The following is a 57671-nucleotide window of genomic DNA, read 5'->3' on the forward strand; positions in this document are numbered from 1 at the left end:
CAGCAGTGAAACGATGCATCGCCGATGGTAGTGTGGGGTTTCCCCATGTGAGAGTAGGTCATCGTCAAGATTAAATTCCGAAACCCCAATTGCGAAAGCAGTTGGGGTTTTGTTTTGCCCGCAGGAACGTTTTTCAACGCTTTCGGGCGGCTCTGCTCATGATTCGTCGTTGTATCAGGGCGTCGCCTGGTAGTACTCCCTGGCAGTGCCATCAGCGACATGCGCCAGTCGATTTTCATATGGTCTTTAAGCCGCCCGTGTTCGCGTAGCAGCGCGCTCGCGATGTCACGGCGCCACGGATCGCCATTTGGCCTGCAGCCCTCTCACGAGCCTCTGTATGGCGGTGTTCGAGTACGCACGCAAGACGGCCCATGAAGGCCCGTTAGAGGCGCATATGGCTCAGTTAAAACCATAAGGACAAGCACGAGCCAGTAACCTTGATTCCTGATAGGTCTTGAGTTGGGGAGTCGGTGAGGTGTGGCGTGACTGTACGCTTGGAAATCTGTACAGAGCCTGCTGCAAAAAAGAGGCTGGCTTGCGAGGGGGAGGGATGAAATCCCGGAAACAAAAAAGCCCGCAGTTAGCGGGCTTTAGAGTTGTTACGTAGACGCTGGTAGTCGTCTATGTCTTGCAAATGGTGCCCCGAGGGAGACTCGAACTCCCACTCCTTTCGAAAACGGATTTTGAATCCGCCGCGTCTACCAATTCCGCCATCAGGGCTCAATGGCGGCGAAGTATAGAGATGAGATTACCGTTGGTCAATCACGTTTCATGGTCTATTTTCGATATTTCCGCTAAACTTTCCGGCCCTGCTAGACGAACCCCATCATGCGTGTTGCTGACTTTACTTTCGAGCTCCCTGATTCGCTGATCGCTCGCCACCCTTTGGCCGAGCGTCGCGGTAGTCGCCTGCTGACCCTTGATGGGCTGAGCGGCGCCCTCGCACACCGTCAATTCACTGATTTGCTTGAGCATTTGCGCCCGGGCGATTTGATGGTGTTCAACAATACCCGCGTGATTCCGGCGCGGCTGTTCGGGCAGAAAGCGTCCGGCGGCAAGCTGGAAATCCTCGTCGAACGCGTGCTCGATACGCACCGCGTGCTGGCCCATGTGCGCTCCAGCAAGTCGCCGAAGCCGGGTTCGAAGATCCTTATCGACGGTGGTGGCGAAGCGGAAATGATCGCGCGTCACGATGCATTGTTCGAGCTGGCCTTCGCTGAAGAAGTGTTGCCGCTGCTCGAGCGCGTCGGGCACATGCCGCTGCCTCCTTATATAGACCGTCCGGACGAAGGTTCGGATCGCGAGCGTTATCAGACCGTGTACGCCGAGCGTCTGGGTGCGGTGGCGGCGCCGACGGCGGGGCTGCATTTCGATCAGTCGCTGATGGAGGCGATTGCGGCGAAAGGCGTCGAGACCACGTTCGTCACGCTGCACGTGGGCGCCGGTACCTTCCAGCCAGTGCGCGTCGAGAAACTTGAAGACCACCACATGCACACCGAGTGGCTGGAAGTCGGCCAGGACGTGGTTGATGCCGTCGCGGCGTGCCGTGCGCGCGGTGGTCGTGTGATCGCTGTCGGCACCACCAGTGTGCGTTCGCTGGAAAGTGCGGCGCGCGACGGCGTGCTCAAGCCGTTCAGCGGCGACACCGATATCTTTATCTACCCGGGCCGCCCGTTCCACGTGGTCGATGCCTTGGTGACCAATTTCCATTTGCCGGAATCCACGCTGTTGATGCTGGTTTCCGCGTTTGCCGGTTATCCCGAAACCATGGCTGCCTACAAGGCTGCCGTCGATAACGGTTACCGCTTTTTCAGCTACGGTGATGCGATGTTCATCACCCGTAATCCCGCACCTACTGCCCCTAAACAAACCGGCCCAGAGGAAACAGAATGAGTCGCGAATGTCGCATGTCCTTTGAGCTCCTTGCTACTGATGGCAAGGCCCGTCGTGGTCGTCTGACCTTCCCGCGTGGCACCGTCGAGACCCCGGCCTTCATGCCGGTGGGCACTTATGGCACGGTCAAGGGCATGTTGCCGCGTGACATCGTCGCCACCGGCGCGGAAATCATTCTGGGCAACACCTTCCACTTGTGGCTGCGTCCCGGCACTCAGGTCATCAAGGAACACGGCGACCTGCATGATTTCATGCAGTGGAAAGGCCCGATCCTGACCGACTCCGGCGGCTTTCAGGTATTCAGCCTGGGCGCGATGCGCAAGATCAAGGAGGAGGGCGTGACCTTCGCCTCTCCGGTCGATGGCGCCAAAGTGTTCATGGGGCCGGAAGAATCGATGCAGGTTCAGCGTGACCTCGGTTCCGACATCGTGATGATCTTCGACGAGTGCACGCCGTACCCGGCTGACGAAGATGTCGCGCGCGTATCGATGGAATTGTCGTTGCGTTGGGCCCAGCGTTCGAAAAATGCCCACGGTGACAATACCGCGGCGCTGTTCGGTATCGTTCAGGGCGGCATGCACCAGGATCTGCGCATGCGCTCGCTCGAAGGCCTCGACAAGATCGGCTTCGATGGCCTGGCCATTGGCGGTCTGTCGGTGGGTGAGCCGAAGCATGAAATGATCAAGGTGCTGGATTACCTGCCGGGCATGATGCCGGCTGACAAACCTCGTTACCTTATGGGTGTTGGCAAACCGGAAGATCTGGTTGAGGGTGTGCGCCGCGGTGTGGACATGTTCGATTGCGTGATGCCAACCCGTAATGCCCGCAATGGGCATCTGTTCATTGATACCGGCGTGCTGAAGATCCGTAACGCGTTCCATCGCCATGATGAATCGCCACTGGATCCGACCTGCGATTGCTATACCTGCCAGAACTTCTCGCGCGCTTATCTGCATCACCTGGACAAGTGCGGCGAAATGCTCGGCAGCATGCTCAATACCATCCATAACTTGCGCCATTATCAGGTGCTGATGGCTGGTTTGCGCGAGGCTATTCAACAGGGTACATTGGCCGCCTTTGTCGATGCCTTCTACGCCAAACGCGGGCTCCCCGTTCCGCCTTTGGACTGAGTTTTCTGACCCCAAGATTCAACATTTGCAACTGGAGTGCTAAATGAGCTTTTTTATCTCTAACGCCATGGCTGACGCGGCTGCACCGGCTGCTGCCGGTCCAATGGGCGGCGGCTTCGAGTGGATTTTCCTGGTCGGCTTCCTGGTCATCTTTTACCTGATGATCTGGCGTCCACAGGCCAAGCGCGCCAAAGAGCAGAAGAACCTGCTGAGCAGCCTTGCGAAAGGCGACGAAGTTGTGACCACTGGCGGCATCGCCGGCAAGATCACCAAAGTGGCCGATGACTTCGTGGTTCTGGAAGTTTCCGACACCGTCGAAATGAAGTTCCAGAAAGGCGCCATCGCCGCCACGCTGCCAAAAGGCACGCTGAAAGCGATCTAAGAGCAACAACTTCTACTCAATCGACGGGGCGCGCAAGGCGCCCCGCGTCATAACGGGCGGCGTGATGCTGAACAAATATCCTCTGTGGAAATACATTCTGATCCTGGCGGTGCTGGCGATCGGTCTGATTTATTCCGCTCCGAATCTATACCCCGATGACCCGGCCATTCAGATCAGCGGCGCCAGCACGGCTCTGCAGGTCAATCAGGCCGATCTGGACCGCGTAAGCACCGCGCTTCACGAGTCCGGCATCAACGTCAAGGCAGCTACGCTGGCAGCCAACGGCAAGGGCGGCCTGATCCGTCTGAGCAAGGCTGAAGATCAGCTGCCGGCCAAAGACGTTGTGCGCAAGGCATTGGGTGATGACTACGTCGTCGCGCTGAACCTGGCACAGACCACCCCGCAATGGCTGCGCAACCTCGGCGCGCACCCGATGAAGCTGGGTCTGGACTTGTCCGGTGGTGTGCACTTCCTGCTGGAAGTGGACATGGACAAAGCCCTTGATGCACGCCTGAAAGTCTACGAAGGCGACGTCAAGAGCCTGCTGCGCAAAGAGAAGCTGCGCTATCGCAGCCTGCCGCAACTGGGCGGTGCCATTCAGTTGGGCTTCAGCGATGAAGACTCCCGCGAACAGGCCCGTGCACTGATCCGCAAGAACTTCAACGATTTCGACATTGTTCCGGCCGACCTCAACGGTCAACCGGTGCTGCGTCTGGCGATGACCCCGGCCAAGCTGGCGGAAATCCGTGAATACTCCATCAAGCAGAACTTGACCACGGTACGTAACCGCGTCAACGAGCTGGGTGTTGCCGAACCGATCGTTCAGCGTCAAGGCGCCAACCGCATCGTGGTTGAGCTGCCGGGCGTGCAGGACACTGCCGAAGCCAAGCGTATCCTCGGCAAGACGGCCAACCTTGAGTTCCGTCTGGCTGCAGAGCCGGGTGCTTCGAAAGCCACTTCCGAAACCTTCGAGTTCCGTGAAGGCAAGCGTCCGCCAGCACAGATCGAACGTGGTCTGATCATTACGGGTGACCAGGTCACCGACGCCAAGGCCGGTTTCGGCGAGCACGGCACGCCTGAAGTGAACATCCGTCTGGATGGTCACGGTGGTGAGCTGATGAGCCGCGCTACTCGTTCGAACGTCGGTCGCAGCATGGCGGTGATCTTCATCGAACAGCGTCCGATCACCACTTACACCAAGCAAGTGGTCGATGGCGTCGAGAAAGACGTTGCGGTGCAAACGTTCAAAGAAGAGAAGAAGATCATCAGCCTGGCGACCATCCAGTCGCCACTGGGTGCTCAGTTCCGCATCACTGGCCTGAACGGTCAGGGCGAGTCGTCCGAACTGGCGCTGCTGCTGCGTGCCGGTGGTCTGGCCGCACCGATGTACTTCGCTGAAGAGCGCACCATCGGCCCGAGCCTGGGTGCTGACAACATCACCAAAGGTATCGATGCGTCGCTGTGGGGCATGCTGTTCGTGTCGCTGTTCATCATCGCCATCTACCGCTTCTTCGGCATCATCGCCACCGTCGCGCTGGCGGTGAACATGGTGCTGCTGCTGGCCTTGATGTCGCTGCTGGGTGCAACGCTGACCCTGCCGGGTATCGCCGGTATCGTGCTGACCATGGGTATGGCGGTCGACGCCAACGTGCTGATCTTCTCGCGGATTCGTGAAGAGATCGCCGCCGGCATGACCGTGCAGCGTGCAATCAACGAAGGCTTCGGCCGGGCATTCACCGCGATTCTCGACGCCAACCTGACCACGTTGTTGGTCGGCGGGATTCTCTTTGCGATGGGCACCGGCCCGGTCAAAGGTTTCGCAGTGACCATGTCCCTCGGGATCTTTACCTCGATGTTCACGGCCATCATGGTGACCCGCGCAATGGTCAACCTGATCTTCGGCGGACGTGACTTCAAGAAGTTGTGGATTTAAGGGGCTGCCATGTTACGTACAATCAACTTCATGGGCGTTCGCAACTTCGCGTTCGGCGTCACAGTGTTTCTCACGTTGCTGGCTATTTTCAGCGTCGTCACCAAGGGCATGAACTGGGGTCTGGACTTCACCGGCGGTACGCTCATCGAGCTGACCTACGAGCGTCCGGCTGACGTCACCAAGGTGCGTGAAGAGCTGGTAACTTCCGGTTACCACGAAGCTATCGTGCAGAGCTTCGGTGCCACCACCGATCTGCTGGTGCGCATGCCGGGTGAAGACCCGCAGCTGGGCCATCAGGTCGCGCAAGCGCTGCAGAAACTCGGTGGCGACAACCCGGCGACGGTCAAGCGTGTCGAGTTCGTTGGCCCGCAGGTCGGTGAAGAACTGCGCGACCAGGGCGGCCTCGGCATGCTGCTGGCGCTTGGCGGCATTCTGATCTACCTGGCCTTCCGCTTTCAGTGGAAGTTCGCGGTCGGCGCCATCGTTTCGCTGATTCACGACGTGATCGTGACCATCGGTATCCTGTCGTTCTTCCAGATCACCTTCGACCTGACGGTGCTGGCGGCGGTACTGGCGATCATCGGTTACTCGCTGAACGACACCATCGTGGTATTCGACCGGGTTCGTGAGAACTTCCGTGTCTTACGCAAGGCTTCGCTGATCGAGAACATCAACATCTCGACCACCCAGACCCTGCTGCGGACCATGGCGACGTCGATTTCGACCTTGCTGGCGATCGCGGCGCTGCTGTTCTTCGGTGGTGACAACCTGTTCGGTTTCTCCATCGCACTGTTCATCGGTGTTCTGGCGGGTACTTACTCGTCGATCTACATCGCGAACGTGGTGCTGATCTGGCTGAACCTGAGCACTGAGGATCTGATTCCTCCGGCCAACACCGAGAAGGAAGTCGACGACCGTCCATAACGGCCATCGTTTTCCCGGCTGTCAGCCCAAGAAAGGCGCGAGTTGAACTCGCGCCTTTTTTTATGCTCCAAGGCTGGGAGAAGCGCGGGCGTGTCCCGCATGTGATGGTCAGGAGGTTCATGTGAACAAGTCGTTGCTGGTTGGTGCGGTATTGGGTGCTGTCGGTGTGACTGCCGGGGGTGCTGTTGCCACCTACAGCCTGGTTAAAAGCGGCCCTGAGTATGCGCAAGTATTGGCCGTCGAACCGGTTAAAACACAGATCAAGACTCCACGTGAAGTGTGCAAGGATGTAGCCGTGACCCGTCAGGCTCCGGTTAAAGATCAACATCAGATCCTCGGCACTGCAATCGGTGCCGTGGCGGGTGGTTTGCTGGGTAACCAGATCGGCGGTGGCACCGGCAAGAAGATTGCCACGGTCGCTGGCGCGGTCGGTGGCGGTTATGCCGGTAACAAGGTGCAGGAAGGTATGCAGAATCGCGACACCTACACCACCACCCAGACTCGCTGTAACACCGTGAATGACATCAGTGACAAGGTTGTCGGTTACGACGTGCGTTACTCGCTCGATGGCAAGGAAGGTAAGGTGCGCATGGATCGTGATCCGGGCAACCAGATTCCGGTCGACAAGGAAGGCAAGCTGATTCTGTCGCAGAATGAGCCGGGTCAGTAAAGACCGACTGTTTTAACAAGAAGCACCCTGCGGGGTGCTTTTTTTTGTGCCCGCCATTTTTGGCTAGCCCCGGATCCCCTGTGGGAGCGAGCTTGCTCGCGAATTCGGTCTGGCATTCAGCATCTATGCAGGCTGTTCCACCGCTTTCGCGAGCAAGGATTTGTTTCGGCCTGAATACAGGCATAAAAAAAGCACCCCGGAGGGTGCTTTTTTCGTTTCGCCTAAAGCTTAGCGCTTCAGCGAAGCCGGCAGGTGCGGCTGGATCGCCGTCAGTACTGCCTTGAAGCATTTGGTGTTGCCGGCAACGATGTGGCCTTTTTCAAGGAAGTCGTGACCGCCGGTGAAGTCGCTCACCAGGCCGCCGGCTTCTTGAATCAGCAAGGCGCCTGCAGCCATGTCCCACTCGGACAGACCCGACTCCCAGAACGCATCGAAACGACCGGCAGCAACATAAGCCAGGTCCAGGCTGGCGGAACCGGCGCGGCGGATGCCGGCAGTCTGGCCAACCAGGGCGCGGAACATGCCCAGGTAGTTTTCGAGGTTGTCCATCTGGTCGTCACGGAACGGGAAGCCGGTACCCAGCAGGGCGCCGTCGAGGCTGGTGCGACCGCTGACGCGCAGGCGACGACCGTTCAGTTGAGCGCCGCGACCACGGCTGGCGGTGAACTCTTCCTGGCGAACCGGATCCAGAACCACTGCGTGTTCCAGGCGACCGCGGTATTTGCAGGCGATGCTGACAGCGAAGTGAGGAATGCCGCGCAGGAAGTTGGTGGTGCCGTCCAGTGGATCGATGATCCACAGGTACTCTTCGCCTTCGATGCCGGTACCGGCGTGCAGGCCAGTCTCTTCACCGCGGATGGAGTGGTTCGGGTAAGCCTTGCGCAGCGCGTCGATGATTTTCTGTTCAGCGGCGCGATCGACCTCGGATACATAATCCTTGGCGTCTTTTTCGTCGACCTTGATGGTATCCAGGCGCTCGATGGAGCGGAAGATCAGTTCACTGGCGCTGCGGGCGGCGCGCAGCGCGATATTCAGCATGGGCTGCATGGATGTGTCACCTAAGGTTGTTAAAGAAAGCCGCGCATTCTATCAGAACTTTTCTTCAGGTGAAGGACGCTGTTCGCTTTCATAGCTTAACGGTAGGCTGTTCTGTAAGATTTGCACCCCTTTCCTGTGTCCGAGAGCGCCTCCCTTGCTGCAGAACATTCGTGTCGTCCTGGTCAATACCAGCCACCCCGGCAACATCGGCGGGGCTGCGCGCGCCATGAAAAACATGGGTCTGTCGCGACTGGTGCTGGTCGAACCGCGCCTGTTTCCGCACCACGAGGCCGATGCTCGCGCCTCCGGTGCCGGTGACATCCTTGAAAACGCACAAGTCGTCGCCACCTTGGAAGACGCCTTGGTCGGCTGCAATCTGGTGCTCGGCACCAGCGCCCGTGACCGCCGTATCCCTTGGCCGCTGCTGGATCCGCGCGAATGCGGTACCAAAGTGGTCGAGGAGGCCGGGCAGGGCGCAGAAATCGCTCTGGTGTTCGGTCGTGAAGATTCCGGCCTGACCAATGACGAGCTGCAGCGATGTCACTTTCACGTGCATATCCCCTCCGACCCTGAGTTCAGTTCGCTGAACCTCGGTGCGGCGGTGCAGGTGTTGAGCTATGAAGTGCGTATGGCCTGGCTGGCCGCACAAGGTCAGCCGAGCAAGATCGAGAAAGAAGAAGTGGCCTCGGTAAAAAGCGCCGAGCTGGCGACCATGGATGAGCTGGAGCGATTCTATGAGCATCTGGAGCAGACGCTGGTTGCCATCGAATTCCTCGATCCGGAGAAACCACGGCACTTGATGGCGCGCCTGCGCCGGTTGTACGGACGCAGCTCGGTCAGCCGGGCGGAAATGAATATTTTGCGTGGCATCCTCACGGAAACCCAGAAAGCGGCCCGTGGTGAGCTTCTTAAGCGGAAGGATTAAATGATGTTTAAGCGTTTGCGTGAAGATATCCAGAGCGTGTTCCATCGAGACCCGGCGGCGCGTAACGCTTTTGAAGTCCTGACCTGCTACCCCGGCATGCATGCGATCTGGATTCATCGATTGGCCGGCATGCTGTGGCGCAACGAACTGAAATGGCTGGCGCGGCTGGTGTCGAACTTTGGTCGCTGGTTGACCGGAATCGAGATTCACCCGGGGGCAAAAGTCGGTCGACGCTTCTTTATTGACCACGGCATGGGCATCGTTATCGGTGAGACTGCCGAAATCGGCGATGACGTGACGATTTATCAGGGGGTGACCCTTGGCGGTACCAGTTGGAACAAAGGCAAGCGTCACCCGACGCTGGGCGACGGTGTTGTCGTGGGTGCGGGCGCCAAGGTGCTCGGCCCGTTCACGGTCGGTGCCGGTGCCAAGGTCGGCTCCAATGCCGTGGTGACCAAAGAAGTGCCGCCGGGCGCCACTGTGGTGGGTATTCCGGGGCGTATCATCGTCAAATCCGACGACGAGCAGGACGCCAAGCGCAAGGCCATGGCCGAGAAGATCGGTTTCGATGCCTACGGCGTCAGCGAAGACATGCCCGACCCGGTGGCGCGCGCCATTGGTCAGTTGCTCGATCACCTGCAAGCGGTGGACGGACGTCTGGAAGGGATGTGCGGTGCGCTGAAGGATCTGGGCAGCAATTACTGTGCGAAAGATCTGCCTGAGCTGCGCGAAGAAGACTTTGCCTGCGTCAAAGGTAAAGATGAGTCGAAAGCCAGCTAAACCGCAGCGCGGCCTTCGCGAGCAAGCTCGCTCCCACATTGCAATGCAATCCTCTGTGGGGGCGAGCTTGCTCGCGAAGAGCGATAACGCGCTACCGCTGGCTGTACGCCGCCAGCCTTTGCTATGATGCGCGCGCTCTTTTGCGGGTAAACCTGACTAAAGTACTAGGTCTTAAAGTTGACTTAAATACTCGGGAATTGCATACTCGCCCCATTCTGAACTCCGTGGTAACTGTCCATGCGACTGACTACAAAAGGCCGATACGCCGTGACCGCCATGCTTGACCTGGCGTTGCACGCGCAGCACGGGCCCGTGTCCCTGGCCGATATCTCCGAGCGCCAAGGCATCTCCCTGTCCTACCTCGAACAGCTGTTCGCCAAACTGCGCCGCAGCAACCTGGTTTCCAGTGTTCGCGGCCCGGGTGGTGGCTACCAGTTGTCCCGCGACATGCAGGGCATCCAGGTCGCTCAGGTGATCGACGCGGTAAACGAATCGGTCGATGCCACCAAATGCCAGGGCCAGGGCGATTGCCATTCCGGCGACACGTGCCTGACCCACCATCTGTGGTGCGATTTGAGCCTGCAGATTCACGAATTTCTAAGTGGTATCAGCTTGGCTGATCTTGTGACTCGCCGTGAGGTGCAAGAAGTAGCCCAGCGTCAGGACCAGCGCCGTTGCAACAGCAAGGCGCCACGCCTGGACAAGATTGAAGCGTCCGCCGTCGAATGACAGCCAGAGAGCTAGCGGCACGCCAGCCCTGATTTAGGAGATAGTCCATGAAATTGCCGATTTACCTTGATTACTCTGCGACCACCCCGGTCGATCCGCGCGTTGCGCAAAAAATGAGTGAATGCCTGCTGGTCGATGGAAACTTCGGTAACCCGGCGTCCCGTTCCCACGTGTTCGGTTGGAAGGCTGAAGAGTCCGTCGAAAACGCCCGTCGTCAGGTGGCCGATCTGGTCAACGCCGATCCGCGCGAAATCGTCTGGACCTCGGGCGCTACCGAGTCCGACAACCTGGCTATCAAGGGTGCGGCACATTTCTACGCCTCCAAGGGCAAGCACCTGATCACCTCCAAGATCGAGCACAAGGCTGTCCTCGACACCATGCGCCAGCTGGAGCGTGAAGGTTTCGAGGTCACTTACCTCGAGCCGACCGAAGACGGTCTGATCACCCCGGCCATGATTGACGCTGCACTGCGCGAAGACACCATCCTGGTCTCCGTGATGCACGTGAACAACGAAATCGGCACCGTCAACGACATCGCCGCGATCGGCGAAATGCTCCGTTCCAAGGGCATTCTGTTTCACGTCGACGCTGCTCAGTCCACTGGCAAGGTCGACATCGACCTGCAGAAACTGAAAGTCGACATGATGTCGTTCTCCGCCCACAAGACCTACGGCCCTAAAGGCATTGGCGCGCTGTACGTCAGCCGCAAGCCGCGTGTGCGCATCGAAGCGACCATGCACGGTGGCGGTCACGAGCGTGGCATGCGTTCCGGCACCCTGGCGACTCACCAGATCGTCGGCATGGGCGAAGCGTTCCGTGTGGCCAAAGAAGACATGGCTGCCGAAAACGTCCGTATCAAAGCGTTGAGCGACCGCTTCTACAAGCAGGTCGAGCACCTGGAAGAGCTGTACGTCAACGGCAGCCTGACCGCCCGCGTTCCGCACAACCTGAACCTGAGCTTCAACTACGTTGAAGGCGAGTCGCTGATCATGGCGCTCAAGGATCTGGCGGTATCGTCCGGTTCGGCCTGCACCTCGGCGTCGCTGGAGCCTTCGTACGTGCTGCGCGCCTTGGGCCGCAACGACGAACTGGCGCACAGCTCGATCCGCTTCACCTTCGGCCGTTTCACCACCGAAGAAGAAATCGACTACGCCGCGCAGAAAGTCTGCGAGGCCGTTACCAAGCTGCGCGCTCTGTCGCCGCTGTGGGACATGTACAAAGACGGCGTCGATATCTCGAAAATCGAGTGGGCGGCACACTAAATATAGAAGCCGCCGGATACAGATCCTGTAGCGACGCGGCGGTTTACGCAGCGCAGTTGCAGGGTCTCAAGAGCGGCCCTGATGAGTGAGGATTGAGAATCATGGCTTACAGCGAAAAGGTCATCGACCACTACGAAAACCCGCGCAACGTCGGCAAGATGAACGCGGAAGATCCTGATGTCGGCACCGGCATGGTCGGCGCTCCGGCGTGCGGCGACGTGATGCGTCTGCAAATCAAGGTCAACGATCAAGGCGTTATCGAAGACGCCAAGTTCAAAACCTACGGCTGCGGTTCGGCTATCGCTTCCAGCTCCCTCGCCACCGAGTGGATGAAGGGCAAGACCCTGGACGAAGCTGAAACCATCAAGAACACCCAGCTGGCCGAAGAACTGGCCCTGCCGCCAGTGAAAATTCACTGCTCGGTACTGGCTGAAGACGCTATCAAAGCGGCTGTTCGCGATTACAAGCAGAAGAAAGGCTTGATCTGACTTTCTGGATTTGGCGACGAGTAAGGAGTCACCGATGGCTATCAGCATGACAGAAGCGGCTGCTCGACACGTGCGGCGCTCCCTCGACGGGCGCGGCAAAGGTGAAGGGATTCGTCTGGGTGTTCGCACCACAGGCTGTTCCGGCCTTGCCTACGTGCTGGAGTTTGTCGACGAGGTGGTTGCAGAGGATCAGGTGTTCGAGAGTCACGGCGAAAAAGTGATCATCGACCCGAAAAGCCTGGCTTACCTGGACGGCACCGAACTCGATTTCGTCAAGGAAGGGTTGAACGAAGGCTTCAAGTTCAACAACCCCAACGTACGCGGTGAATGTGGCTGCGGCGAAAGCTTCAACATCTGAGGCTTGTCGTGGGTATTCCTTGTCATTTCGCTTTATTCGAGCTGCAACCGAGTTTCCGTCTGGATCTCGAGCAGTTGGCCACGCGCTATCGTGAGTTGGCGCGCGGCGTTCATCCTGACCGCTTTGCCGACGCTTCCGAGCGTGAGCAGCGGTCTGCGCTCGAGCAGTCTGCGCGGCTCAACGACGCCTATCAGACGCTCAAGAGTCCGGCCCAGCGCGCACGCTACCTGCTGAACATCAGCGGGCATGAAGTGCCGATGGAAGTCACGGTCCATGATCCCGAGTTTCTTCTGCAGCAGATGCAGTGGCGCGAAGAACTCGAAGACCTCCAGGACAGCGCCGACCTCGACGGTGTCGCGGTGTTCAAGCGGCGCTTGAAAGTGGCTCAGGAAGAACTCAACGAAAGTTTCGCAGCCTGCTGGGATGATGCAGCGCAACGTGAACAGGCCGAACGCCTGATGCGGCGCATGCAGTTCCTCGACAAGCTCACCTACGAAGTGCGCCAGTTAGAAGAGCGCCTCGACGATTAACCCAGTGCCGCTCCGGTCGCACGCCTGATATACAGATAAGTCCTGATCACGATGGCCCTACTGCAGATCGCCGAACCCGGCCAAAGTCCTCAACCGCACCAGCGTCGTCTGGCTGTGGGGATCGACTTGGGCACTACCAATTCGTTGGTCGCTGCGTTGCGCAGTGGTCTTTCCGAGCCGCTGGCCGACGCCGACGGGCAGGTCATCCTGCCGTCCGCTGTGCGTTACCACGCCGATCGCGTCGAAGTCGGCGAGTCGGCCAAGCTGGCCGCCGCTTCCGATCCTTTGAACACCGTGCTGTCGGTCAAGCGCTTGATGGGTCGTGGTCTGTCCGACGTCAAGCAATTGGGCGAGCAACTGCCATACCGCTTTGTCGGTGGCGAGTCGCACATGCCGTTCATCGACACTGTGCAGGGCCCGAAAAGCCCGGTCGAAGTCTCCGCCGATATCCTCAAGGTCTTGCGTCAGCGCGCTGAAGCGACCTTGGGTGGAGAACTGGTTGGTGCGGTGATCACCGTTCCTGCTTACTTCGATGATGCTCAGCGTCAGGCCACCAAAGATGCGGCAAAACTCGCCGGTCTGAACGTGTTGCGTCTGCTCAACGAGCCGACCGCAGCGGCTGTGGCGTATGGTCTGGATCAGCATGCTGAAGGTCTGGTCGCCATTTATGACCTGGGCGGCGGCACCTTTGATATTTCGATTCTGCGTCTGACCGGCGGTGTTTTCGAAGTTCTGGCCACTGGCGGCGATAGCGCGCTGGGCGGCGATGATTTCGACCACGCGATTGCCGGCTGGATCATCGAGAGCGCGGGCCTGTCCGCCGATCTCGATCCGGGCGCACAACGCAATCTGCTGCAAACCGCTTGCGCGGCCAAAGAAGCCCTGACCGATGCGGCCAGTGTTGAAGTGGTCTATGGCGACTGGAAAGCGCCGCTGACCCGCGAAGCGTTCGATGCGCTGATCGAGCCGATGGTCGCGCGCAGCCTCAAAGCCTGCCGTCGCGCCGTGCGCGATTCCGGTATCGAGTTGGAAGACGTGCACGCCGTGGTCATGGTCGGCGGTTCGACTCGCGTGCCGCGCGTTCGCGAAGCTGTTGCTGAAGCTTTCGGTCGTCAGCCTTTGACTGAAATCGATCCGGATCAAGTGGTGGCCATCGGTGCCGCGATCCAGGCCGATACCCTGGCTGGCAACAAGCGCGACGGCGGCGAACTGCTGCTGCTCGACGTGATTCCGCTGTCCCTGGGGCTGGAAACCATGGGCGGCCTGATGGAGAAGGTGATTCCGCGCAACACCACCATCCCCGTCGCTCGCGCACAAGATTTCACTACCTATAAAGACGGCCAGTCGGCCATGGCGATTCACGTATTGCAGGGTGAGCGCGAGTTGATCAGCGACTGCCGCTCGCTGGCGCGCTTCGAATTGCGCGGCATTCCGGCGATGGTCGCCGGTGCCGCGAAGATTCGCGTGACCTTCCAGGTCGATGCCGACGGTCTGCTCAGCGTTTCTGCCCGTGAGCTGGGTTCGGGCGTTGAGGCGAGCATTCAGGTCAAGCCGTCCTACGGCCTGACCGACGGCGAAATCGCCAAAATGCTGAAAGATTCGTTCCAGCACGCCAATGACGACAAGGTCGCCCGCGTTCTGCGCGAGCAGCAAGTTGATGCCCAGCGCCTGATCGAAGCGGTGCAGGGGGCTCTAGAGGTTGATGGCGAGCGCTTGCTCGACGCCGAAGAGCGCATGGTTATTGACCTGCAGTTGCAGGAACTGGCCGAACTGATGAAAGGTACCGATGGTTACGCCATCGAGCAGCAGACCAAACGTCTGTCGCAAGTGACCGATGCTTTTGCTGCCCGCCGCATGGATCTGACGGTGAAAGCCGCTCTGTCGGGGCGCAATCTGAATGAAATCGAGGATATCTGATGCCGCAGGTCATTTTTCTGCCCCACGAGAAGTTATGCCCTGAAGGCATGGTGGTCGAGGCTGCGCCCGGCACCTCGATTCTCGAACTGGCCCACGAACACCACATCGAAATGGAAAGCGCCTGCGGCGGCGTGTGTGCTTGCACCACCTGCCACTGCATCATCCGCGAGGGTTTCGACTCGATGGAAGAGGCTGACGAACTGGAAGAAGACTTCCTCGATCGCGCCTGGGGTCTGGAAGCGCAATCGCGTCTGGCCTGTCAGGCTATCGTCGGTGAAGAAGATATCACCGTCGAGATTCCGAAATATTCGCTTAACCATGCGGCAGAAGCGCCGCACTGACTGGTAAGACTGTCATGAGCTACGGTTGGAATGATGTTCAACGTATTGCAGAAGAATTGGCCGAGGCCAAGCCGGGTGTAGATCCGTTTTCTGTCAATTTCGTCGACTTGCAGCAATGGATCAAAGAACTGCCGGATTTTGACAATACCTCTGGTCGAGTAGGCGAGAAGGTGTTGGAAGCGGTTCAGACGCTCTGGGCCAAAGAATTGGACTGATCGTCTCGCAGGTTAGGCAATACCCAAGAACCCGCGTATAATTCGCGGGTTTAATTTTTCGCAAATTACCGTTTCTGGAGTTACACCATGGCTGTTCAACGCACTTTCTCCATCATCAAGCCTGACGCTGTTGCAAAAAACGTCATCGGCGAAATCACCACTCGTTTCGAAAAAGCCGGCCTGCGCGTTGTAGCTTCGAAACTCAAGCAACTGTCCAAAGCCGAAGCTGAAGGCTTCTACGCTGAGCACAGCGCTCGTGGTTTCTTCGGCGACCTGGTTGCTTTCATGATCTCCGGTCCTGTTGTTGTTCAGGTTCTGGAAGGCGAAAACGCTATCGCTCTGAACCGTGAGCTGATGGGCGCTACCAACCCTAAAGAAGCTGCTGCCGGTACCATCCGCGCTGACTTCGCTGATTCCATCGACGCCAACGCTGTTCACGGTTCGGACTCCGAAGCCGCAGCTGCTCGTGAAATCTCGTACTTCTTCGCAGCTACTGAAGTAACCACTCGCTAAGCATTGGCTTAAGAGTGAAGGTGAATCCATGACTACATCGACTGTAAAAACCAACCTGCTGGGTCTGACTCAACAGGAAATGGAAAAATTCTTCGACTCAATCGGGGAGAAGCGTTTCCGTGCCGGTCAGGTAATGAAATGGATTCACCACTTTGGTGTCGATGATTTCGACGCCATGACGAACGTCAGCAAGGCCCTGCGCGACAAGCTCAAGGCCATTGCCGAGGTCCGTGGTCCGGAAGTGGTCAGCGAGGACATCTCCAGCGACGGCACCCGTAAATGGGTGGTGCGCGTGGCATCCGGCAGCTGCGTCGAGACCGTGTACATTCCCCAGGGCAAACGCGGCACTCTGTGCGTTTCGTCCCAGGCAGGCTGTGCCCTGGATTGCAGTTTCTGCTCCACCGGCAAGCAAGGCTTCAATAGCAACCTCACCGCCGCCGAAGTCATCGGTCAGGTGTGGATTGCCAACAAATCTTTCGGCAGTGTCCCGGCTACCGTCGACCGTGCCATCACCAACGTGGTGATGATGGGCATGGGTGAGCCACTGCTGAACTTCGACAACGTCGTCGCCGCCATGCATCTGATGATGGATGACCTCGGCTACGGGATCTCCAAGCGCCGCGTGACCCTGTCCACTTCGGGCGTGGTGCCGATGATCGATGAGCTGGCCAAGCACATCGACGTGTCCCTGGCGTTATCCCTGCACGCACCCAATGACGCATTGCGTAATCAATTGGTGCCGATCAACAAGAAGTATCCGCTTAAGATGCTGCTCGAGTCGTGCCAGCGCTACATGTCGTCCCTGGGCGAGAAACGTGTGCTGACCATCGAGTACACCTTGCTCAAGGACATCAACGACAAGGTCGAACACGCCGTTGAGATGATCGAGCTGCTGAAGAACATTCCGTGCAAGATCAACCTGATTCCGTTCAACCCGTTCCCGCATTCCGGGTACGAGCGTCCGAGCAACAACGCGATCCGCCGTTTTCAGGATCAGTTGCATCAGGCCGGTTTCAACGTCACTGTCCGCACCACCCGTGGTGAAGACATCGACGCTGCATGTGGTCAATTGGTAGGGCAGGTGCTGGATCGCACCCGTCGCAGCGAACGTTACATCGCCGTGCGTGAGTTGAACGCCGACAGCGATCTGGCACAGAACGCCGCGAACACTAACTAAGAGAGGATCTCTATGTCCCTGCGCTTTGCGCTGCTGTTGCTGTTGGCCAGCCTGTGTGCTGGTTGTGTCCTGTCGGGTGACTACAACCCGATGAAGACCAGCAAGGGCCGCGATGAAGCGCGGGCTGCCTACGTGCAGTTGGGGCTGGGGTATTTGCAGCAAGGCATGAGCGAGCGGGCCAAGGTGCCGCTGAAGAAGGCGCTGGAAATCGACGGCTCCGATCCTGACGCCAACGCTGCCCTCGGGTTGGTGTTTCAGTCCGAAATGGAGCCTGAGCTGGCCGACGAACACTTTCGCAAGGCTTTGTCCTCCCGTCCTGCCGATGCGCGCATCCTCAACAACTACGGCAGTTTTCTCTACGAACAAAAGCGTTATAAAGAAGCCTACGAGCGTTTTGAACAGGCCGCCGCCGATACCCTGTATCCTGAGCGTTCGCGTGTGTTCGAAAACCTCGGCATGACGGCGGCGAAACTCGGTCAGCGTGATCTGGCGCAGCAACAGCTGGAAAAGGCACTGCGTTTGAACCGTCAACAACCGCGCGCATTGCTGGAAATGGCTGAGTTGTCCTTCGAAGACAGGCATTATGTGCCCGCACGTGACTATTACGACCGTTTCAGCCTGCTGACCGAACAAAATGCACGTAGTCTATTGCTCGGCGTTCGGCTGGCAAAAGTGTTTGAAGATCGCGACAAGGCCGCCAGTTATGGCCTGCAATTAAAACGACTCTATCCCGGTACGCCGGAATATCAGCAATACCTGTCGGAGCAATGATGAAAGCGGCGCATCCCGAAGTTGTAGCAGCGAATCGCGTTAACCCCGGTGAGACCCTGCGCCAGGCCCGCGAAAGCAATGGCTGGTCGCTGGCCGAAGTGGCCCTCAAGCTCAACCTCACCGTGACTTCCCTGAGCAATCTTGAAGCCGGCGCTTTCGACAAGCTGCCGGGGCATACCTTCGCTCGCGGTTACATTCGCGCGTACGCCAAGTTGCTCGGCATGGACCAGACCGTTCTGGTCCAGCAATTCGACCAGTCCACCGGCACCGACTCCCAGGGCAGCAATGTTCACGCCCTGGGCCGAATCGAGGAGCCCGTGCGGGTTTCCCACACCATTTTGCGTATTGTCAGCCTGCTGTTGCTGATCGCGGTCATCGGCGGTGGTTTCGTCTGGTGGCAGGATCAGACATCCCAGCGCACCAAGGATCTGACGTCGCTGGCGCCTGAGCACGTTGAAGTCGAAGGCGCTGACGGCACCACCCAGATTCACCCGATCGATGAGCCGGAAGACCAGGCTGTCGAGGAAAATCAGGCCGACAGTTCGACGACGCTGGCATTGCCGCAGTCTGAAACCACCGCGGAATCGACCGGTGCCGAAGGCGCTGCGCCAGGCACGGCTCCAGCCGCACCGGCTGCTGCTCCCGCTGCAACCCCGACCGCCCCGGCTCATACGCCTGCTCCGGTTGTGGCAAGCCCGGCCACCCCTGCGCCAAACGTTCCGGCTACTCCTGCGCCGACCGTTACTGCTCCGGTGGTTGCCGCGACGCCAGCGCCAAGCGCTGAAACTGCCGCTCCCGTTGCAGGTGACGGTCAGGTACAACTGCAATTCACCGGCGATTGCTGGGCACAAGTCACCGATGGCCGTGGCAAAGTGTTGTTCAGTGGTCTGAAGCACAAAGGCGATAATGTGACAGTCAGTGGCAAGCCGCCGCTCGCCGTGCGCCTGGGCGTTGCCCGCGCCGCACAGGTCAGCTACAACGGCCAACCGGTTGATATCGCTCCGTTCACCAGTGGCGAGACTGCTCGCCTGAAGTTGGGTCAATAAGTCATGCACGGCGAATCTCCAATCAAACGTCGCGTTTCGCGCAAGATCTGGGTCGGCAACGTACCGGTAGGCGGCGATGCGCCGATCGCTGTGCAGAGCATGACCAACAGCGACACCAATGACGTTGCCGCCACTGTTGCGCAAATCAATCGTCTGGAAGCCGCTGGCGTCGACATCGTGCGCATATCGGTGCCGGACATGGACGCCGCCGAGGCGTTCGGCAAGATCAAGCAACTGGTCAAGGTGCCGCTGGTTGCCGACATCCACTTCGACTACAAGATCGCTCTGCGCGTGGCCGAACTGGGTGTGGATTGCCTGCGCATCAATCCGGGCAACATCGGTCGTGAAGACCGTGTTCGCGCGGTGGTCGATGCCGCGCGTGATCGCGGGATTCCGATCCGCATCGGTGTTAACGCCGGTTCTCTGGAAAAAGACCTGCAAAAGAAATACGGCGAGCCGACGCCGGCCGCGCTGGTCGAGTCCGCCCTGCGTCACGTTGAACACCTCGAACGCCTGAATTTCCAGGACTTCAAGGTCAGCGTGAAGGCTTCCGACGTGTTCATGGCCGTCGAAGCCTACCGTTTGCTGGCGAAAGAAATCGTCCAGCCGCTGCACCTGGGCATCACCGAAGCCGGTGGATTGCGTTCGGGCACAGTGAAATCCGCCGTGGGCCTAGGTATGCTGCTCGCCGAAGGGATTGGCGATACTATCCGCATCTCGCTGGCGGCCGATCCGGTCGAAGAAGTGAAAGTCGGTTACGACATTCTCAAGTCTTTGCATCTGCGTTCCCGTGGCATCAACTTCATCGCCTGCCCGAGCTGCTCGCGGCAGAACTTCGATGTGGTTAAAACCATGAACGAGCTGGAAGGGCGCCTTGAAGACCTGCTGGTGCCGCTGGATGTCGCGGTGATCGGTTGCGTGGTCAACGGCCCCGGCGAAGCCAAGGAAGCCCATATCGGCTTGACCGGCGGCACGCCAAACCTGATTTACATCGACGGCAAGCCGTCGCAGAAACTGACGAATGACAATCTGGTGGACGAGCTGGAAAAGCTGATCCGCCAGAAAGCGGCCGAAAAGGTCGAAGCTGACGCTGCGGTTATTGCGCGCGGCTGAGCCTGACTGAAGCGCCGAACGAATTTAAGGATTTAAAGTGAGCAAGTCTCTGCAAGCCATTCGTGGCATGAACGACATCCTGCCCGAACAGACCCCGCTGTGGCGTTATTTCGAGGGCACCGTTGCGCGTCTGCTGGATAACTACGGTTACAAGCAGATCCGCATGCCGATCGTTGAATTCACCGAGCTGTTCAAACGCTCGATCGGTGAAGTGACCGACATCGTCGAAAAAGAGATGTACACCTTCGAAGACCGCAACGGTGACTCCCTGACCCTGCGTCCGGAAGGCACCGCGGCGTGCGTGCGAGCGGTGCTCGAGCACGGCATCACCGGCGGTGGTCAGGTACAGAAACTCTGGTACATCGGCCCGATGTTCCGCCACGAACGTCCGCAGAAAGGCCGTTATCGCCAGTTTCACCAGATCGGTCTGGAGGTGTTCAACCTCGACGGTCCGGACATCGACGCCGAGCTGATCACCATGACCTGGCGCCTGTGGGGCGAGTTGGGCATTCGTGATGCGGTCAAGCTCGAACTCAACAGCCTCGGCACCAGCGAGTCCCGTGGGCGTTATCGTGAAGCGCTGGTCGAGTACCTCTCGGCGCACCACGACAAACTCGACGAAGACAGCCAGCGTCGCCTGAAAACCAACCCGCTGCGCGTGCTCGACACCAAAAATGCCGACACACAAGCGGTACTGGTCGATGCGCCGAAAATGGCCGACTACCTCGACGATGAATCCCGTGCGCACTTTGAAGGCTTGAAGGCTCGTCTGGATGCCGTCGGCATTCCTTACGTGCTCAACCCGAAACTGGTGCGCGGCCTCGATTACTACAGCAAAACCGTATTCGAATGGGTCACCGACAAACTCGGCGCCCAGGGCACTGTTTGCGCCGGCGGCCGTTACGACGGTCTGGTCGAGCAGATGGGCGGCAAGCCAACCACCGGCGTCGGTTTCGCCATGGGTATCGAACGTCTGGTGCTGATGCTGGAAACCCTGGAGCAGATCCCGGAAGAAATCTCCCGTCAGGTTGATGTCTATCTGTGCGCCTTCGGTGAAGAAGCCGAGCTGGCCGGTCTGGCCCTGGCTGAACGTGTTCGCGATCAACTTCCAAACCTGCGCCTGCAAGTCAATGCCGGCGCCGGCAGCTTCAAAAGCCAGTTCAAGAAAGCCGACAAGAGCGGTGCGCTGTATGCACTGATTCTGGGTGACGACGAAATGGCCCAGCAAGTGGTAGGTTTCAAACCCCTGCGTGGCCAGGGCGAACAACAAAGCATTGCCTGGGATGCGCTCGCCGCTCACCTGGCCACCTGCGTCGTGCAGGGTTGAAGCTGTCTAAACAGCCGATTTAGCGATTAAGGAGTATTGGGGTGTCGAGTACCGAAGACGAACAGTTGGCGGATTTGAAGGACTGGTGGACACGCAACGGCAAACCTCTGGTCACTGGCGGCCTGTTGGCGCTGGTCATCGTGTTCGGCTGGCAGGCATATCACAAATACCAGAGCAACCAGTCGCAAGGCGCCTCGGTGCTCTATCAGCAACTGCTGGAAACCACGCTGACGCCTGACGGCAAGCCTGATGCTGCCCGCGTTGCGGATCTGGCCGGCAAGCTCAACAGCGAATTCGGCGGTTCTGCCTACGCGCAGTACGGCAGCCTGTTCGTGGCCAAAGTGGCGGTCGACAGCGGCAAGCTGGATGACGCCGCGACCGAGCTCAAAGCCATTGTCGACAAACCGGCCAACCCGGCGCTGGGCGAAATCGCCCGTCAGCGTCTGGCGCAGGTGCTCGGCGCGCAGAACAAGGCTGAAGACGGCCTGAAACTGCTCGACGGTGATGCCGACAAAGCGTTCCTGGCCACTCGCGAAGAACTCAAGGGCGACCTGCTGGTACAGCTGGGCCGTACCGATGACGCGAACAAGGCGTATCAAAAAGCCAAGGCGGCACTGTCGGATGAAGCGGCGGTCGGTGGCCTTCAAATCAAGCTCGACGACCTGGCCAAAGGGGATGCGTGACGTGATCCGTTGGAAGCATGCAGCATTGCTGGCTCTGGCCCTTCTGGCCGCGGGTTGCAGCAGCAACAGCAAAAAAGAATTGCCACCGGCTGAACTGACCGACTTCAAGGAAGAAGTGGTTCTGCAAAAGCAGTGGAGTCGTTCGATCGGTGACGGTCAGGGCGAAACCTACAACATGCTGGTGCCGGCGGTCGACGGTGACACCATCTACGCCGCTGACGTAACCGGCGTGGTAATGGCCATGGATCGCAGCAACGGCGACGTGAAATGGAAGCAGGATCTTGATCTGCCTGTCTCCGGCGCAGTCGGCGTGGGTTACGGTCTGGTTCTGATCGGTACGCTGCGTGGCGAAGTCGTCGCTCTGGACACCAGCAACGGTGAAGAGAAATGGCGTGCACGCGTCAACAGCGAAGTCCTCGCGCCGCCGGCCAACAACGGTGATGTCGTAGTGGTGCAGACTCAGGACGATCGTCTGATCGGTCTGGATGCCTCCACCGGTACCCAGCGCTGGGTGTATGACAGCACGCCTGCGGTACTGACCCTGCGTGGCACCAGTGCCCCGCTGGTCACCAACCGCCTCGCGGTGGCTGGCCTGTCGACCGGTAAAGTGGTCGCGCTGGACATTTCCAACGGCGTGCCGGTGTGGGAACAACGCATCGCGATTCCACAGGGCCGTTCGGAACTGGAGCGCGTGGTCGACATCGACGGCGGTCTGCTGCTGTCCGGCGGTACGCTGTACGTTGCCAGCTATCAGGGTCGCGTCGCGGCACTGGACCTGGAAAGCGGTCGTCAACTCTGGCAGCGCGATGCGTCGAGCTACGCCGGTATCGCTCAGGGTTTTGGCAGCGTTTACGTAAGCCTGTCCTCGGGCACCGTTGAAGGCGTCGACGAACGTTCCACCACAGCCTTGTGGAGCAACGATTCGCTGGCTCGCCGTCAACTGTCGGCTCCGGAAGTGTTCTCCAGCTATGTTGCAGTAGGTGACCTGGAAGGTTATCTGCACCTGCTGAGTCAGGTTGACGGTCGTTTCGTCGGCCGTGAGCGCATCGACAGCGACGGCCTGCGTGCCCGTCCGCTGGTGGTGGGTGACATGATTTATGTGTATGGCAACAGCGGCAAACTGGAAGCCCTGACCATCAAGTAACAACTATGCTTGGGGATAACACCCCAGGCAGCTTCACTTGTGGAAGTGGACCTGTTCACTCCCGCAGTGTTGCCCCGAGCACCAGCCGCTGCCTCGCAGCGGCTTTTGTATTTTCTGAAATAACGAAGTGGAGAGCCGCATGGTTCCCGTAATCGCCCTGGTGGGCCGACCGAACGTCGGCAAGTCCACCTTGTTCAACCGCCTGACCAGGACTCGTGACGCCATCGTCGGCGACTTGTCCGGTCTGACCCGTGATCGCCAGTACGGTGAGGCCAAGTGGCAAGGGCGTTCCTACATTCTGGTCGACACCGGTGGTATCTCCGGTGACGAGCACGGTATGGACGAAAAAATGGCCGAGCAGTCGCTGCTGGCCATCGAAGAAGCGGATGTTGTGCTGTTCCTGGTAGATGCCAAGGCCGGTTTCACCGCCGCCGACCAGATGATCGCCGAACACCTGCGCAAACGTAACAAGCGTTCCTACGTGGTCGCCAACAAGGTCGACAACATCGACCCGGAAATGGCCCGCGCCGAATTCGCTCCGTTGGGCATGGGTCACGCGATTCCTATCGCCGGTGCTCACGGCCGTGGCATCACCCAGATGCTGGAAATCGCCCTGGGTGATTTCCCCAAAGACGAAGAAGAGCCTGAAGACGGCGAGGAAGAGATCGTTGCCGAAGGCGAGGAAGCCAAGCGCATTCCTGGCCCGAGTGAAAAAGACGGGATCAAGATCGCCATCATCGGCCGTCCGAACGTCGGCAAGTCGACGCTGGTCAACCGCATGCTCGGTGAAGACCGGGTAATCGTTTATGACCAACCCGGCACCACCCGCGACAGTATCTACATTCCGTTCGAACGTAATGAAGAGAAGTACACGCTGATCGACACCGCCGGTGTGCGCAAGCGCGGCAAGATCCACGAAGAAGTCGAAAAATTCTCCGTGGTGAAAACCCTGCAAGCGATCAAAGACGCCAACGTGGTGATCTTCGTGATGGACGCCCGCGAAGGTGTGGTCGATCACGACCTCAACCTGCTCGGTTTTGCCATCGAGTCGGGTCGTGCGCTGGTCATCGCGATCAACAAGTGGGACGGCATGACGCCGAGCGAGCGCGACTTCGTCAAGGTCGAGTTGCAGCGTCGTCTGTTCTTCGTTGATTACGCCGACATCCACTTCATCTCGGCACTGCACGGCACCGGAGTGGGCAACCTCTACGCATCCGTACAGAACTCGTTCAAGTCGGCGGTCACCCGCTGGCCGACCAACCGTCTGACCCAGATTCTGGAAGACGCGGTGGGCGAGCACGCGCCACCGATGGTCAACAACCGCCGGATCAAGCTGCGTTATGCCCACTTGGGTGGTGCTAACCCGCCGATTATCGTGATCCACGGTAACCAGATCGAGAAAGTGCCGAAGTCGTATGTGCGCTATCTGGAGAACACTTACCGCCGTGTGCTGAAGCTGGTCGGTACGCCGATCCGGATTGAGTTCAAGGGTGGCGAGAACCCGTACGAAGGCAACAAAAATACGCTGACCGACCGCCAGGTCAACAGGAAGCGTCGAATGATGTCGCACAGCAAGAAAGCCGACAAAAAGCGCCGCGACAAGAAGTAAGGTCGCGGGTCATTGATCGTTCCCATGCTCCGCGTGGGAATGTATCCCGTGACGCTCTGCGTCACAAAAGCGGCGGACGCAGAGCGTCCAAGGCTGCATTCCCACGCAGAGCGTGGGAACGATCAACTTGAGAGAAGGGTGCCATCCGGCGCCCTTTTTTTATGGGCGCCGGATGGGCTATCCTCGGGCTCTCCCGCGCCGTCGTCAGAGCCGGGTGTTGAGCAGGGAACCCCCGATGATCACCAGTAAGCTGCCGAATGTCGGCATCACTATTTTCACGCAGATGTCTCAGCTCGCGGCGCAAACCGGCGCGATCAACCTGTCCCAGGGTTTTCCGGATTTCGACGGCCCGCAGTCGCTGCGCGATGCGGTGGGTCGGCATATTGCCAGTGGTCATAACCAGTATTCGCCAATGACCGGTCTGCCGGCGCTGCGCGAGCAGATTGCGGCGAAAATCGTTCGCAGCTATGGCGTGCAGGTCAATGCCGACAGCGAAGTAACGGTTACGCCGGGCGCGACCCAGGCAATCTTCTGTGCGATTCAGGCGGTTATCCACAGCGGCGACGAAGTCATCGTGTTCGATCCGTGCTACGACAGCTACGAACCGGCGACAGAGTTGGCGGGCGGTCGTTGTGTGCATGTGCAGTTGAACCCGGATGACTTCTCCATCGATTTCGAGCAACTCGCAGCGGCCCTGAGCCCGCGCACGAAAATGATCGTCATCAACACCCCGCACAACCCGAGCGGCGCCCTGATCACCCGCGACGAACTCGATCAACTGGCGCAATTGATCCGTGGTCGCGACATCTACCTGATCAGCGACGAAGTCTATGAACATCTGGTGTTCGACGGCGTGCCGCATGTCAGTGTGCTGGCCCATGAAGAGTTGTATCAGCGCGCCTTCGTGGTCAGCTCGTTCGGTAAAACCTATCACGTCACGGGCTGGAAAACCGGCTACGTCGTCGCGCCGCCAGCCCTGACTGCGGAACTGCGCAAAGTCCATCAGTACGTCAGTTTCTGTGGCGTCACGCCGCTGCAATACGCCTTGGCCGATTACATGGCCGAGCACCCGGAGCACGTCGAAGAGTTGCCGGGTTTCTATCAGGCCAAACGCGATCTGTTCTGCGATTTGCTGGCACCATCACGCTTCACCTTCAGCCGTGTCACCGGCACGTATTTCCAACTGGTCGATTACTCGCAGATCCGTCCCGATTTGAACGACGTCGAGATGGCGATGTGGATGACCCGCGAGCATGGCGTGGCCAGTATCCCGGTGTCGGTGTTCTACCAGAATCCACCCGAAGGCCAGCGCCTGGTGCGCTTGTGCTTCGCCAAACGCGAGGAGACGCTGCGTGAAGCGGCGGCGAAACTATGCGTGATCTGAGTGCGTTACCCGATCTCAACCTGGCGCTGATCCAGACCACCCTGGCCTGGCATGACCGCCAGGCGAATCTCGAGCATTTCGATGCGCTGCTGGAGCAGGCGCGCGGGGCGGATCTGATCATCCTGCCGGAAATGTTCACCAGCGGATTCTCCATGGAGTCCGAGACCCTCGCCGAAGCCGAGAATGGCCCGACCAGTAAATGGCTGCGGGTTCAGGCGGCGAAACTCGATGCGGTGATTACCGGCAGCGTGATTATTCAGGCGGCAGACGGCAGCCATCGTAATCGCCTGCTGTGGGCGCGACCGGACGGCGAAGTACTGCATTACGATAAGCGTCACCTGTTCCGCATGGCCGGCGAGCACAACCACTACACCCCCGGCGAACGCCAGGTGCAGTTCGAGCTCAAGGGCTGGCGTGTGCGTCCGCTGATTTGTTACGACCTGCGTTTCCCGGTGTGGAGTCGCGATGCCCAGGACACCGATCTGCTGCTGTACACCGCCAATTGGCCGGGTGCGCGACGGTTGCACTGGAACCGACTGTTGCCGGCTCGGGCGATCGAGAACCTTTGCTATGTGGCGGCGGTGAATCGCGTTGGCACTGACGGTAAAGGTTTTGCCTATACCGGTGACAGTCAGGTGCTGGATTTCCAGGGCGAAACCTTGCTGGCGGCGGGGGAGGCGGATGGTGTGTTCAAGGTGGTTTTGGAGGCGGCGTCACTGGCGGCGTATCGCGAGCGGTTTCCGGCGAATCTGGACGCCGACACCTTCGAGTTCACCTGAGGTAACTGATCGTTCCCACGCTCTGCGTGGGAATGCAGCCCGTGACGCTCCGCGTCACTGGACGCAGAGCGTCCCTTGAGGCATTCCCACGCAGAGCGTGGGAACGATCGCAGGCAAAAAAAGGCCCCGGAGTTCGCACGCCGGGGCCTTTTGCATTTCAGCAGTCGATTACGCCGCTTTCGCCTCCGGCTGGCTCAGCGAGCGGTTCAGCGCGCTGAACAGGGCCTTGAAGCTGGCCGTGGTGATGTTTTCATCAATGCCCACGCCGTGTACCGCACGTTCGCCGTTCACACGCAGCTCGATGTACGCTGCTGCTTTGGCGTTGGTGCCGGCGCCGATCGCGTGTTCGTTGTAGTCCATGATCTCCACCGGAACTGGCAGGCCGGCGACCAGTGCTTCCAGCGCACCGTTACCCTTGCCGCGCCAGTGCAGGTTGGTTTCGCCCTGACCTTTGCTCGCCACTTCCACTTCAACATTGCTGTTGCCGTTTTCTTCCTGCAGGCGATGGCTGACCAGCGCGTACGGGGTGTTGGCTTGCAGGTATTCGCTGATCAACAGCGAGTGAATCTGCTTGGCGGTCATCTCCAGGCCCAGACGATCGGTTTCACGCTGCACGACCTGGCTGAATTCGATCTGCATGCGACGTGGCAGGCTGATGCCGTATTCCTGCTCCAGCAAGTAAGCGATGCCGCCCTTGCCCGACTGGCTGTTGACGCGAATCACCGCCTCGTAGCTGCGGCCAATGTCGGCCGGGTCGATCGGCAAGTACGGCACTTCCCACAGTGCATCGGGTTTCTGCTGGGAGAAGCCTTTGCGGATCGCATCCTGGTGCGAGCCGGAGAACGCGGTGTGCACCAGATCGCCGACGTACGGATGACGCGGGTGCACCTGAATCTGGTTGCACTCTTCGACGACTTTGCGCACGCCGTCGATGTCGGAGAAGTCCAGCTGCGGGTCGAGACCCTGGGTGTACATGTTCAGGGCGACGGTGACGAGGTCGACGTTACCGGTACGTTCGCCGTTGCCGAACAGGCAGCCTTCGACACGATCGGCGCCAGCCATCAGGCCCAGTTCGGTAGCCGCAACGCCAGTGCCACGGTCGTTGTGGGTGTGCAGGCTGATGATCACGCTGTCACGACGGTTGATGTTGCGGCCGAACCACTCGATCTGGTCGGCGTAGATGTTCGGGGTTGCGCACTCAACGGTAGCCGGCAGGTTGAGGATCATCTTGTGCTCAGGCGTCGGGTTCCACACCTCGATCACCGCGTCACAGACTTCCTTGGCGAATTCCAGCTCGGTGGCGCTGAAGGTTTCCGGCGAGTATTCGAAGGTCCACTCGGTGTCCGGCTGCATCGCCGCGTATTTGACGAACAGCTTGGCGGCGTTGACGGCGATGGCCTTGATGCCGTCCTTGTCCTGGTTGAAGACAATGCGACGGAAAGAAGGCGAAGTGGCGTTGTACAGGTGAACGATGGCTTTCTTCGCCCCGCGCAGGGATTCGAAAGTGCGCTCGATCAAGTCTTCACGACCCTGGGTCAGCACCTGAATGGTGGTGTCGTCCGGGATGTGGCCTTCTTCGATCAGGGTACGCACGAAGTCGAAGTCGGTTTGCGAAGCGGCCGGGAAGGAGGCTTCGATTTCTTTCACGCCCACCTGAACGAGGGTTTTCCAGAAGCGCAGCTTCTTCACCGCGTCCATCGGCTCGATCAGCGACTGGTTGCCGTCACGCAGGTCGGAGCTGCACCAGATCGGCGCGGTGTCGATGGTTTTCGACGGCCAGGTGCGATCCGGCAGGTTGATGACAGGAAACGCGCGGTATTTCGAAGACGGATCTTTGAGCATGCTCATCGGGAAATTCCTTATTGTCTGGGCCGAAAAGAGGCGGCCTGCCGGTGTTACGAATGTTCTGGGAACAGCGTGGGACGAGGTGCCGCGATTCAGCCTGGCAGTCGTGCGCTGACAAGGCACAAGCTGCGGTGCTGGCGAAGCTGAATGAGGGTGTGAGAGGTTTTCATGCCTTCAACCCTAACCGCGAGGGCAGAGGATGGCAAGCAGTCGAAAAAAATTGAGAGGAATACTCGGAAAGCGGGGTTTTGCGGGATTTTATTGCGCAGGAGGTCGCTGATCGTTGTGATATTTGCGCGAGGTTTGATTGGGGCGCAATCGGGGTTTTTAGGAATTCATGGAGTATTGCTGTGTTGTATAGGTCGCCTTCGCGAGCAAGCTCGCTCCCACATTGGATTGTGTTCACAACACAAATCCCTGTGGGAGCGAGCTTGCTCGCGAAGGGGACATCAGTTCATCGACTGTCTTAAGGTTGAAACGCACCAATGAAAATCGCCGGATCCACCCGCGCATCATTCAGGCTGACATTCCAGTGCATGTGCGGGCCGGTCGCGCGGCCGGTCATGCCCACCTTGCCAACCACTTCGCCACGCGCCAATTGATCGCCGACCTTCACGTCAATCTTCGACATATGGCAGAACATGCTGATAAAGCCTTGCCCATGGTCAACAAACACCGTGTTGCCATTAAAGAAGTAATTGCCGGTAAGGATCACCTTGCCCGCCGCCGGGGTCTTGATCGGCGTGCCCGCCGGCACCGCGAAGTCGAGGCCTGCATGCGGATTGCGCTCTTCACCATTGAAGAAACGACGCACGCCAAACTTGCTCGACAGCGGCCCGTTGACCGGTTTGTCCAACAGCAAATTGCTCGGCGTGTTCGGGCTGAAGCTGCGATACGCCTTGATCTGTTCGGCCAGTTCGCCTTCGATGCGTTTAAGGTTCGATTGATCCGGATTGACCTGTTGCTTGTTCTTCAGGGTGATGCGCTGTTCCGGGTATTTCTTGTTGCCCACGGTAAACGGCAGATTACGCCCGCCACTGCTGATCTGCTGCGCACCCGGTTTGACGGTTAGCGGCACGCCAACAATCGCCAGCCAGTTGTTCTGTTCCTTGACCACCAGCACCGGTTTGCCCTGATACGTGGCTTTCGGCGCCTGTGCGGCCGCGCCCAGATCAACCACCGCGACGCCGCCCGGCACCGGTTTGTTCAGCAGCCGGGTGATGTAACTGTCGGCGTGGGCATTGAAGGTCAGACACAGCAGAAACAATGGAGCGAGAAAACGCGGCATGGATCAGTCCAGTAAAGAGAGGGTGACAGGCGTCAGGTGATTGTCTTCGACGCGCACTTGCAGTTCGCCTTCGCCGAGTTTGGCCCTCAGGCGCTGGCCAGTCTGGGTCTGCGCGGCGTTGCGGATCGCGTGGCCGCGCTCATCGAGCAGAATGCTGTAACCACGGCCGAGCGTTGCCAACGGGCTGACCACGTGCAGCGTCTGCATCTGGCTGTGCAGTTGCAGACGACGGTTTTTCAGGCCCTCACGCATGGCGCGGGGCAGGCGTTCGGCGAGGCTGTCGAGGCGCTGGCGCAACATCGCCAATTGCCGTCCCGGATGTTGCCCGGCGAGGCGGGTCTCCAGGCGGATCAAGCGTTCGCGACGGGTGTTCAGATGACGCTCGAAAGCGCGGCGCATGCGCATGTCCAGATCATCCAGCCGTTGCGCTTGCTGGCGCAGACGTTCGCCGGGATGGCGCAAGCGACGCGCCATGCCTTCCAGACGCAGGCGATCACGCATCAAGCGGTCGCGCATGCGCATCACCAAGCGGCGATGCAGGCTCTCTACCTGACGGATCAGATGGCTGGAATCCGGCGCGAGCAATTCGGCAGCCGCTGATGGCGTTGGCGCGCGGACGTCAGCGACAAAGTCACTGATCGACACATCGGTTTCATGGCCAACCGCGCTGACAATCGGCGTCACGCAGGCATCAACGGCACGGGCCACGGCTTCTTCGTTGAAGCACCAGAGGTCTTCCAGCGAACCGCCGCCACGGGCGAGGATCAGCGCGTCGAAACCACGCGCGTCGGCCATTTTCAGGGCGCGGACGATTTGTGCGGTGGCTTCACGGCCCTGCACGGCAGTCGGGATCAACGTCAACTGCACCTGCGGCGCACGCCGGCGGAACACGCTGATGATGTCGCGAATCACCGCGCCGGTCGGCGAACTGATGATGCCGATGCGCTGCGGATGCGCGGGCAACGGCACTTTGCGTTCGGCACTGAACAGACCTTCGGCGCTGAGCTTTTCTTTCAGCGCATCGAAGGCCAGACGCAGGGCGCCGTCACCGGCAGGTTCGACGGTATCGAGAATCAACTGATAGTCGCCACGCCCTTCAAACAGCGAGACCTTGCCACGCACCTTCACCGCCAGGCCGTCCTTCAACGCCTGACGCACGCGCGCGGCGTTCTGCCGGAACAGCGCGCAACGCACCTGCGCGCCGCTGTCCTTGAGGGTGAAATAGATGTGGCCGGACGCCGGACGGGCGAGGTTGGAGATTTCGCCTTCGACCCAGATGTTGCTGAACACGTCTTCAAGCAACACCCGCGCGCGGCCGTTGAGCTGGCTGACGGTCAGGACTTCACGGTCCAGGCCAAGTCTTGCAAAGGGATCTTTAATCATGGGGCGCAGTTTAAAGGCATTTGCCGCCGAATCACCATTACACCGCACAAAACCCTGTGGGAGCGAGCTTGCTCCGGGCGGCGATCCGACGAAGGCGTCTTATCCTTCGACATCCTCAGTGGCTGACGGTCCGCTTTCGCGAGCTAGCTCGCTCCCCCAGGGGGAATTGGTGAATGTCTGGAGGAAGTGTTGAATCAGCGGCGTGGGGTTCTGGCGATAGGCGAGGGCGACGGTGCTTTGGCAGTCGGTATCGGCCAGCGGCAGGAATCGTACGCCGCTCGGCGCGATTTCCTGCATGGATTTCGGCAGCAGGGCAATGCCGAAACCGGCCTGAATCAACTGAAGCTGGGTGGTCTTGCGCGACATCACCCGCGCCGCTTTCGGGAAAAAGCCCTGACGCATGCACAGATCGGCACACAGATAACTCAGACCGCCGCGTTGCGGATGCGGAATCGAGATGAACGCTTCGTCCTTCAATTGAGCCAAATCAACACGCTCAGCCTCGGCCAATCGATGATCCATCGGAACTGCCAGCAGCAGCCGTTCAGTAAACAGCGGCACAATCTGAATACCTTCGCGCTGGCGCAACACCGGCAGGCGCAGCAGACCGATATCGAGGCGTCCTTCGGCCAACTCCTCCAACTGCGCCTCGGAAGACAACTTGCCGATGTCCAGCGACACGCCAGGTTGTTGCTGCAGATAAACGCCGATGTCCCTGAGCAAACGGCCGCTGATCGACACGGTGCTGGAATGACTGAGGCGCAAGCTGCCGAGCTGACCATTGCCGACCTCGGTGGCCATGGCGCTGGCCTTACTCAGCTCATTGAGCAGATTTCTTGCCCGCGGCAGAAACGCTTCGCCCGCCGCCGTGAGTCTGGGCTGGCGCGCTGTGCGTTCGAACAATGGGGTTTGCAGGCGTGTTTCCATGTCCTTGATCTGCCGGCTCAATGCCGATTGCGCAACGAACAAGCGTTCAGCCGCCGCACTGAAGCTGCCGCATTCGGCGATTTCCACGAAGTAGCGCAATTGACGAGTCGACAGCACGAGCAATGCCTTTTTGAGATGAGTGGGTGGCTTTGAAGATATTAGTCGCAAGCCTCGACGCTGGCTAAAGTCATCGCAGGCTTATTAAGGAAGCGCATCGATGAGCGTGGCGGGATTGCTGAGTGAGTGGACCTGGGGCGCCGGTGGTTGGGCGGTGATCGGGCTGGGGATCGCCCTGGCCTATATCGTGTTCGGCATTGCCGGATTCGGCACCGCGCTGGTGGCGGGGCCGATTCTGATTCTGTTCATGCCGTTGTCGAAGATTGTGCCGCTGCTGGTGTTGCTGGATTTTGTCGCAGCGTTCGGCAATCTGCTGCCGTCGCGGCGGGATGTGGCCAAGCCCGAGTTATTGCGGCTACTGCCGTGCATGGCGGTGGGCTGCACGCTGGGAGTGATTTTCCTGCTTAACCTCAAATCGGATGTGTTGCTGCTGTTGATGGGGCTGTTTATCAGCGCTTACGCGATTTACAGCCTGTGGGTCAAAGCGCGGCCGGCGCAACTGTCGGCGGCGTGGGCGGTGCCGATGGGCACGGTAGGCGGGTTGTTTGGGGCGTTGTTTGGCAGTGGCGGCTTTTTATATGCGATCTATCTGAACAGTCGGCTGCCGAAAGACGCGGCGCGGGCCACGCAAAGTGCACTGATCAGTTGCAGCACGGTGGTGCGTTTGAGCCTGTTCGCTATCGCCGGTGTGTATGCCGAGCTACCCTTGTTGATGCTGGCGCTGTGTCTGTTGCCGGCCATGGCGCTGGGGCTGTGGATCGGGCGGCGGTTGAGCATGAAGTTGTCGCGCGAGGCGTTTGTGCGGCTGGTAACGTGGCTGGTGCTGGCGAGCGGGCTGGCGTTGATCGGACGCTACCTCAGCACTTGACCGGATTTCGTCAGGGATTAAGCTGCCGGCCTTTAGGGCCTCTTCGCGAGCAAGTCGAATCGTCGCACCGTCGCTCCCGCATTGGAATACAGTTCCCTGTGGGAGCGAGCTTGCTCGCGAAGGCGTCAGAAGCCACACCGCAGGACTTTCCATGAATTCGCAAAGCATCATCGTCCCGAAAATCTCCACCCTGCCGGTCCACGAACCCCGGGCCCGGGCGATCGTGCGCTGGCTGGTGCGCAAGAACATCATCAAGGAAGAGCTGAGCACTTGTGGCCGCACCGGCAACCGCATGGCTTACGCGATTGCCGACGGCGCGCGTGCCGTGGTCCTGCACCCGCAAGCGCTGCCGTTTGGTGAGCCAATCAACGGCCTGGAGATCGTCACCAAACGCTGCATCTACACCCCGGCCAAGGGCTTTCTCGAGGAGGCCGGTTGCGCCGAGTGCCGTCGTGAAGTTGGCGAAGCACTGTTCGAAAGCCTCGAAGAGTGGTTCCCTGGTCGCACCGACAACTTCACCTGCCCCGAATGCGGGCATGAAGACGACATCAACGGCTTTCTGTATTTGCAGGAGTGCGCGTTTTCCAACCTTGGTTTCATCTTCAACAACTGGCTGGAGGCGGGCTTCAAGCAAAGCTTTATCGATGAGTTCGCCGATTGGCTCGATCAACCTGTCTCTTGGGTCAAGGTGGAGCTGTAGGGCCGGGGATTCCCGTACATCAGCAACATTGATATTAAGCTGAGTTTTACATTGAACAGCAGGGGGTGTCTGACTATAATGGCGCGCTTCCATTTTCCCGCTCGGGAGCCCCCGCGATGCTGCGTATCAGCCAAGAAGCTCTGACATTCGACGACATTCTCCTAGTGCCCGGTTATTCCGAGGTACTTCCTAACGAAGTCAGTCTCAAGACCCGCCTTACCCGTGGCATCGAGCTGAACATTCCTCTGGTTTCTGCCGCCATGGACACCGTTACTGAAGCCCGTCTGGCAATCGCCATGGCTCAGGAAGGTGGCATCGGCATTATCCACAAGAACATGACCATCGAGCAGCAAGCTGCCGAAGTGCGCAAGGTCAAGAAGTTCGAAGCCGGCGTCGTCAAGGATCCGATCACCATCGAGGCAGATGCCACGGTTCGTGATCTGTTCGAATTGACCCGCATGCACAACATTTCCGGCGTTCCGGTGCTGCACGATGGCGACCTGGTCGGCATCGTCACTTCCCGTGACGTGCGTTTCGAAAGCCGTCTGGAAGCGACTGTCCGTGAAGTGATGACGCCGAAAGAGCGTCTGGTCACGATCAAGGAAGGCGCGAGCAAGGACGAAGCACGCGAGCTGTTGCACAAACACCGCATCGAGCGTGTGCTGATCGTCGACGACAAATTCGCCCTCAAAGGCATGATGACCGTCAACGACATCGAAAAAGCCAAAGCCTACCCGCTGGCCAGCAAGGACGATCAAGGTCGTCTGCGCGTGGGCGCTGCGGTCGGTACCGGTAAAGACACCGGTGACCGCGTCGCCGCTCTGGTCAACGCTGGCGTGGACGTGGTGGTAGTCGATACCGCCCACGGTCACTCCAAAGGCGTGATCGACCGCGTTCGCTGGGTTAAACAGAATTTCCCTGAAGTGCAGGTGATCGGCGGCAACATCGCCACCGGCGCCGCTGCCAAGGCGCTGGCCGAAGCAGGCGCTGACGCAGTCAAGGTCGGTATCGGCCCTGGCTCGATCTGCACCACGCGTATCGTCGCCGGTGTCGGCGTCCCGCAAATCAGTGCCATCGCCAACGTTGCCGCTGCCCTTGAAGGCACTGGCGTGCCGTTGATCGCCGACGGCGGCATCCGTTTCTCCGGTGACCTGTCCAAGGCCATCGTAGCCGGTGCTTCCTGCGTGATGATGGGCTCGATGTTCGCCGGTACTGAAGAAGCGCCGGGCGAAATCGAACTGTTCCAGGGCCGTTCGTACAAGGCGTATCGCGGCATGGGTTCGCTGGGCGCCATGTCCCAGGCTCAAGGTTCTTCCGACCGTTACTTCCAGGACTCCTCGGCAGGTGCCGAGAAGCTCGTTCCGGAAGGCATCGAAGGCCGTGTTCCTTACAAAGGCACCCTGAGCGCGATCATTCACCAGCTGATGGGCGGTCTGCGTTCCTCGATGGGCTACACCGGCAGCGCCAACATCGAAGAGATGCGCACCAAGCCTGAATTCGTGCGGATCACCGGCGCCGGCATGGCCGAATCCCACGTTCACGACGTGCAGATCACTAAAGAAGCGCCAAACTACCGCGTAGGTTGAGCCTTCAAGCAACAAGCAAAGCAACCGGGGCTGTTTGATTCAGCCCCGAGTTGTTTCTGAATCACGACTGTTTCTGAATGACTTAGACGAGACTGAATCATGGCCCTCGATATTCACGCTCACCGCATCCTGATCCTCGACTTCGGTTCGCAATACACCCAACTGATCGCCCGCCGCGTGCGCGAGATCGGTGTGTACTGCGAACTGCACCCGTTCGACATGGACGAAGATGCGATCCGCGAATTCGCTCCTAAAGGCGTCATCCTCGCCGGCGGCCCCGAGTCCGTGCACGTCGCCGACAGCCCGCGTTGCCCGCAGGCAGTGTTCGATCTGGGAGTACCGGTCTTCGGTATCTGCTACGGCATGCAGACCATGGCCGAGCAACTGGGCGGCAAGGTCGAAGGTTCCGAACTGCGTGAGTTCGGTTACGCCCGCGTTGACGTGGTCGGCAAGAGCCGCCTGCTCGACGGCATCGAAGACCACATCGACGCCGACGGCCTGTTCGGCCTCGACGTCTGGATGAGCCACGGTGACAAGGTCACCAAGATGCCGGAAGACTTCCACATCCTCGCCAGCACCCCGAGCTGCCCGATCGCCGGTATGTACAACGACGACCGTGGCTACTACGGCGTGCAGTTCCACCCGGAAGTGACCCACACCAAACAGGGCGGTCGCATCCTCTCGCGTTTCATTCTCGACATCTGCGGCTGTGAAGCCCTGTGGACGCCGTCGAAGATCGCTGAAGACGCCATCGCCAACATCCGCGCACAAGTCGGTACCGACAACGTGCTGCTGGGTCTGTCCGGCGGTGTTGACTCCTCGGTGGTTGCTGCGCTGTTGCACAAGGCCATTGGCGACCAGCTGACCTGCGTCTTCGTCGACAACGGCCTGCTGCGTCTGCACGAAGGCGAGCAAGTGATGGCCATGTTCGCCGAGAACATGGGCGTCAAGGTGATTCGCGCCAACGCTGAAGAGCAGTTCCTCAACAACCTGGCCGGCGAAGCCGATCCGGAGAAGAAGCGCAAGATCATCGGTCGCACCTTCATCGACGTCTTCGATGCCCAGTCGAACAAACTGGAAAACATCAAATACCTCGCGCAGGGCACCATCTACCCGGACGTGATCGAGTCGGCTGGCGCGAAGAGCGGCAAGGCCCACGTGATCAAGTCGCACCACAACGTGGGCGGCCTGCCGGAAGAGATGAACCTGAAACTGGTCGAGCCACTGCGCGAACTGTTCAAGGACGAAGTCCGCCGTCTGGGCCTGGAACTGGGCCTGCCGTACGACATGGTCTACCGTCACCCGTTCCCGGGCCCGGGCCTGGGCGTGCGCATCCTCGGTGAAGTGAAGAAGGAATACGCCGACCTGCTGCGTCGCGCCGACCACATCTTCATCGAAGAGCTGCGCAAAGCCGACTGGTACCACAAAGTCAGCCAGGCTTTCGTGGTGTTCCAGCCAGTGAAATCGGTTGGCGTGGTCGGCGACGGCCGTCGTTACGCCTGGGTCGTGGCCCTGCGTGCCGTAGAAACCATCGACTTCATGACCGCACGTTGGGCTCACCTGCCTTACGAACTGCTGGAAACCGTTTCCGGCCGCATCATCAATGAAATCGAAGGCATTTCGCGCGTCACTTACGACGTGTCGAGCAAGCCGCCGGCGACGATTGAGTGGGAGTGATCCCGCTGCACTTCGATGCCCGGCATTGAGTGACTGAAAACCCCTGGCCCAGGCCAGGGGTTTTTTGTTTCAGGACCGTTTGATACCCATTCAAACGGGAATGCGACTCTGCAGTTTCAGGCCTATTTCGATCAGGCGTTGAGCCAATGCGGCGATATCCGGGAACATGACGCCACTGATGCGCGGCATGGACTGGAACCAGATGTAGGTCTGACCGTCGAGGGTCTGATTGACCGGTGTGCGGACGATGCTGCCGGTGCTGTTGCGACGTACCAGTGTGTAATCGTTTTGCACTTTCTCGAACAGGAACGTGCCATTGCGTTGCAGCAGATGATCCAGCGTTTCTTCGGTCCAGCTCACCGGCGGCGCTTCGATTTGCAGGCGCAGGTCGGCGTAGAGGTAGTCGAACGAATCCCGTGTCGTCGTGCCATTGTCAAACGGGCCTCGAACGACCTTGAGCCCAGGGTCGACACTGACGCCGGCCTCTTCGGCGGGGTAGGCCTCTTCAATCCGTAAACCGATGCCGCCCTTGAGTTCGCTGATGCCGGGCAAATCCCGGAAGTTATTGGTGTTCTCGGCGCTGACCAGGGCAACCCATCTCTCTGTTTTATTGAGGATCTGATCGCCCCACATGACTTGCGAAGCCAGACGTGTGCGCATCATTTGCTCTTCAAGTGAAGTCAGCGAAACCCGCACTTTGTAATTCGCCGTGTTATTGAGGCCCTGAACCCGGATGTCGTTTTCCCGGGCGGCCTTGACCAGCTCCAGGGCGTTGAATGCGCCATTGGGGTCGGTATTGAGGCCGGTGAGGTAAATTCGTAAATCCTCGGTCATCTCACCAGAGGTGTAGAAACTGTTCAGGTCGGCCTGGGCAAATCGTTCAGCAGTTCTTCCACATACAGCGTTCTGGTGTGGCGGGCGAACGCCGGCATGTTTTCGATCATGAAACGCATGCTGGTGATGCGGTCCAGGGTTTCGCCCACGACCAGACCGTGGGTATTGGCAAAGATGCGATCAATGAGGACATTGATATCCATCGAATGACTGATCTCGGGCATGGCCGGACGTGCAGGCAGGTTGGTCCATTTCAGCTCTGAATAATGCTCTTTGGCTTCATTCAGCAGTTGTGTGCGCTTGTGGCTGAAATACCTTTTGTACAGTTCCTCGGCGCTGATATCGCCCATGGCGTCACGGGACACCTCGACCGGATCTTCCGGCAAATTCATCGCCCACCTGCGCAACCTGAGCATGTCCAGGCCCATGAAATTCTGGAGGGTGGTCACCAGGCGTAGCGGACGTGAAGTCGACGGCACCGGCTCGACCAGAGGCAGGTCCGGCGATGGCGTGGAGGACCTGGTAAATGAGCGCAGTTCAATGTCCGGCGTACATTGTTTGGTCGAACACTGGCCGCCCCCGCGCAGGCGCAGCGCGGGCATGCGCTGCCATTGTCCGGCGGCGTTGAAGCGTACGGGCAATGAACGGGCGAACTGGTTGGGCTGCTCAGGTTCGACGATGGCCCAGTTTCCGCTGTCTTCGCTGGCGGCGAAGTAACGCACGTAGTAAGCGTTGCCATCGATCGTGATGGCATAGGGCGGGTCGCTGTCGAGGCGGTAAATGCCTTGATACTTGCCCGCAGCGGTCTCTGCCGTATAGCGATCAAGCAATTCGTTGCATTGATAACGGGCGGGAATTGGCGGGCTGGGCGGACTATCCAGCGTCGGCGAGGTGAGTGTCGTTTCGGTGGGGATTTCGTTGGGCAGTTCTTCAGCCCGGACTTGCGCCTCCTCCACCACCGGCGCCGGATCCAGGGCGGGCAGCAAGGGTTGATTGGCCGAAGTGAACTCGATCAGCCCGGCCATTTCCTCGGCTTCGGCAAATTCCACCTGCGGCCCCACCTCCAGCAGTTCGCCAGTGGCGATCAGGAACGGAACGCTGAAAACGGTTTCGATGCCATTGAGTATCGCGCCGAGGGTGCCAGCCTTGCGCTCGGCGGCGGTCCTGCCGTGGATGGCCTGATCGATGTTCAGCCCCATGTTGGCAATGCCGGCACCAATGACCGGCAATGCCAGCGGCCAGCCCACTGCCGCCATTGGCCCGAAGACCTTGAGGCCGGCACTCAGATAACCCATCCAGATTTTTTTGCGCAGGTCGCTGTTGGACGTCAGCGACAGGCTCGCTTCGGCCGACATGGCGCGTTGGGTCGAATCGCTTAACCAGGTGAACGCGTCACCGCTGATTGCGTGGTCGCTGCGATTGACCATTTGATGATCGCTGTGGCCCCACGCGCTGACCAGACGGTTCATCAGCGTGGTGAGGTTTTCGGTGATCTGCTCGCGGTCAGCCAGCGGGAAGTGATTGAGAAACGTCTTGCGCCGGTTCTCCACGTTCAGCTGTTCCAGCAGCCACCAGTGCAGATCCGCTTCGTTCTCCATCAGCCGAAAGGCCTGGGCCTCGCCGGGCAAGTAGAGGGTTTGGCGGCCGCTGTCCTCCACCAGACGCAAGACATTGCTCGCGACGTGACCATCGAGATCCAGTGCGCGGACATCGCCGGTCACCGGGTGCAATGCTTGCAGCATGGACAGCGTGACAGGCCAGGTGACGGGGCCGATCACCGAGTTGAGCACGCGCTGAAAATCGTTGCCGTCGAGGTGACCGTGTTGCAGCGCCTGCACCGCGTGACTGAGGAAATTGCACTTGGCCAAGGTGCGGAAATCGCTCGCCGAGGTTTGCCAGAACGTGGTCAGTTGCTGGTTGTAGCGCGTGCTGAAGTCGACGTTCCAGAACGCCTGTAGCACCTCGCTGCCGAGCAGGCGCACTTCATTGCTCTGATTGAAGTTTTCAGTCTGCGGGCCGTCCGAGTAGAAGCCGCCGTAAAGGCCCAGCAGGTCTGCGTTGTCCTGATCGGTGGCGCGAAAGCGATGGATCACCAGTTGGGTGAGGGTCAACGATTCGTAGGGCTTTTCCAGCAGGTGTTCCCAACCAGTGAAAGTCTGCGTGCTGCTCTGCGCGGCTCTGAACCGGTGGAAATACACCCGGTCCGGATCGAGGCCCGACAGGCCTTTGTCGGTCAGTAACTGGCTGGCCACTTCACGGGCTGCCTCCAGCAGGCTCGGGCAGTTCTGGACCAGTGTTGTGGCGATTGTCTTGAGGCTGGCCTTGTCTGTCGCGTTCGGCAGCAGGCGGCGTTCGGGTGCGTTCATGCGTTGCTCCATCCATGGGAAAACGGAGATCGAGCATCGCCGATTGGCGCCGCCGTCATGCACTAGTTATGTATGGCGCCGTCGCCTTTCGCCGGTGGTGGTGATGTGCGGCCCTGAGTCGCCCTTACTGTTTCTCAACCGCAGGTGTATCGTATTCGCCTTTTACGGGCCTTCAGGGTCTGTCGCTGATACGTGAGGTAGTTGAGTTCATGTCCTTTACCCGTCGCCAAATCCTCGGTGGCCTGGCCGGTCTTGTTGTCGTTGGTGTCGGAGCGGGGGGCGCGTCGCGTTACTGGCTGGGCAAGATGGCTGACGCCGAGGCGGGGCACGACTACGAGTTGATCGCCGCGCCGCTGGACGTTGAATTGGTGCCGGGGCACAAGACTGAAGCCTGGGCGTTCGGCCCGTCGGCGCCGGGCACCGAGTTGCGCGTGCGCCAGGGTGAATGGCTGCGGGTGCGCTTCATCAACCATCTGCCGGTGGCGACCACGATTCACTGGCACGGCATTCGCCTGCCGCTGGAAATGGACGGCGTGCCGTACGTGTCGCAACTGCCGGTGTTGCCGGGCGAATACTTCGATTACAAATTCCGCGTGCCGGACGCCGGCAGCTACTGGTATCACCCGCACGTCAGCAGCAGTGAAGAGCTGGGGCGCGGGCTGGTCGGACCGCTGATCATCGAAGAACGCGAGCCGACCGGTTTTGTGTACGAAAAGACCTTGAGCCTGAAAAACTGGCACATCGACGACGAAGGCAATTTCGTCGAATTCAGCATTCCGCGTGAAGCGGCGCGTGGCGGTACGGCGGGGCGTCTTTCGACGATCAATGGCGTGCCGACGCCGGTGATTGAATTGCCCGCCGGGCAGATCACTCGCGTGCGCTTGCTCAACCTCGACAACACGCTGACTTACCGCATCAACATCCCCGGCGTCGAAGCGAAGATCTACGCGCTGGACGGCAACCCGATCGAGCCACGCCCGTTGGGCAAGGAATACTGGCTGGGCCCGGGCATGCGCATTTGCCTGGCGATCAAGGCGCCGGCGGCCGGCGAAGAACTATCGCTGCGCAACGGCCCGGTGCGTCTGGGCACGCTGCGCTCGGTGGCCAACAACGATGCGCCGACTGACTGGCCGAAAGCGTTGCCGGCCAACCCGGTGGCTGAGCCGGATCTGGCCAATGCCGAGAAACTCAACTTCAATTTTGAATGGGTCGGTTCGGTCTCGGTCAACGTCGACAACGGCAAGCCGCCAAGCCTGTGGCAGATCAACGGCAAGGCCTGGGACATCACTGACAAGACCTGCGCCGACCGGCCGATTGCCAGTCTGAAACTGGGGCAGAGCTATATCTTCGAACTGAAGAACATGACCCAGTATCAGCACCCGATCCACCTGCACGGCATGAGCTTCAAGGTGATTGCGTCGAACCGGCACAAGATCATTCCGTACTTCACCGACACCTATCTGCTGGGCAAGAACGAGCGCGCGCAAGTGGCGCTGGTGGCCGATAATCCGGGGGTGTGGATGTTCCATTGCCACGTGATCGACCACATGGAAACCGGCCTGATGGCCGCCATCGAGGTGAAGTGATGCGTCAGATTCGCCCTGCGGCGATCATCGACCGCAGCCGTGACCGCGATTTCATGCGCGAAGCCCTGACCCTGGCGGCGCAAGGCGCAGCGCTCGGCGAAGTACCGGTGGGCGCGGTGCTGGTGCAAGGCGGCGAAATCATTGGTCGCGGCTTCAATTGCCCGATCAGCACCAGCGACCCGAGTGCCCACGCAGAAATGGTCGCGATCCGCGCGGCGGCGCAGGCAGTGGATAACTATCGGCTGCCGGGCAGCACGCTGTATGTGACGCTGGAACCGTGCAGCATGTGCGCCGGCTTGATCGTGCATTCGCGGGTGGCGCGGGTGGTGTACGGCGCGCTGGAGCCGAAGGCGGGGATTGTGCAGAGTCAGGGGCAGTTTTTTACCCAGGGCTTTTTGAATCACCGGGTGTTGTATGAAGGTGGGGTGTTGGCTGAAGAGTGTGGCGCTGTACTGACCGAGTTTTTCCGCGCCCGCAGAGCGAAAAGCCCCTCACCCTAACCCTCTCCCAGAGGGAGAGGGGACTGACCGGGTTGGATGGGCGAGGTGCACCGACCTGAGTTATCGAGTCGAACTCAAGTTTGAAAAGCTCAACGATCAGCTCCCTCTCCCGGGGGGAGAGGGGACTGACCGGGTTGGATGGGCGAGATCCGCCGACCTGAGTTATCGAGTCGAACTCAAGTTTTGAAAAGCTCAACGATCAGCTCCCTCTCCCAGAGGGAGAGGGGGCTGACCGGGTTGGATGGGCGAGGTGCACCGATCTGAGTTATCGAGTCGAACTCAGGTTTCGAAAAGCCCAACGATCGGCTCCCTCTCCCTGGGGAGAGGGCTGGGGTGAGGGGTGGGCTCACCGCGGTGTTTGGGCGATTGGTTTACTTCTTGGCGACAATCACCGCGCGCATCGGCGCCGGCAATCCTTCAATCGTTTTGCTGTGATCTTCCGGATCAAGGAAATCGCTCAGCGACTGGTACTTCATCCACTCAGTCCCGCGCTGTTCTTCAACGGTTGTTGTGCTCACATCAACGCATCGAATATCGGTGAATCCCGCGCGACGCAGCCACAACTCCAACGCTGGCACCGACGGCAGGAACCACACGTTACGCATCTGCGCATAACGATCTTCCGGCACCAGCACCTGATGCTTGTCGCCTTCGACCACCAGCGTCTCCAGTACCAGTTCGCCGCCCTTGACCAGGCAATCCTTCAGCGCCAGCAGATGCTCGATCGGCGAGCGACGGTGATAGAACACGCCCATGGAAAACACCGTGTCGAACCCTTCCAGATTCGGCGGCAGGTCTTCGAACGGGAACGGCAAGTGCCAGGCATTCGGTTCTGACAGATAACGCTGTACGGCCTGGAACTGGCAGAAAAACAGCCAGTTCGGGTCGACGCCGATCACGCTGTCCGCACCGGCACCGAGCATGCGCCACATGTAGTAGCCGTTGCCGCAACCGACATCGAGGATGCGTTTGCCCTTCAGGTCCAGATGCGGTGCCACCCGCGACCATTTCCAGTCCGAACGCCATTCGGTATCGACGTGCACGCCAAACAGATCGAACGGCCCCTTGCGCCACGGTGATAGGCCCATCAGTGCAGTGCGCATCTGCACGCGGGTTGCGTCGTCGCAATCGGTGTCGAGTTTCAGGCCGTTGAGCAGGTCGACTTCGCTCGGCTGAATTTTTGGTAGCGCATCCAGCGCACTTTGCCAGCGCTCCAGATCGCCGTGACCCTTCTCCATTTTCTTGTCGAGTTGCGCCTGCAGGGTGTTGGCCCATTCGGCCAGCGGTGTGCCAGCCAGACGGCGGGCGAGGGGGGACAGATCAATCATGGCAAGGCAATCAACGAGGCAAAGTTAAGACACTGGAACCACGGCACGACTTTCGAGAAACCGGCCGCCAACAGGCGTTCGCGGTGTTCTTCGAGGCTGTCGGGCTTCATGACGTTTTCGATGGCGCTGCGCTTCTGGGCGATTTCCAGTTCGCTGTAGCCGTTGGCGCGTTTGAAGGCGACGTGCAGATCGGTGAGCAATGCGTGTTCTTCGGCATCGTTGAAGCGCAGCTTCTCCGACAGAATCAGCGCGCCGCCGGGCAGCAGCGATTGGCGAATGCGCGAGAGCAACGCCGTACGCTGATCCGGGGCGATGAATTGCAGCGTGAAGTTCAGCGCCACCACGGACGCAGGCTGGAAGTCGAGGGCGAGAATGTCGCCTTCGATCACCTCCACCGGCAGCAACTCCTGGAACATCGAGTCCTGACCATTGAGGTATTCGCGGCAGCGTTCGACCATCGCCGCCGAGTTATCCACCGCGATCACCCGGCAACCGTCGGTGCGCACGTGGCGACGCAGGGCTTGAGTGACCGCGCCCAAGGATGAGCCGAGATCGTAGAGCACGCTGTTTGGCTGAGCGAATTGCGCGGCAAGCACGCCGAGGTTTTCGACGATGGTCGGGTAACCCGGCACCGAACGCTTGATCATGTCCGGGAACACCCGCACGACGTCTTCGTTGAAGGCGAAGTCGGGTACCTGGGCCAAGGGCTTGGCGAAAATGCGATCGGGTTCTTTGCTCACGGCGGTTCCGGCGGTGTCGGTGGAAAAGGCCGGCATTTTAGCCAAAGTGGCGTCGGGATGCTTGGGTTGTCTGATAAAGCGTTTTTTGCCGGTGATCGTTCCCACGCTCTGCGTGGGAACGCCGCCCCGGACGCTCTGCGTCCCTGCGTAAGTGACGCGGAGCGTCACAGGATGCATTCCCACGCGGAGCGTGGGAACGATCAGATCCGTTTAGTCTGGGAGAAAGCGGAGGCGGCGATGCCCCACTGGCCCAGCCAGTAGCTCAGGATGATGACGTAAGGTGCGGCGTGGAAAGGGGCGACGAAACGGTCGATGCCGATCACGCTGTCGGAGAACACAAATGCCAGCGCACCGCCCGCCGCCAGTAGCGCCGAACGCTTGGGCACATCGGTGCCGAGGCGAGCGAGGGCGCGCCAGAGCATCGCGCTGATTGCCGTGCCGTAAACGATCACCGGCACCAGCAACGGACCTAATCCGCTGGAAACCAGAATCCCCAGTAAGATCGCGCCAACAGCGAGCGCGAGCACTAAGGGCAGAATCGCCAGACGCTTGCAGTCACTCAGGTAAGCCTTCAGATACGCCAGATGCGCGACCAGAAACGCACCGAGGCCAAACACGAAGAGGTCCCCCGGCCATGCCAGCAACACATCACCCAGCAGCGAGAAAATCAGACCGAGGCTGATCCAGCGCCGATAGTCGCTGGGCGGCGCATCGTGCAACCAGCCGAGCAACGCCAGCACCGGCAGCGGTTTGACCAACAGGCACAGCAACGCCGCATGGGTGCTGACACCGTAGAGAAACGTCACCGCGCCCATCAGCGCCAGAATCAGCCAGCCCACGATCAGTTCACCGAAATGGCGCAGTCAAAGGTTTCTACCGGCAACACTTCCGGTGCCCACGGTTGTTGCGAGGTCAGGCGCAGACGCCCGGTGCCGGGGGCGAAGGCCTGGAAGCGCCAGGTCGACAAACCCGCTGCGCCGACGACGCCGGCGTCTTCCGGATTGCTATAGACCTCGGGGCTGAGCGCGCGCAATACGCCGCCAGCGGAATCCTGGATGGCCCAGCGATAACCGGTGGTCGGGTTGCTTGGCAGCATGATGATGAGGTTTTGCCCGTTGGTCAGCCGGACGGGGCATTCGCTTTGTTTTTCCACGGTCACGTTGTGTTTCGGTTGCGTGGCGCAGGCGGCCAGCAGCGAGAGGGCGAGGGGGAGAAACAGGCGAGTGGGGGACATAAGGTCAGAGGCTCCGGCGTTTACGACGAACGGCGAGCATAACTGAAGATGAGACAAAGTGTGACAACGCCAAGCCCTCACCCTAACCCTCTCCCAGAGGGAGAGGGGACTGACCGAGGTGTCTTCTGTCATACATCGACCTGAAAGACCGAGTCGATTATGGATTCAGCGAAGGACTTTCAGGTCGGCGTAACTCTGCAATATCTCTCGGTCGGCTCCCTCTCCCTATGGGAGAGGGCTGGGGTGAGGGGCTGTTTGTCAGAACAGGATCTTCGCCACATCGGCAAACTTCTTCGCGAAATGCACAGTAATCCCTTCCTTCAAATAATCCGGCAGTTCCTCAAAATTGCCCCGATTCGGCTCCGGCAAAATCAACTCGAAAATCTTCTGCCTTCTTGCCGCAATCACTTTCTCACGCACCCCGCCAATCGGCAGCACATGCCCGGTCAACGTCAGTTCGCCGGTCATCGCCACACCCTTCTTCGGCGGCTGATTACGCGCAAGCGAGAGCAGGGCGCTGGCCATGGTCACGCCGGCGCTCGGGCCGTCTTTCGGTGTCGCGCCTTCCGGTACGTGCAGGTGGACGAAGGCTTCGTCGAAGAACTTCGCGTCACCGCCGAATTGTTTCAGGTGCGAGCTGACGTAGCTGTAGGCGATCTCCGCCGATTCCTTCATCACATCACCGAGTTGCCCGGTGAGTTTGAAGCCGCGATTGAGCGTGTGAATCCGCGTTGCTTCGATCGGCAGAGTCGCGCCGCCCATGCTGGTCCACGCCAGACCGGTAATCACACCGGTGCCGGACAGCACTTGTTCGTTGCGGAACACCGGATGACCCAGTGAAGCCTCCAGATCTTTCGGCCCGAGCTTGATCACCGCTTTCGGCTCGTCGATCAGCTTCATCACCGCTTTGCGCACCAGTTTGCCCATCTGTTTTTCCAGCTGGCGCACACCGGCTTCACGGGCATAACCGTCGATCAAGGCTTTGAGCGCGCTGTCGCTGATGCTCAGGCTGCCCTTGGACACACCGGCCTTTTCCAGCAGTTTCGGCCACAGGTGACGCTTGGCGATGGCGACTTTTTCTTCGGTGATGTAACCCGACAGGCGAATCACTTCCATGCGGTCGAGCAACGGGCCGGGGATCGAATCGAGGGTGTTGGCGGTGCACACGAACAGGACTTTCGACAAGTCCATGCGCAGGTCGAGGTAATGGTCGAGGAATTCGACGTTCTGCTCCGGGTCGAGGGTTTCCAGCAGCGCCGAGGCCGGGTCGCCCTGGTAGCTCTGGCCCATCTTGTCGATCTCGTCGAGCATGATCACCGGGTTCATCACTTCGACGTCTTTCAACGCCTGCACCAGTTTGCCCGGCTGCGCGCCGATGTAGGTGCGGCGATGACCCTTGATCTCGGCTTCGTCGCGCATGCCGCCGAGGCTGAAGCGGTAGAACGGTCGGCCGAGGGATTCGGCGATGGATTTGCCGACGCTGGTTTTACCCACGCCCGGCGGGCCGACCAGCAACACGATGGAACCGCTGATCTCACCTTTATAGGCACCGACGGCGAGGAACTCGAGGATGCGATCCTTGATGTCGTCGAGGCCGGCGTGGTGTTTGTCGAGGACTTTGCGCGCGTGCTTGAGGTCGAGTTTGTCGTCGCCGTAGACGCCCCACGGCACCGATGTCGCCCAGTCGAGGTAGTTGCGGGTGACCGCGTATTCCGGCGAGCCGGTCTCGAGGATCGACAGTTTGTTCATTTCCTCTTCGAGGCGTTTCTGCACCTGCGCCGGCAGGACTTTGCCTTCCAGGCGTTGTTCGAACTGTTCGAGGTCGGCGCTGCGGTCGTCTTTGGTCAGGCCGAGTTCCTGCTGGATGACCTTGAGTTGTTCCTTGAGGAAAAACTCGCGCTGATGCTCGCCGATCTTGCGGTTAACTTCCGCCGAAATCTCTTTTTGCAGGCGCGCGACTTCGACTTCCTTGCGCAGCATCGGCAGGACTTTTTCCATGCGCTTGAGCATCGGCACGCAATCGAGCACGCCTTGCAGTTCGGGGCCGGTGGCCGAGGTCAGGGCGGCGGCGAAGTCGGTCAGCGGCGACGGGTCGTTGGGGCTGAAGCGGTTGAGGTAGTTCTTCAGTTCTTCGCTGTACAGCGGGTTGAGCGGCAGCAGTTCCTTGATCGCGTTGATCAGCGCCATGCCGTAGGCCTTGACCTCGTCGGTCGGCTCGGTGGGCTGGTGCGGGTATTCGACTTCGACCAGGTACGGTGGGCGGTGGTGTTTCAGCCAGGTTTTGATGCGTACGCGGCTCAGGCCTTGGGCGACGAATTGCAGTTTGCCGTTCTCGCGGCTGGCGTGGTGGACTTTGACCAGGGTGCCGTATTCGGGGAGGGCGCCGGTGTCGAAGTGGCGCGGGTCTTCCTGGGGGGTGTCCATGAAGAACAGGGCCAGGGAGTGGTGTTCGGATTTGCTGACCAGTTCGAGGGTTTCGGCCCAGGGTTCTTCGTTGACGATGACCGGCAGGACTTGCGCCGGGAAGAACGGGCGGTTGTGGATCGGGATGATGTAGACCTTGTCCGGCAGGTTTTGGCCGGGCAGGGCTAGGCCTTTGCCGCTGGAGGTGTGTTCGATGTGTTCGGCTTCGCTGTAGTCGTCGGGGTTTTCCGGGAATTCTTGCTGGTCGCTCATGGGGCACCTGCGCAATGGAGTATGGGTCTTAGATGGGGCAGGGCTTGGGTGGTTTCAATGGGGGGCGGTGTTTCTGATTGTGTGTTCAGGGTTTTGACAGGGTTCACGCTTTTGACTTGGCGGCCTTTGGGCCGACCATGTTCTTGGGGTTTGGTGTGTATATCCGTTGCTGCGGTAACGGCGGCTTAGGGTTTCGCCCTGACGGCGACTCACTTTTTTGACAAACGCCTCAAAAAAGTAAGCAAAAAAACGCTTGCTCCTACGTGCGGCCCGCTCGCTGGGGCTCGGAGTTCCTTCGCTGCGGGGTCGATCCGGGCGCAGCGCCTACGGTTTGCTTCGCTGCACCTCCTCTCGCTGTGTTTGGCTGCGCCAAACGGTCGCTGCGCTCCCACGCCCGGATCAATCCCGCAACGAAGCCTTCCGACGTCGCTCGTGCATCAAGATCAAGAGCAGGCGAGCTGACACTCGGCCTATTGAGTGGTGAAGAGCGGGGCGTGGTTGGCTTTGGATTTGTGGTGGATTTGCCCCTCACCCCAGCCCTCTCCCGGAGGGAGAGGGGGCCGATTTGTGTGTTTTTCAAAGCCTCAGTTCGACGCGGTATCGCACGTCGGCGTAGTTCTCCCAAACACCTCGGTCAGTCCCCTCTCCCTCCGGGAGAGGGCTAGGGTGAGGGGCTCTTGATCTGGCTTTGGTTCTTGATCTGGCTTTGGCTTTTGCTCCGGCTTTTGATCTTCAGCCCCTATCGGCAGGCCGAGCGAAGGTGTTCATCCGGGGGTTAGGCGCGCAGCGCCGTGCGGCGCAGCCGCACACATCGAGAGGAGGTGCAGCGAAGCCAACCGTAGGCGATGCCCCCGGATGGACACCGTAGCGAGGGAACACTGAGCCTGAGCGAAGTGCCGTACGCCAGGGGCCAAGCCTTTTGCTTACTTTTCGGCGTCTGGAAAAGTGAGTCGCTGTAAGAGCGAAACCGCCAGCGGCAACACCCGCAGCAACGGATATGCCCCCAATCCCAATCCCAATCCCAAAACCCCAAGAACAAAAAAGGCGCGATCCTCTCGAATCGCGCCTTTCTCAAGTCCCGCTATCTATCAACTACCCAGCGCCTTCGACGCCAGCCAGAACAACCCGGCCGACAGCGCCACAGTCGCCGGCAGAGTCAACACCCACGCCAACAGAATCGTGCGCACCGTGCCACCCTGCAGGCCGCTCTTGTTGGCGACCATGGTGCCAGCCACGCCCGAAGACAGCACGTGAGTGGTCGACACCGGCAGGCTGAAGATGTTGGCCATACCGATCAAACTGGCGGTGGTGATCTGCGCCGACATGCCTTGTGAATAAGTCATGCCTTGCTTGCCGATCTTCTCACCGATGGTCAGTACCACGCGTTTCCAGCCGACCATGGTGCCCAGGCCCAAGGCCAGTGCAACCGCCAGAATCACCCAGAACGGGGCGTATTCAGTGGTGGTGGTCAGGTCTTTGCGCAGCTTGTCGAGGTCAGCCTTTTCACGGGCTTCCAGGCCAGGCAGCTTGCCAACTTTCTTCGCGGTGTCGTCCAGGCAGAGCAGGTAACGACGCACTTCGATGCGGCTATCGGACGACAACGAGTGGTAGTCCGCTACGCCTTTAAGGGTGTGCAGCAGGGCGCTGATGGTCGGTTCGGTCTGCTGCGGGTTGCAGCGGAATTTCTCCGGCAGGTCGCCTTCAACGCTTTTGCCCAAGGCCAGGAATTCACCCAGCGAATCGGCATTGCGCTGGTAGAACTGGCTCAGGTGCAGGGTCGCATCGCGGGTGCGCTCGATCTGATACGTGGTGCTGTTCAGGTCGAGGACGAACTGCGCCGGGACGATACCGATCAACACCAGCATGATCAGGCCGATGCCTTTCTGGCCATCGTTGGAACCGTGCACGAAGCTCACGGCCATGGCCGAGATCACCAGGACCAGACGGTTCCAGAACGGCGGATGCTTCTTGTCGTCGATCTTGCGGCGCTGTTCCGGTGTCTTGTGCATCTTCGACAGCGGGCGCCACCATTTCAGGCCGATCAGGATCAGCGCGGCGATCAGGAAGCCGGCCATCGGCGAGAACACCAGCGAGGCGCCGATGTCGATCGCTTTCTGCCAGTTCACACCATCGGCCAACGGAATGTCGTTGATCAGGGCGTTGGCCAGGCCGACACCGAGGATCGAACCGATCAGCGTGTGCGAGCTGGAAGCCGGGATACCGAAGTACCAGGTGCCCAGGTTCCAGGCGATTGCCGCGGCGAGCAACGAGAACACCATCGCCAGACCATGGCCGGTGTTCACATTGATCAGCAGCTCAACCGGCAGCAAATGGACAATGGCATACGCCACGCCAACGCCGCCCAGCAGCACGCCGAGGAAATTGAACACACCGGAAAAGAACACCGCCAGGTGAGGCGGCATGGCTTTGGTGTAGATAACAGTGGCTACCGCGTTAGCGGTGTCATGAAATCCATTGATGAACTCGAAGGCGAGGACAAACGTCAGGGCGAGCAAGAGGCTCACAAGCACCCAAGCATCCAGTCCGCTGAATAAATCGATCATGAAGGTTTTCTGACCCGGTCGTAAGGGGGCGCGATTATGCCAGAAAAGACTGGAAATCGATCCCCTACCTGCTCATCGGTTACACACTTCTTCGATTTAATTTGTTGCAGCGCATTAAAACCAAGCGTCACGCAGGGTTTTTCAACTGTTTGATTTGTATGGAAAAATACTTTTTTAGCGGCCATTTTTACGGCCGCGACAAAGGCTCAAACGCTTGTCTGAAATATCTGTGAAACGTGTAGGAAGCGTCCCTGATGCCTGGTGACCAGGGGATCGCCGCTGCCCGCGGGTAGCGGGCGCGCAAGGCTTCGTCCGGACACCGCGCTTGTAACCGGTGCGCACGCGAACCCTCGAAGAACTCAAGAACCGTGGCTCACGGCTCTTCGGCTTTGAGTTCCTTTTCGATCTTTTCGATTTCTTGCTTGAAGACCTGATCCTGAACGGTAGGGCGTTTGCGCCATGCCTTGCGTTCCGGTTCGGGTTGCGCGGCGTAGGTGGTGACTTCCCCGCCGTAAACTTCCTTGTAACGTTGTTCCTGGCGCTCAAGTTCCGCGCGCAGTTCGTCTTTCGTCACAGTGCTACCTGTATGAGTTGAGATAAATGTCTGGTGAAACGCACTGCAACGAATCAATTGAACGAACCCGACCAAAGCGCAACGCCTGAACAGGCATCGACGACATCGGGCGGGGCGATCAAGACTTCCGTGTTACAGGCGGCTGCAGCACCAGATTAAAACTGACGCAGCTTCAGTGTCCTGTTTCAGCAAGCGCTGGCGTTGCATGAGTGATGAGCGTCAGGCGCTGGCCGGGCTGTCGGCGATGGACATCGCGGCAGCAGGTAGTGACCGCAGCGTTTAAAAACGCGGCCCCACTGAATGCATTATAGCGGTCGATTCAGGAATGACTATCTTTGCCAAGTTAAAAACGGTTCCGGATGTGTGATTGTTTTGTTACTCGCAACTTTTATGAGTAGTTCAAATGCAGGCAAACGTTTACTTGGCTGCGATCTGTTTTTGGCGCCATTTAGTCGATCAACTAAACCGCGTTTCAATTGGCTGGCAAAGTTGGACGCGGGTCTCGAACGGCGAAACAGGGTAAGACTCGACGCAATTGCGATAATCGGTCGGTCGTTCGATAATCGCCCAATGTTGTCGGCTCGATGCTTGTGCATCTGCCCGTGAGCCGTTTGTATAGCCGTTGATCCGTGCCGGATAAAAGGACAGGAAATGAACGATCAAATGCGCAACTCCTTCACCTCCGTGGCGCCGCCCATCGTCGCCTCACCGGCCAAGCGGATTCAGGCGCTGACCGGCGATCCGGATTTCATGACCTCGCTGGCCCGTGGTCTGGCGGTGGTGCAGGCATTTCAGGAGCGTAAACGGCACCTGACCATCGCGCAGATCAGCCACCGCACGGAAATCCCACGCGCCGCCGTGCGCCGTTGCCTGCACACATTGATCAAGCTCGGCTACGCCACGACCGACGGCCGCACTTATTCATTGCTGCCAAAAGTGTTGACCCTCGGCCACGCTTATCTGTCGTCGACGCCATTGGCTGTGTCCGCGCAGCCGTACCTCGATCGCATGAGCGAGCAGCTGCATGAAGCCTGCAACATGGCCACGCTCGAAGGGGACGACATTCTCTACATCGCTCGCTCGGCGACCACCCAGCGCTTGATTTCAGTCGACCTGTCGGTGGGCGGGCGCCTGCCGGCCTATTGCACATCGATGGGGCGCATTCTGCTGGCGGCGCTCGACGATACGTCGCTGGGTGAATACCTCGACCACGCTGAATTGGTGGCCAAGACCAGCCGCACGATTCACACCCCCGAGGCGTTGCTCGAATGCCTGCAAGAAGTACGGCAGCAGGGTTGGTGCATTGTCGATCAGGAACTGGAACAAGGCCTGCGTTCGATTGCCGTGCCGGTCTACGACGCGTCCGGCCAGGTGGTTGCGGCGCTCAACGTCAGCACCCACGCCGGTCGCGTCAGCCGTACCGAACTGGAACAGCGCTTCCTGCCGGGCCTGCTCAGCGCCAGCCGCGACCTCAGTGCGCAGCTGTTCGCCTGATTAAGCTGTTCGATAAACGCACAGTGTTGCGTTTATCGAATTGACGCTAAAACCCTTGGATCATTAATGTCGCGGCAGCGTCATCCGGCGCTGATGTGAATGAGCCCGCCGGATGGTCGACTCCCATAATAATGACAAGAGGCAACTCACCATGCGCACGCTCCCCGACTGTCTCCGCTCCACCCGCTGTTGCCGGGTTTCCCGCAACGCCTGATCCCGACCTTCTATTCTTGTGACCGTGCCGCGCTTTGGCCGGCCGCCGTTCGACTGCGTTTTTTGCGTGGAATAAAAATAATGAACCAGCCTCAGTCCGCTGTGGGTCAATGCCTCGACGTGCAGACCTTCATCAATGCCCAACCGATCTCGCGCTACCAGTGGCGGGTGGTGATTCTGTGTTTCCTGATTGTCTTCCTCGATGGCCTCGACACCGCCGCGATGGGCTTCATTGCCCCGGCGTTGTCGCAGGACTGGGGCATCGACCGCGCCAGCCTCGGCCCGGTGATGAGCGCCGCGTTGATCGGCATGGTCTTCGGCGCGCTCGGTTCTGGCCCTTTGGCTGACCGCTTCGGGCGAAAAGTCGTGCTCGTCGGCGCCGTGATTCTGTTCGGTGCCTTCAGCCTCGCGTCGGCGTACAGCTCCAACGTTGAACAACTGCTGGTGCTGCGCTTCCTCACGGGCCTGGGTCTTGGCGCCGGGATGCCCAATGCCACCACGCTGCTCTCGGAATACACCCCGGAGCGCAAGAAATCCCTGCTGGTGACCAGCATGTTCTGCGGTTTCAACCTCGGCATGGCCGGTGGCGGGTTCATTTCGGCCAAGCTGATACCAGCGTTCGGCTGGCACAGCCTGTTGTTGATCGGCGGGATTTTGCCGCTGATCCTCGCCGTGGTGCTGCTGTTCTGGTTGCCGGAATCGGCGCGTTATCTGGTCGTGCGTAACCGTGGCACCGACAAAATCCGCAAGACCCTGGCGCCGATCGATCCGGTCACCGTCGCTCAGGCTTCCAGCTTCAGTGTGCCGGAACAGAAAACCGTCAAGGCACGTAACGTTTTCGCGGTGATTTTCTCCGGTACTTACAGCACCGGCACCTTGCTGTTGTGGCTGACCTATTTCATGGGCCTGGTAATTGTCTATCTGCTGACCAGTTGGCTGCCGACGCTGATGCGTGACAGCGGCGCTAGCATGGAGCAAGCCGCGTTTATCGGTGCGTTGTTCCAGTTCGGCGGGGTGTTGAGTGCGGTCGGTGTGGGATGGGCGATGGATCGCTTCAATCCGCACAAGGTCATCGGCACTTTCTACCTGCTGGCCGGGGTGTTTGCCTACGCGGTGGGGCAGAGCCTGGGCAATATCACCTTGTTGGCGACCTTGGTGCTGGTGGCCGGGATGTGCGTGAACGGCGCGCAATCGGCGATGCCATCGCTGGCGGCGCGGTTTTATCCGACCCAGGGGCGGGCGACCGGGGTGTCGTGGATGCTCGGGATTGGTCGCTTCGGCGCGATTCTCGGGGCGTGGATGGGCGCGACCTTGTTGGGGCTTGGCTGGAATTTCGAGCAGGTGTTGACGGCGTTGGTGATTCCGGCGGCGGTGGCCACCACGGCGGTGCTGATCAAAGGCATGGTCAGCCATGCGGATGCGACTTGAGTACTACTGTCAGAATCTTCTTTGAATGTTCTGGCCCCTTCGCGAGCAAGCTCGCTCCCACATTGGAATGCATTTCAAAATGTGGGAGCGGCCTTGCTGGCGAAGCCTTTGATCTTGATTGTTAGGGAAATAACAATCTGTTCGATAAACGAACACTCAGTCGATTATCGGATTGTTTGGCACATTTCCCAGGCTTAATCTTCAGTCACTCCGGCGCTGAACCTCGCGCCTTTTTATCTGGCGATTCATTACAAAAACAGGAGCCCGCTCCATGGCTGAGATCCTTTCGCTGCACGACGCGGTGAAGCAATTCGTCAACGACGGTGACACCGTTGCGCTCGAAGGCTTCACTCACCTGATCCCCACGGCCGCGGGTCATGAAATCATTCGTCAGGGCAAGAAAGATCTGACGCTGGTGCGGATGACGCCCGACCTGATCTACGACCAACTGATCGGTGCTGGTTGTGCCCGTAAACTGATTTTCTCCTGGGGCGGCAACCCGGGCGTGGGTTCGCTGCACCGTCTGCGCGACGCGGTCGAGAAGCAATGGCCGCAGCCGCTGGAAATCGAAGAACACAGCCACGCCGACCTGGCGAATGCCTACGTCGCCGGCGCATCCGGCCTACCGTTCGCAGTGCTGCGCGCCTACGCTGGCTCCGACCTGCCGAAGGTCAATCCGCTGATCAAGACAGTGACCTGCCCGTTCACCGGTGAAGTACTGGCGGCGGTGCCGTCGGTGCGTCCGGACGTCACCGTGATTCACGCACAGAAAGCCGACCGCCAGGGCAACGTGTTGCTGTGGGGCATTCTCGGTGTGCAGAAAGAAGCGGCACTGGCGGCCAAGCGCTGCATCGTCACCGTCGAAGAAATCGTCGACAACCTCAATGCACCGATGAACGCTTGCGTATTGCCGACCTGGGCCTTGAGCGCAGTTTGCCATGTACCCGGCGGCGCACATCCGTCCTACGCCCACGGTTACACCGAACGCGACAATCGTTTCTATCAGGCGTGGGATCCGATCGCCCGCGACCGTGAGACGTTTACCGCGTGGATCAACGAATACATCCATGGCTGCGCTGACTTCAGCGAGTTTCAGGCCAAGTTGGCCGCTGCTTCGGAGGCCAAGTAATGACTTACACCACCAATGAAATGATGACCGTTGCCGCGGCCCGTCGCCTGAAGAACGGCTCGGTGTGCTTCGTCGGCATCGGCCTGCCGTCGAAAGCCGCCAACCTCGCGCGTCTGACCTCCTCGCCAGACGTGGTGCTGATCTACGAATCGGGTCCGATTGGCGCCAAACCAAGCGTGCTGCCACTGTCGATCGGTGACGGCGAGTTGGCAGAAACCGCTGACACTGTCGTACCGACCGGTGAGATTTTTCGCTATTGGTTGCAGGGTGGGCGCATCGACGTCGGTTTTCTCGGCGCCGCGCAGGTCGACCGTTTCGGCAACATCAACACCACCGTGGTCGGCGATTACTTCTCGCCGAAAGTCCGTCTGCCGGGTGCCGGTGGCGCGCCGGAGATCGCCGGTTCGGCGAAAAGCGTATTGATCATCCTTAAACAGTCGGCGCGTTCGTTTGTCGACAAGCTCGATTTCATCACCTCGGTCGGTCACGGCGAAGGCGGCGACTCGCGCAAACGTCTGGGCCTGCCGGGCGCCGGTCCGGTGGGGATCATCACCGACCTGTGCATCATGGAACCGGAAGCGGGCACCCACGAGTTCGTGGTCACTGCGTTGCACCCCGGCGTGACCCGCGAGCAAGTGGTTGCGGCCACCGGTTGGGCGATTCGTTTTGCTGACAACGTTGAAACCACCGCTGAACCGACCGACGTCGAACTGACCGCGCTGCGCGATCTCGAAGCGCGCACCGCCGCCGCCCACGGCCAGGCACCGGGAGAAGCATGATGCGTGACGTTTATATCTGCGACGCGATTCGCACCCCGATCGGCCGTTTTGGCGGCGGACTGTCGGCCGTTCGCGCTGATGACCTGGCCGCCGTGCCGATCAAGGCCCTGATGGAGCGCAATCCCTCGGTGGACTGGAACGCCATCGACGAAGTGTTCCTCGGCTGCGCCAACCAGGCCGGCGAAGACAACCGCAACGTCGCGCGCATGGCGCTGTTGCTGGCCGGCCTGCCGGAGACGGTGCCGGGCGTGACCCTCAATCGCCTTTGCGCTTCGGGCATGGACGCGATCGGTACCGCGTTCCGCGCCATCGCCAGCGGCGAGATGGAGTTGGCGATTGCCGGTGGCGTCGAGTCGATGTCCCGCGCACCGTTCGTGATGGGCAAGGCTGATGCGGCGTTTTCGCGCAACATGAAACTGGAAGACACCACCATCGGCTGGCGTTTCATCAACCCGTTGATGAAGGCGCAATACGGTGTCGACGCGATGCCGCAGACCGCCGACAACGTCGCCGACGACTATAAAGTGTCGCGCGCCGATCAGGACGCGTTCGCCCTGCGCAGTCAGCAACGCACCGCCGCCGCGCAAGCTGCAGGATTTTTCGCTGAAGAAATCGTCGAAGTGCGGATCGCCCACAAGAAAGGCGAAACCGTAGTCAGCGAGGATGAGCATCCGCGCGCCGACACCACCATTGAAGCGTTGACCAAATTGAAACCGGTCAACGGCCCGGACAAAACCGTCACAGCCGGCAATGCTTCCGGCGTCAACGACGGTG

General features: G+C 59.7%; 53 protein-coding genes and 1 tRNA gene (1 of these 54 running past the window's edge). 38 read left to right on the plus strand and 16 right to left on the minus strand.

Annotation, left to right across the window (positions count from 1 at the left end; genetic code table 11):
• Both WA225_RS14060 and WA225_RS14065 read right to left on the minus strand, forming a co-directional pair.
• On the minus strand, positions 1–239 hold a 239-nt coding region (locus WA225_RS14060; protein ID WP_422608371.1), incomplete at its 3' end, for a hypothetical protein.
• A gap of 396 nt (positions 240–635) precedes the next feature.
• Positions 636–720 (minus strand) — tRNA-Leu (locus tag WA225_RS14065).
• 108 nt (positions 721–828) lie between these two features.
• On the opposite strand from WA225_RS14065, the gene queA reads away from it, so the two are divergent.
• The 6 genes from queA (at position 829) to WA225_RS14095 (ending at position 6932) form a co-directional block, all read left to right on the plus strand.
• Positions 829–1893 carry a tRNA preQ1(34) S-adenosylmethionine ribosyltransferase-isomerase QueA gene (queA, locus tag WA225_RS14070; protein ID WP_422608372.1) on the plus strand — a complete coding sequence of 355 codons (1065 nt, stop codon included), beginning with the start codon at positions 829–831 and terminating at the stop codon, positions 1891–1893.
• A gap of 14 nt (positions 1894–1907) precedes the next feature.
• Entirely contained in the window at positions 1908–3023 is a 1116-nt protein-coding gene (gene tgt, locus WA225_RS14075; protein ID WP_162130185.1) for a tRNA guanosine(34) transglycosylase Tgt, read from the plus strand.
• Positions 3024–3066: 43 nt separating this feature from the next.
• Positions 3067–3405, plus strand: a complete 339-nt coding sequence (yajC, locus tag WA225_RS14080; protein WP_003227923.1) for a preprotein translocase subunit YajC — start codon at positions 3067–3069, stop codon at positions 3403–3405.
• Between the two features lie 64 nt (positions 3406–3469).
• Positions 3470–5338, plus strand: coding sequence for a protein translocase subunit SecD (gene secD, locus WA225_RS14085; protein WP_064118921.1), 1869 nt, complete (start codon positions 3470–3472; stop codon positions 5336–5338).
• Between the two features lie 9 nt (positions 5339–5347).
• Positions 5348–6262: a protein translocase subunit SecF gene (gene secF, locus WA225_RS14090; RefSeq protein WP_422608373.1), complete on the plus strand. Its 915-nt coding sequence runs from the start codon at positions 5348–5350 to the stop codon at positions 6260–6262.
• A gap of 121 nt (positions 6263–6383) precedes the next feature.
• Complete coding sequence (locus tag WA225_RS14095) at positions 6384–6932, plus strand: glycine zipper 2TM domain-containing protein (protein ID WP_064118923.1); 549 nt, start codon at positions 6384–6386, stop codon at positions 6930–6932.
• A gap of 228 nt (positions 6933–7160) precedes the next feature.
• On the opposite strand, the gene suhB is transcribed toward WA225_RS14095, so the two are convergent.
• Entirely contained in the window at positions 7161–7979 is an 819-nt protein-coding gene (gene suhB, locus WA225_RS14100) for an inositol-phosphate phosphatase (protein WP_034156254.1), read from the minus strand.
• A 145-nt stretch (positions 7980–8124) separates the two neighbouring features.
• On the opposite strand from suhB, the gene trmJ reads away from it, so the two are divergent.
• From trmJ to WA225_RS14205, 21 genes are all read left to right on the plus strand, one after another.
• Complete coding sequence (gene trmJ / locus WA225_RS14105; RefSeq protein ID WP_008084663.1) at positions 8125–8895, plus strand: tRNA (cytosine(32)/uridine(32)-2'-O)-methyltransferase TrmJ; 771 nt, start codon at positions 8125–8127, stop codon at positions 8893–8895.
• Between the two features lie 3 nt (positions 8896–8898).
• A complete protein-coding gene (gene cysE, locus WA225_RS14110; RefSeq protein WP_422608374.1) occupies positions 8899–9675 on the plus strand; it encodes a serine O-acetyltransferase in 777 nt (258 codons plus the stop codon).
• 237 nt (positions 9676–9912) lie between these two features.
• Positions 9913–10404 carry a Fe-S cluster assembly transcriptional regulator IscR gene (iscR, locus tag WA225_RS14115; RefSeq protein WP_003227911.1) on the plus strand — a complete coding sequence of 164 codons (492 nt, stop codon included), beginning with the start codon at positions 9913–9915 and terminating at the stop codon, positions 10402–10404.
• Between the two features lie 47 nt (positions 10405–10451).
• On the plus strand, positions 10452–11666 hold the full coding sequence (locus WA225_RS14120; RefSeq protein ID WP_422608375.1) for an IscS subfamily cysteine desulfurase: 1215 nt from the start codon (positions 10452–10454) through the stop codon (positions 11664–11666).
• 101 nt (positions 11667–11767) lie between these two features.
• A complete protein-coding gene (gene iscU, locus WA225_RS14125; protein WP_003227907.1) occupies positions 11768–12154 on the plus strand; it encodes a Fe-S cluster assembly scaffold IscU in 387 nt (128 codons plus the stop codon).
• Positions 12155–12188: 34 nt separating this feature from the next.
• Positions 12189–12512 (plus strand): iron-sulfur cluster assembly protein IscA, encoded by a 324-nt coding sequence (iscA, locus tag WA225_RS14130; protein ID WP_003227904.1) that lies wholly within the window; start codon positions 12189–12191, stop codon positions 12510–12512.
• A gap of 8 nt (positions 12513–12520) precedes the next feature.
• Positions 12521–13042: a co-chaperone HscB gene (hscB, locus tag WA225_RS14135; protein WP_422608376.1), complete on the plus strand. Its 522-nt coding sequence runs from the start codon at positions 12521–12523 to the stop codon at positions 13040–13042.
• A 51-nt stretch (positions 13043–13093) separates the two neighbouring features.
• Entirely contained in the window at positions 13094–14959 is a 1866-nt protein-coding gene (hscA, locus tag WA225_RS14140) for a Fe-S protein assembly chaperone HscA (protein ID WP_422608377.1), read from the plus strand.
• Positions 14959–15300 (plus strand): ISC system 2Fe-2S type ferredoxin, encoded by a 342-nt coding sequence (gene fdx, locus WA225_RS14145; RefSeq protein WP_422608378.1) that lies wholly within the window; start codon positions 14959–14961, stop codon positions 15298–15300. The genes hscA and fdx overlap by 1 nt, the downstream gene beginning before the upstream one ends.
• A gap of 14 nt (positions 15301–15314) precedes the next feature.
• Positions 15315–15515 carry a Fe-S cluster assembly protein IscX gene (iscX, locus tag WA225_RS14150; protein WP_047599296.1) on the plus strand — a complete coding sequence of 67 codons (201 nt, stop codon included), beginning with the start codon at positions 15315–15317 and terminating at the stop codon, positions 15513–15515.
• Between the two features lie 87 nt (positions 15516–15602).
• Positions 15603–16028: a nucleoside-diphosphate kinase gene (ndk, locus tag WA225_RS14155; RefSeq protein ID WP_007916882.1), complete on the plus strand. Its 426-nt coding sequence runs from the start codon at positions 15603–15605 to the stop codon at positions 16026–16028.
• Positions 16029–16056: 28 nt separating this feature from the next.
• Positions 16057–17205 carry a 23S rRNA (adenine(2503)-C(2))-methyltransferase RlmN gene (rlmN, locus tag WA225_RS14160; RefSeq protein ID WP_422608379.1) on the plus strand — a complete coding sequence of 383 codons (1149 nt, stop codon included), beginning with the start codon at positions 16057–16059 and terminating at the stop codon, positions 17203–17205.
• A gap of 12 nt (positions 17206–17217) precedes the next feature.
• Positions 17218–17976: a type IV pilus biogenesis/stability protein PilW gene (pilW, locus tag WA225_RS14165; RefSeq protein WP_422608380.1), complete on the plus strand. Its 759-nt coding sequence runs from the start codon at positions 17218–17220 to the stop codon at positions 17974–17976.
• Positions 17976–19022 (plus strand): RodZ domain-containing protein, encoded by a 1047-nt coding sequence (locus tag WA225_RS14170; RefSeq protein ID WP_422608381.1) that lies wholly within the window; start codon positions 17976–17978, stop codon positions 19020–19022. The genes pilW and WA225_RS14170 overlap by 1 nt, the downstream gene beginning before the upstream one ends.
• A 3-nt stretch (positions 19023–19025) precedes the next feature.
• Complete coding sequence (gene ispG, locus WA225_RS14175) at positions 19026–20135, plus strand: flavodoxin-dependent (E)-4-hydroxy-3-methylbut-2-enyl-diphosphate synthase (protein WP_116033199.1); 1110 nt, start codon at positions 19026–19028, stop codon at positions 20133–20135.
• Positions 20136–20172: 37 nt separating this feature from the next.
• Positions 20173–21462: a histidine--tRNA ligase gene (gene hisS / locus WA225_RS14180; protein WP_016984369.1), complete on the plus strand. Its 1290-nt coding sequence runs from the start codon at positions 20173–20175 to the stop codon at positions 21460–21462.
• A 41-nt stretch (positions 21463–21503) separates the two neighbouring features.
• Positions 21504–22145 (plus strand): YfgM family protein, encoded by a 642-nt coding sequence (locus WA225_RS14185; protein WP_007916865.1) that lies wholly within the window; start codon positions 21504–21506, stop codon positions 22143–22145.
• Positions 22138–23289, plus strand: coding sequence for an outer membrane protein assembly factor BamB (bamB, locus tag WA225_RS14190; RefSeq protein WP_422608382.1), 1152 nt, complete (start codon positions 22138–22140; stop codon positions 23287–23289). Before WA225_RS14185 ends, bamB begins: the two co-directional genes overlap by 8 nt.
• A gap of 139 nt (positions 23290–23428) precedes the next feature.
• The gene (gene der / locus WA225_RS14195; protein WP_008084638.1) at positions 23429–24898 is read left to right on the plus strand and encodes a ribosome biogenesis GTPase Der; all 1470 of its coding nucleotides are present in this window, start codon (positions 23429–23431) and stop codon (positions 24896–24898) included.
• Between the two features lie 235 nt (positions 24899–25133).
• Positions 25134–26282, plus strand: a complete 1149-nt coding sequence (locus tag WA225_RS14200; RefSeq protein WP_422608383.1) for a pyridoxal phosphate-dependent aminotransferase — start codon at positions 25134–25136, stop codon at positions 26280–26282.
• Positions 26270–27061, plus strand: coding sequence for an amidohydrolase (locus tag WA225_RS14205; RefSeq protein WP_422608384.1), 792 nt, complete (start codon positions 26270–26272; stop codon positions 27059–27061). The genes WA225_RS14200 and WA225_RS14205 overlap by 13 nt, the downstream gene beginning before the upstream one ends.
• A 168-nt stretch (positions 27062–27229) precedes the next feature.
• On the opposite strand, the gene leuA is transcribed toward WA225_RS14205, so the two are convergent.
• The 4 genes from leuA to WA225_RS14225 all read right to left on the minus strand — a co-directional run bounded on the left by leuA (position 27230) and on the right by WA225_RS14225 (position 32621).
• Positions 27230–28909 carry a 2-isopropylmalate synthase gene (gene leuA / locus WA225_RS14210; RefSeq protein WP_008082522.1) on the minus strand — a complete coding sequence of 560 codons (1680 nt, stop codon included), beginning with the start codon at positions 28907–28909 and terminating at the stop codon, positions 27230–27232.
• A gap of 463 nt (positions 28910–29372) precedes the next feature.
• Entirely contained in the window at positions 29373–30194 is an 822-nt protein-coding gene (locus WA225_RS14215; RefSeq protein ID WP_422608385.1) for a peptidoglycan DD-metalloendopeptidase family protein, read from the minus strand.
• 3 nt (positions 30195–30197) lie between these two features.
• Positions 30198–31577: an exodeoxyribonuclease VII large subunit gene (xseA, locus tag WA225_RS14220; RefSeq protein WP_422608386.1), complete on the minus strand. Its 1380-nt coding sequence runs from the start codon at positions 31575–31577 to the stop codon at positions 30198–30200.
• Positions 31578–31676: 99 nt separating this feature from the next.
• Entirely contained in the window at positions 31677–32621 is a 945-nt protein-coding gene (locus tag WA225_RS14225; RefSeq protein WP_422608387.1) for a LysR family transcriptional regulator, read from the minus strand.
• 100 nt (positions 32622–32721) lie between these two features.
• Here WA225_RS14225 and WA225_RS14230 point away from each other — a divergent pair, with 100 nt between their 5' ends.
• The 4 genes from WA225_RS14230 (at position 32722) to guaA (ending at position 37452) form a co-directional block, all read left to right on the plus strand.
• Positions 32722–33489: a sulfite exporter TauE/SafE family protein gene (locus tag WA225_RS14230; RefSeq protein WP_422608388.1), complete on the plus strand. Its 768-nt coding sequence runs from the start codon at positions 32722–32724 to the stop codon at positions 33487–33489.
• A gap of 151 nt (positions 33490–33640) precedes the next feature.
• The gene (locus WA225_RS14235) at positions 33641–34189 is read left to right on the plus strand and encodes a sugar ABC transporter ATPase (protein WP_016984359.1); all 549 of its coding nucleotides are present in this window, start codon (positions 33641–33643) and stop codon (positions 34187–34189) included.
• 116 nt (positions 34190–34305) lie between these two features.
• Complete coding sequence (gene guaB, locus WA225_RS14240) at positions 34306–35775, plus strand: IMP dehydrogenase (RefSeq protein ID WP_100845173.1); 1470 nt, start codon at positions 34306–34308, stop codon at positions 35773–35775.
• Between the two features lie 99 nt (positions 35776–35874).
• On the plus strand, positions 35875–37452 hold the full coding sequence (guaA, locus tag WA225_RS14245; RefSeq protein WP_422608389.1) for a glutamine-hydrolyzing GMP synthase: 1578 nt from the start codon (positions 35875–35877) through the stop codon (positions 37450–37452).
• Positions 37453–37542: 90 nt separating this feature from the next.
• Here guaA and WA225_RS14250 read toward each other — a convergent pair whose 3' ends face one another.
• Together WA225_RS14250 and WA225_RS14255 are read right to left on the minus strand one after the other, a co-directional pair.
• Complete coding sequence (locus tag WA225_RS14250; protein ID WP_422608390.1) at positions 37543–38286, minus strand: hypothetical protein; 744 nt, start codon at positions 38284–38286, stop codon at positions 37543–37545.
• Between the two features lie 23 nt (positions 38287–38309).
• Entirely contained in the window at positions 38310–40652 is a 2343-nt protein-coding gene (locus tag WA225_RS14255) for a dermonecrotic toxin domain-containing protein (RefSeq protein ID WP_422608391.1), read from the minus strand.
• 209 nt (positions 40653–40861) lie between these two features.
• Here WA225_RS14255 and WA225_RS14260 point away from each other — a divergent pair, with 209 nt between their 5' ends.
• Both WA225_RS14260 and tadA read left to right on the plus strand, forming a co-directional pair.
• Complete coding sequence (locus WA225_RS14260) at positions 40862–42238, plus strand: multicopper oxidase family protein (protein WP_422608392.1); 1377 nt, start codon at positions 40862–40864, stop codon at positions 42236–42238.
• Positions 42238–42738: a tRNA adenosine(34) deaminase TadA gene (tadA, locus tag WA225_RS14265; protein WP_102900332.1), complete on the plus strand. Its 501-nt coding sequence runs from the start codon at positions 42238–42240 to the stop codon at positions 42736–42738. Before WA225_RS14260 ends, tadA begins: the two co-directional genes overlap by 1 nt.
• Positions 42739–43109: 371 nt before the next feature.
• Here tadA and cmoB read toward each other — a convergent pair whose 3' ends face one another.
• The 7 genes from cmoB to WA225_RS14300 all read right to left on the minus strand — a co-directional run bounded on the left by cmoB (position 43110) and on the right by WA225_RS14300 (position 51854).
• On the minus strand, positions 43110–44066 hold the full coding sequence (gene cmoB / locus WA225_RS14270) for a tRNA 5-methoxyuridine(34)/uridine 5-oxyacetic acid(34) synthase CmoB (RefSeq protein ID WP_422608393.1): 957 nt from the start codon (positions 44064–44066) through the stop codon (positions 43110–43112).
• Entirely contained in the window at positions 44063–44842 is a 780-nt protein-coding gene (gene cmoA, locus WA225_RS14275) for a carboxy-S-adenosyl-L-methionine synthase CmoA (RefSeq protein WP_175559565.1), read from the minus strand. Before cmoA ends, cmoB begins: the two co-directional genes overlap by 4 nt.
• Positions 44843–45006: 164 nt before the next feature.
• Positions 45007–45645, minus strand: a complete 639-nt coding sequence (locus tag WA225_RS14280; RefSeq protein ID WP_422608394.1) for a lysoplasmalogenase — start codon at positions 45643–45645, stop codon at positions 45007–45009.
• A gap of 2 nt (positions 45646–45647) precedes the next feature.
• A complete protein-coding gene (locus WA225_RS14285) occupies positions 45648–46040 on the minus strand; it encodes a protease inhibitor I42 family protein (RefSeq protein WP_007916811.1) in 393 nt (130 codons plus the stop codon).
• Positions 46041–46298: 258 nt separating this feature from the next.
• Positions 46299–48716 carry an endopeptidase La gene (lon, locus tag WA225_RS14290; RefSeq protein WP_422608395.1) on the minus strand — a complete coding sequence of 806 codons (2418 nt, stop codon included), beginning with the start codon at positions 48714–48716 and terminating at the stop codon, positions 46299–46301.
• A 1088-nt stretch (positions 48717–49804) separates the two neighbouring features.
• A complete protein-coding gene (locus WA225_RS14295) occupies positions 49805–51280 on the minus strand; it encodes an inorganic phosphate transporter (protein WP_064119763.1) in 1476 nt (491 codons plus the stop codon).
• Positions 51281–51653: 373 nt separating this feature from the next.
• Positions 51654–51854, minus strand: a complete 201-nt coding sequence (locus tag WA225_RS14300; RefSeq protein WP_008080067.1) for a hypothetical protein — start codon at positions 51852–51854, stop codon at positions 51654–51656.
• 651 nt (positions 51855–52505) lie between these two features.
• Between WA225_RS14300 and pcaR the strand changes: the two genes are divergently transcribed.
• From pcaR to pcaF, 5 genes are all read left to right on the plus strand, one after another.
• On the plus strand, positions 52506–53348 hold the full coding sequence (gene pcaR / locus WA225_RS14305; RefSeq protein WP_008080069.1) for a pca regulon transcriptional regulator PcaR: 843 nt from the start codon (positions 52506–52508) through the stop codon (positions 53346–53348).
• Between the two features lie 294 nt (positions 53349–53642).
• Entirely contained in the window at positions 53643–54989 is a 1347-nt protein-coding gene (locus tag WA225_RS14310; RefSeq protein ID WP_422608396.1) for an MFS transporter, read from the plus strand.
• 271 nt (positions 54990–55260) lie between these two features.
• A complete protein-coding gene (locus tag WA225_RS14315; protein ID WP_422608397.1) occupies positions 55261–56118 on the plus strand; it encodes a CoA transferase subunit A in 858 nt (285 codons plus the stop codon).
• Positions 56118–56897 (plus strand): CoA-transferase subunit beta, encoded by a 780-nt coding sequence (locus WA225_RS14320; protein ID WP_397481446.1) that lies wholly within the window; start codon positions 56118–56120, stop codon positions 56895–56897. The genes WA225_RS14315 and WA225_RS14320 overlap by 1 nt, the downstream gene beginning before the upstream one ends.
• Positions 56894–57671, plus strand: the 5' portion of a protein-coding gene (gene pcaF / locus WA225_RS14325) for a 3-oxoadipyl-CoA thiolase (protein WP_422608398.1). Its footprint extends 428 nt past the window's final position; 778 of the gene's 1206 nt are visible here — the first part of the coding sequence; it begins with the start codon at positions 56894–56896; the stop codon falls past the right edge of the window. The genes WA225_RS14320 and pcaF overlap by 4 nt, the downstream gene beginning before the upstream one ends.

This window comes from Pseudomonas sp. (genome assembly GCF_049300855.1).
In the GTDB taxonomy this organism is placed as follows: domain Bacteria; phylum Pseudomonadota; class Gammaproteobacteria; order Pseudomonadales; family Pseudomonadaceae; genus Aquipseudomonas.

Coding starts and splice junctions, on each gene's coding strand:
- WA225_RS14295 (WP_064119763.1), bottom strand. CDS start 51,280: ATGATCGATTTATTCAGCGGACTGGATGCTTGGGTGCTTGTGAGCCTC.
- secD (WP_064118921.1), top strand. CDS start 3,470: ATGCTGAACAAATATCCTCTGTGGAAATACATTCTGATCCTGGCGGTG.
- pcaR (WP_008080069.1), top strand. CDS start 52,506: ATGAACGATCAAATGCGCAACTCCTTCACCTCCGTGGCGCCGCCCATC.
- leuA (WP_008082522.1), bottom strand. CDS start 28,909: ATGAGCATGCTCAAAGATCCGTCTTCGAAATACCGCGCGTTTCCTGTC.
- xseA (WP_422608386.1), bottom strand. CDS start 31,577: ATGATTAAAGATCCCTTTGCAAGACTTGGCCTGGACCGTGAAGTCCTG.
- bamB (WP_422608382.1), top strand. CDS start 22,138: ATGCGTGACGTGATCCGTTGGAAGCATGCAGCATTGCTGGCTCTGGCC.
- WA225_RS14235 (WP_016984359.1), top strand. CDS start 33,641: ATGAATTCGCAAAGCATCATCGTCCCGAAAATCTCCACCCTGCCGGTC.
- yajC (WP_003227923.1), top strand. CDS start 3,067: ATGAGCTTTTTTATCTCTAACGCCATGGCTGACGCGGCTGCACCGGCT.
- cmoA (WP_175559565.1), bottom strand. CDS start 44,842: ATGCCGGCCTTTTCCACCGACACCGCCGGAACCGCCGTGAGCAAAGAA.
- cmoB (WP_422608393.1), bottom strand. CDS start 44,066: ATGATTGATCTGTCCCCCCTCGCCCGCCGTCTGGCTGGCACACCGCTG.
- WA225_RS14250 (WP_422608390.1), bottom strand. CDS start 38,286: ATGACCGAGGATTTACGAATTTACCTCACCGGCCTCAATACCGACCCC.
- lon (WP_422608395.1), bottom strand. CDS start 48,716: ATGAGCGACCAGCAAGAATTCCCGGAAAACCCCGACGACTACAGCGAA.
- pilW (WP_422608380.1), top strand. CDS start 17,218: ATGTCCCTGCGCTTTGCGCTGCTGTTGCTGTTGGCCAGCCTGTGTGCT.
- WA225_RS14230 (WP_422608388.1), top strand. CDS start 32,722: ATGAGCGTGGCGGGATTGCTGAGTGAGTGGACCTGGGGCGCCGGTGGT.
- guaB (WP_100845173.1), top strand. CDS start 34,306: ATGCTGCGTATCAGCCAAGAAGCTCTGACATTCGACGACATTCTCCTA.
- WA225_RS14205 (WP_422608384.1), top strand. CDS start 26,270: ATGCGTGATCTGAGTGCGTTACCCGATCTCAACCTGGCGCTGATCCAG.
- hscA (WP_422608377.1), top strand. CDS start 13,094: ATGGCCCTACTGCAGATCGCCGAACCCGGCCAAAGTCCTCAACCGCAC.
- queA (WP_422608372.1), top strand. CDS start 829: ATGCGTGTTGCTGACTTTACTTTCGAGCTCCCTGATTCGCTGATCGCT.
- tgt (WP_162130185.1), top strand. CDS start 1,908: ATGTCCTTTGAGCTCCTTGCTACTGATGGCAAGGCCCGTCGTGGTCGT.
- WA225_RS14200 (WP_422608383.1), top strand. CDS start 25,134: ATGATCACCAGTAAGCTGCCGAATGTCGGCATCACTATTTTCACGCAG.
- cysE (WP_422608374.1), top strand. CDS start 8,899: ATGTTTAAGCGTTTGCGTGAAGATATCCAGAGCGTGTTCCATCGAGAC.
- WA225_RS14120 (WP_422608375.1), top strand. CDS start 10,452: ATGAAATTGCCGATTTACCTTGATTACTCTGCGACCACCCCGGTCGAT.
- ispG (WP_116033199.1), top strand. CDS start 19,026: ATGCACGGCGAATCTCCAATCAAACGTCGCGTTTCGCGCAAGATCTGG.
- rlmN (WP_422608379.1), top strand. CDS start 16,057: ATGACTACATCGACTGTAAAAACCAACCTGCTGGGTCTGACTCAACAG.
- der (WP_008084638.1), top strand. CDS start 23,429: ATGGTTCCCGTAATCGCCCTGGTGGGCCGACCGAACGTCGGCAAGTCC.
- WA225_RS14320 (WP_397481446.1), top strand. CDS start 56,118: ATGACTTACACCACCAATGAAATGATGACCGTTGCCGCGGCCCGTCGC.
- iscA (WP_003227904.1), top strand. CDS start 12,189: ATGGCTATCAGCATGACAGAAGCGGCTGCTCGACACGTGCGGCGCTCC.
- suhB (WP_034156254.1), bottom strand. CDS start 7,979: ATGCAGCCCATGCTGAATATCGCGCTGCGCGCCGCCCGCAGCGCCAGT.
- WA225_RS14315 (WP_422608397.1), top strand. CDS start 55,261: ATGGCTGAGATCCTTTCGCTGCACGACGCGGTGAAGCAATTCGTCAAC.
- WA225_RS14255 (WP_422608391.1), bottom strand. CDS start 40,652: ATGAACGCACCCGAACGCCGCCTGCTGCCGAACGCGACAGACAAGGCC.
- ndk (WP_007916882.1), top strand. CDS start 15,603: ATGGCTGTTCAACGCACTTTCTCCATCATCAAGCCTGACGCTGTTGCA.
- secF (WP_422608373.1), top strand. CDS start 5,348: ATGTTACGTACAATCAACTTCATGGGCGTTCGCAACTTCGCGTTCGGC.
- WA225_RS14215 (WP_422608385.1), bottom strand. CDS start 30,194: ATGCCGCGTTTTCTCGCTCCATTGTTTCTGCTGTGTCTGACCTTCAAT.
- WA225_RS14285 (WP_007916811.1), bottom strand. CDS start 46,040: ATGTCCCCCACTCGCCTGTTTCTCCCCCTCGCCCTCTCGCTGCTGGCC.
- tadA (WP_102900332.1), top strand. CDS start 42,238: ATGCGTCAGATTCGCCCTGCGGCGATCATCGACCGCAGCCGTGACCGC.
- WA225_RS14310 (WP_422608396.1), top strand. CDS start 53,643: ATGAACCAGCCTCAGTCCGCTGTGGGTCAATGCCTCGACGTGCAGACC.
- guaA (WP_422608389.1), top strand. CDS start 35,875: ATGGCCCTCGATATTCACGCTCACCGCATCCTGATCCTCGACTTCGGT.
- fdx (WP_422608378.1), top strand. CDS start 14,959: ATGCCGCAGGTCATTTTTCTGCCCCACGAGAAGTTATGCCCTGAAGGC.
- WA225_RS14170 (WP_422608381.1), top strand. CDS start 17,976: ATGAAAGCGGCGCATCCCGAAGTTGTAGCAGCGAATCGCGTTAACCCC.
- WA225_RS14260 (WP_422608392.1), top strand. CDS start 40,862: ATGTCCTTTACCCGTCGCCAAATCCTCGGTGGCCTGGCCGGTCTTGTT.
- iscU (WP_003227907.1), top strand. CDS start 11,768: ATGGCTTACAGCGAAAAGGTCATCGACCACTACGAAAACCCGCGCAAC.
- iscX (WP_047599296.1), top strand. CDS start 15,315: ATGAGCTACGGTTGGAATGATGTTCAACGTATTGCAGAAGAATTGGCC.
- iscR (WP_003227911.1), top strand. CDS start 9,913: ATGCGACTGACTACAAAAGGCCGATACGCCGTGACCGCCATGCTTGAC.